Here is a 42,386-nt window from a genome sequence, read left to right as displayed (position 1 = left end):
TGCGCCGGCCAGCCGGGAACAGCCCCCCGGGCTGTCCCCGGCTGGCCCTACCTGCGCGCCATCCCTGATTCGAATCCTCCATACGCCCCCCAACGAAAACGACCGCCTGGCGGCGGCCGTTTTCGTTGGGGAGGAAGGATTCGAACCCTCGGTACGCAGGATCAAAACCTGCTGCCTTACCACTTGGCTACTCCCCAGGCGGAAAGGCAAGCATAGCGCGGGTTCGCGTCCCGCCCAAGCCCTCAGGCCCGGGGTGCGGCCTCAGGAGCTGGTCTTGGGGGTGAAACCGAATTCCTCGACGCTCAGCAGGTCTGGGCGCACCTGGGCGGCTTCGCCGCGCTCGAGGCGGCTGAGGGCGCGGTGGCCGGTGGCGGCCTCGTAGGCCAGCAGCACCTTCTCCTCGATCTGCTCGCGGAGGGGGTTGTTCAGGGGGTAGGCGATGTCCTTGAAGCTGCCGTCCCGCTTGCGGCGGCTGGGCATGGCCACGAAGTAGCCATCCTCGCCTTCCACCACCCGCAGGTCGCCCACCAGGAAGCAGTCGTCGATGACCAGGGCCGCGAAGGCCCGCAGCTTGTCGTCGCCTTCCACCTTGGTGATGCGGATATCGGTGATGTTGAGCATGGCGGTCCCCGGTTCCTCGGCCTCCGTCCTTGGGGCGGAGCCGATCTCCAGGTTAGCCGATCTCGATCCAGCCCCACTGGCGGCCGGTGGTCTCGCCGCGGCGATAGGAATAGAGCAGGTCGGGGCGGCACACGGTGCAGAGGGCCACGCTGCCCTCCTTCGCGGGATCCAACCCGAGATCCAGGGCCTGGGCGCGCAGAAACCCGTGCAGGTCGAGGTGGGCCTTGCCGGAAGGGCCTTCGCTGTGCAGGGCCTCGTGCCAGGCGGCGTCCTGCCGGGCGGCCTCGACGACTTCGTCGCCCACTTCGAAGTGGCAGGCCAGGATGGCGGGACCGAAGGCCCAGACGAGGTCGGCCGGGTGCCCTCCCAGGTTGCGGAAGCGTGCCGTGCCGCGGCGCAGGATGCCACCGCCGGCCCCAGGGTCCCCATGGCCTGTGGCGCCCCGCCAGCCCGCGTGCAGGGCGGCCGCCCACGGCGTTCCGTCCGCCAGCGGCCCCGCCAGTAGCACGGGCACGCAGTCGGCCACGCGCACGCCGATGCGGACGCCGGGTGTGGTGGTCCAGAGGCCATCGCCCTCCACGACCCCATCCGCGGCCTCCACGATGCCGCAGCGATGCACCTGGTTCAGGCGCCGGGAGGGCAGGGCCTCCGGCGGATCAAGGCGGGTGGAGAACCCCCAGCTCAGCGGGAAGGGGGGCTGGACGGAAGGGACGAGCAAGGCCTCAGCCTTTGGAGCCGAGCTTGGCTTCCAGCCACGACTTGATGCGGTTGGCGTCGCCCAGCCGCGAGTACTTGCCCCAGGAATCCAGCAGCACGATGAGCACCGGGCGGTTGGCGAGCATGGCCTGCATGACCAGGCAGCGGCCAGCCTCCTCGATGTAGCCGGTCTTGGAGAGACCGATGTTCCAGCGGGGGCTGCGCACCAGGGCGTTGGTGTTGGGGAACTGGATTCTGCGGCGGCCCGACTGGAGGGTGGTCTCGGGCCGGGTAGTGAAGTCGCGGATTTCGGGATAGCGGTAGGCCGCTTCCATGATGCGGGCCAGATCGTGGGCGGTCGCCACATTGCCCGCGGAGAGGCCCGTCGGGTCCTCGAAGCGGGCGGCCTCCAGGCCAAGGGCCTTGGCCTTGGCATTCATGGCGTCGACGAAGGCGGAAAGGCCGCCGGGGAACGTGCGGCCAAGGGCGTGGGCGGCGCGGTTCTCAGAGGCCAGCAGGGCCAGGAGCAGGGCCTGCTCCCGGGGCAGGTGGGTGCCCACGGGCAGGCGGGACCTGCTGTGGCGAAGCATGTCCATGTCTTCCCGGGTGATGGTGAGCATCTCCTGGGGGTCCAGGCGGGCGTCCAGCAGGACCATGGCCGTCATGAGCTTGGTGAGCGAGGCGATGGGCTGGATGGCCCCGGCCTGCTTCTCAATCAGGGCCTGGCCGGTGGCCTGGTCCAGCACCAGCGCCGAGGCCGACTTGAGCGACAGCTTGGCCTGGGAGCGGGAGGCCGCTTGCAGGGCGGTGAGGCCCACGAAGCACAAGATTGCCAGCCTCTGGATTCCGCGTTTGAATCCCATGCCTGCTCCATGAAGATAACGATTGTCGTCACTCGTTCCTAGTCTACTGGATCGAATGGTCGATTCCTTCAGAGAAAATGGTCAGGGCCAGAGCAGGATCAAAAGGCTGAGGTCGGTCACCGCCCAGGCACCCAGACCCCAGTACATGCCAGTTTCGTGCCGGTGGTCGCTCCAGGCGCGCCAGCCTGCCAGCCAGGGCAGGAGCACGGCCAGCCAGGCGGCCAGGGAGATCCCGAGGGGCCAGAGGTGACGCCCCAGGGCCATGACCGCGGCGCCGAAGAGCAGGTGGGCCACCAGGGCGGCGACCAGGGCCAGGGCGAGGCTCCGCCCCACGCCCACCCGGATCACCAGGGTGCGGTCGCCCCGGCGGGTGTCCTCCGCCACCTGGTAGATCTGGGTCATGGGGTAGAGGGTGGCGAAGAGGAAGGCGAAACCCCAGGAGGCCCACAGGATGGCCGCATCGAAGGGCCGCCCCGTGATGGCCCAGCCCGCCAGGGGCGTGAACAGGCCGAACCCGATGCAGTTGATGAGCAGGTCCCAGCCGGCCCGGGCCTTCAGGCGGATCGGGGGCACGGAATACAGAACGCTCATGACCACGCAGGCGAGGTTGATCAGGGCGAAGGGCCGGGGCAGGAGGAAGCCCAGCAGGGCGGAGGCGGCCAGCAGGGCGGACGAGAAGGCCAGGAGATGTTCCGGGGGCTTCGGCGGCGCCTTCAGGTAGCCAATGTCGCCTTCGTCCTGGTCGAAGGCGCTGTTGATGGCCAATGTCCCGCCGTTGAGCAGGGCGACGAAGACGAGCCATCCCAGCAGCGTGGGCGCGGCTCTCAAGGCCCAGCCGGCGGCCAGCAGCGTTCCCAGCAGGAAGTGGGCCGTCATGATGGGCCATTCCAGGGGCCGCAGGTGCAGCAGATAGGCCATGGTCCCGGAGCCCAGGAGGCGCTGGAAGAAGGCCCGGATGGGAAAGCCGCGGGCTCCTGCCGTCACGCGATGCCTTCGTGCCGCAGGGCCTGGACTTCGCCGGAAGGGCGCCGGGGCTCCACCAGGGTCTCCATGGCCGCCAGCAGGTGGGGCACGCTGAAGTCCGTGTCCACGCACATGCCATGGGGCAGAGACAGGGAAATCACATAGCAGGGGATCTCGGGCATTTTCGTGAGGCCCTTGAGCAGCCGGTCCGTGCAGCTCACGGCCACCACCAGGTCGGGCCGGTATTCCCGCGCCTCGCGGTAGGCCTTGTGGCTGCGGTTGGTGATGCGGCCTTCCCAACGGTTCGTCAGCACCAGGTTCATGTAGTCGCCCACGGGGCACAGACCACAGTCGTAGCAGGCCTCGAGATCATCGAGGATGCCCGCCTTGCAGCGGGCCATCTGGATGCAGTGGGGAAGGAGGATGAGGGCCCGCCTGGCCCGATGCCCGCTGAACGCCTCACGGACCTGCTGGTTGTTGTAGCCGCAGTAGGAGAGGATCCAGGCGTCCTCCTGCCCGAGCCAGCGGGCGATGGGCCTGAAGGCGTGGGCCCAGATGCTGTCCTGGCGGCGGATCGCCGCCCCGTTCCGGAGGAGGGCTTCGCCCCGCAGGAAACTGGGCCAGGCCGCGGCGAGGGCGGCCACACCGGCCAGCAGCCACCATCCGCGGCCCGCGGAATGGAGCGCCGCCCCCGCGAACGCCACGATCGAGACGGCGGTGGGCAGGCCCCGGCGGACCCAGAGGAAGAGCGCGCCCCGTTCGTCCGGCAGGCTGCCGGGCTGAGGCAGGGCGCGGGCTTCCTTCACTTGGAGGCTCCGGCCAGGCCGATGATCTTCTTGAGATCGTCGTCCTTCCAGCGGAGGCCGCCGCCGAAGAAGACCGTGCGGAGGTCCTTGTTGCCGATGTCCTGGACGCCGGCCTGGACGTAGGCGCCTTTCCAGAACTGGTAGCTGGTGGTGAAGCGGTAGCGCGGATTCGGCTTCTCGGGGCGCTTGGTGAAGTCGTAGGCCAGGACGCCGAGCCGCAGGCGATCGTTGTCCAGGGTGCGGAACTCGATGCCGCCGCCGCCCTTGCCCTCCACGATGCCGGCGGAGAAGACGGCCGCGCCCAGGCGCTTGGCGAACTGCGCGGACACGGTGAAGCTCTGGTCCGTCGTGACGGACCTGGTCTTCTCCAGGACGGTGACGGGCAGGCCCGTGACGGGGTCGAGCTGGGTCACCGTGCGGGTGCTCTCACTCAGCTTCCCGTCCGGGGTGGAGGCGAAGCCCAGCGCGTACCAGTAGTCCGGCTTGGGCGCGATCTCGAGGCCGAGGGCCACGCGGCTGTCGTTGCGCTTGTCCCACTGGGCCGCATCCATGTCGAGGCGGAACTCCATCTTGTTGAAGCCGCCCAGCAGACCGTTCACATTGTCCACCGCCTCGTTGATCTTCTTGATGGTGGTCTCGTCGTTGAGCAGCTTGCCGATGGTGCCCTGGCCGTTGTTGATGCGGTCGGTGAGGACCTTCAGGTTGTCCGCGGTGCCTTGAAAACTCTGGGCCAGCTTGCGGACATCCGTCATCACGCCTTTCAGTTCCGGTCGGTTCTCCTCGAGGATGGCGTTGAGGTTCTTGCCCACCGTCTCGAACTGCTGGGCCAGCTTGGGCAGCTTGTCCCGCAGGTCGGCAGTGATGGCTTCGACATTGCCCATGGTGTTGTTGATGGCGGCGTGGTTCTCCTGGGCCATGGACCGGAATTCGGCGGTCAGCACGCGGATGTTGTCCACGATCTCGTCGAGCTTCTGGCGGCCTTGTTCCCCGCCGATGGATTCGTTCAGGGCTTGGGTGACGCCCTTCACGTTCTTTCCGATCTCGGAGAGGGTCTCCATGAGGTTGTCGAGGCTCACGCCCGCCTTGCTGGGCAGGGGCTGGCCCTCGGGGAAGGGGCCCTTGGCGCTGTGGCCCGCGTCCAGGTCGATGAACTTCTCGCCCAGGATGCCGATGGAGCCCAGCGACACGAAGGCATCCGCATAGACCGGCACGGAAGGGTCCAGGCCCACCACCACGCGGGCCTTGCCGTTCTCGAGGGCGATGGTGCGGACATCGCCCACCTTCACACCGGCGATGCGCACGGCGCTCTGGACGTTCAGGCCCGCCACCGAGTCGAAGAAGGTGAACCGCTCGGACTGGTTCTTCTTGCCGCCGATCTCCAGCTTCTCGGAGCGGAAGACCAGCACGGCCAGAAGAACGATGGCTCCCGTGAAGAAGAGGCCGACCTTGGTTTCGGGCTTCATGCTTGGGCCTCCTTGGTTTTTCTTTTTGGCGGGGGCGGATCTTGAAGGAACGGACCATCCGCGTCCCCCCGCAGGAACTGCTGGATGACGGGATGCGGGTTCACCTTGAAGGCGTCCGGCGGCTCGCAGGCGATGCACTCGCCCCGGAAGAGCAGGGCGATGCGATCGGCGATCTCGAAGGCGGACTTGAGGTCGTGGGTGATGGTGATGGTGGTGACGCCCAGCTCGTGCTTGAGGTCGAGGATCACGCGGCCGATGACGTCGGTCATCACGGGATCCAGGCCGGTGGTCGGCTCGTCGAACAGGAGGATCTTGGGCTTGAGGGCGATGGCCCGGGCGAAGCCCACGCGCCGCTTCATGCCGCCTGAGAGCTCCGCGGGCTTCAGCTTGTCCGTGCCCTTCATGCCCACCAGGGAGAGGCATTCATCCACGCGGGACCGGACCTCCTCCTCGCTGATGCTGAGGTGCCGCCGGAGTCCGAAGGCCACGTTCTCGAAGACGGTCATGGAGTCGAAGAGCGCGGCCATCTGGAAGCACATGCCGATGCTCTGGCGGACCTTGAAGAGCTCTTCCCGCTTGAGCTGGGCGATGATCTTGCCCTCGATGGCCACGTGCCCGGCGTCCGGCGTGAGCAGGCCCATGATGTTGCGGAGGAGCACGGTCTTGCCGGTGCCTGAGCCGCCCAGCACCACGAGGCTCTCGCCCTCCTGGACCTGGAGGTTCACGTTGGACAGCACGACCTTCGGACCGAAAGCCTTGGACAGGTTGACGACGTCGATCAGGGCCATGCCGTCACACCAGCAGGAGTTTGGTCAGGAAAAAGTCGGAGATCAGGATCCACAGCGAGCTGGTCACCACGCTGCTGGTGGGGGCGTTGCCCACGCCCTCGGCGCCGCCCTGGGTTCGGTAGCCCTTCCAGCAGCCCACGAGCGCGATGATCATGCCGAACACCAGGGCCTTGTAGAGCGCGATGCGGAGGTCCCGGAAGGCCAGCAGCTTGTAGAACTCGTGGCTGTAGACGAAGGCGCTCTGGCCTTCCACGCCCACCAGGATGAGGTAGCCGCCCCAGAAGCCGACGTAGATGGAGATCACCGTCAGCAGGGGGACCACCACGATGGAGGCCAGGAAGCGCGGCACGAAGAGGTAGTGGATGGGATCCGTCGCCAGGCACTCCAGCGCGTCGATCTGCTCGGTCACCTGCATGGTGCCCAGCTCCGCGGCCATGGCCGAGCCGATGCGGCCCGAGAGCATGAGGCCCGTGATCACCGGACCGAGCTCGCGGACGATGGCCAGGCCCTCTACCTGCGCGGCCAGGCCCTCGGCCTGGAACTGTCGGAAGCCGAAGGCCAGCTGCACCGCGAACACCATGCTCACCGCGACGCTCGTGAGGATCACGACCGGCAGGGAGTGGACGCCCACGGCCTGGAACTGGTTCAGAAGGTTCTTGCCGTCGAAGGGCCGCTTGAAGATGGCCACGAAGGTCCGCCCCGCCAGCGTGGCGAAGTCCCCCGCGGTATCGAGCGCACTGAGGACGCTGGCACCGGTCTTGTCGATGAAGGTCAGAACCATGGGGCTCCGGGGGCAAAAAACTAGCTTACCCGACTCAGCCCTTCTTCTGCCGGGCGCGGAGTTTTGATGCGCCGCCTTCTTTTTCCGTCTGGGCCGTCCTGCTCAGGGCCAGGGCATCCGCAGGCACGTCGCGGGTGATGGTGCTGCCCGCTCCGATGAGAGCGCCATCGCCGATGGTCACGGGAGCGACCAGCTGGGTGTCTGATCCCACGAACACACGGTTGCCGATGATGGTCCGGTGCTTGTTCACGCCATCGTAATTGCAGGTGATGACGCCCGCGCCGATGTTGGTGCCCTCGCCGATCTCCGTATCACCGAGGTAGGCCAGGTGGTTGGCCTTGGCGCCGCGATGCAGCTTCGCCTTCTTGGTTTCGACGAAATTCCCGACGTGGACGTTCTCAGCCAGGTCCGTACCCTCGCGCAGCCGGGCGAAGGGCCCCAGCTTGGCCCCCGGGCCCACCAGGGCCTGCTCGATGACGCAGTAGGGCCGGACCTCCACGCCTTCGCCCAGCACGGAGTCCACGATCACGCTCCCCTGGCCGATGCGGCAGCCCTCACCGACGCGTACTGCGCCTTCCATTCGGACGCCGGGTTCCAGCAGGACGTCGCGCGAAAGGACCACCCGCGGGCCGACCAGCGTGCTGTCTGGATGGAGGAAGGTCACGCCCTCGGCCATCCAGTGCCGCTGGATGCGCCGCTGGGCCGCGGCCTGAAGGGTGGCCTGATCCTGCCGCGAGTTCATGCCCGCCAGCTCCTCGGGATCGCAGACCTCCACGGCCACGGGGAGCTCCCTGGCCACGGACGCCACGGCATCCGTGAGGTAGTACTCCTTCTGGGCGTTGTGGTTGGTGAGGCCCTGGAGGGCCCTCCTCAAGGCAGGCCAGGGGAGTGCATAGGCGCCTCCATTCACGCGCTGCACCGCGAGCTGCTCGGGCGTGGCGTCCTTGGCTTCCACCATGGCCGCCAGGCGGCCATCCGGATGCTGGATCACCCGCCCGTACGAGCCCGGAGTCTGCATGTCCATGGCCAGCAGCAGGGCTTCCGCGGAGCAGAGGCGGGTCACCGTGGCGGGAGAGGTGAGGGGGACATCGCCGCAGAGGATGACCACCTTGGAGGCGCCAAGTCGGTCGAGATCGGGGATGCAAACCTGCAGCGCGTGACCGGTGCCCAGGGGCTCGCCCTGATCCACGGCCGTGACGGGGCAGGGCAGCAGGCCGGCCTTCCGCCAGGCTTCGAGCGCGCCCAGGACCAGCTCCTTGGCGTGGTGGACCACCACGATCGCCCCGCCCAGGTCGGGCGGCAGCGTTCGCAGGGCCCAGAGCAGGGAGGGATCGCCCAGGATCGGGTGCAGGACCTTGGGAAACCGTGATTTCATGCGGGTTCCAAGCCCCGCCGCCAGGATCACCGCTACTGTCGACATGCTGCCTCCCGTCTCCAGCCTACAACAGCCACCGGGTTCACTCGGTCGGGGCCCGCAACAGCGCCAGCACGGATTTGGCGAAGTCCGCGGATTCGAACGGCTTCTCCAGGAATGCGATCCGGCGCAGGCCCAGGGAGCCAGGATCCATGGGCAGCGGCTGGCCCATGCCGATCACCAGGGTCGGGATGGGCTGTTTCTGGAAGGCGCGGAGGGCCCGGTGGAAGCGTTCAAGCTTCGGGGTGCGCTCCAGGATCAGGGCATCGGGTTGCGGCTGCCCTCGGCTTCCCCTCAGGAGGTGCTGCAGATCCTCGAAGCTCTCGGACCGCCCTCCCAGAAGGTGGACGAGGTCGGCCAGCGCACTCCGGGCCAGGGGGTCGCCGTCCACGATCCAGAGCATTCGTCCGGCCAGCATGGGGCCATTCAATGGGCGTGCCGGCGTGACCGCGGGAAGGTACACCCTCGGGCGGACTCCCGCCTGGTGGTCCCGCTCCAGCTCCAGCATCCCCCCGGCCTCCAGCACGGATTCCCGCAACCAGCCCAGGCCGAACAGCTCGCGGGACCAGCCCCCGGCTTCTCGTGCGGTTTCCGCATGGAGCAGACCGAAGTCGTGGCCTCCCAGGTCCGCGGTCTCCAGGATCAGGACCAGATCCTCCCGGCCCGTGCGATCGCGGGCGTGGAGCAGCAGCTGGGTCGCGATGCGTTTCAGGGATTCCGGCGCCACGGCCAGCGAGAGGGGCACGGCGCGGAGATCCAGGCTCCGGCCGGGTGGCAGGACCTTCCGAAGGCCGGGAAGCAGGTTTTCCAGCGCTGGCCGGCCTTCCACCTGGCCGCGTGCGGCTGGAGGCGGGTACAGCCGGCCGGAGGCCTCTTTCACCCGCCAAGCGGCTTCGCGGAGAACTCCGTCGGGGGCGTCGGCCAACAGGCGGTCCGAGGCTGCGGAGAGGGCCAGCAGGGCGTTCGCGCCGAGCCTGCGGCGATCCTCGTCGCCGCTGGCGCGGAGCGCCCCGCCAGCCTGCAGGGTCAAGGCCCCGGCGGCGGAATGGGCGATCCACACGAGGCCCATGCCGCGATCGAAGGCCGTGGCCTCCAGCAGGACTTCGCTGAAGGTTCCGTCCTCGCTGACCTGAGTCGCCACCACGGAGGCGCTCCCGAACTGGAGGAGCTGGTCCCGGATGGCCTGCCAGACGGGCTGGTCGCCTCCCTGGAAGAGCGCATCCATGACGTAGCCGCGCAGTTGATTGCGGGGCAGCCCCACCAATTGGCTGAAAGGGCCATTGGATTCGAGGACGCGACCCTGGTCGTCCACCAGCCACATGGGCTGGCGGGGATCGAGTCCCAGGGCCAACCCGGGGAGTTCCGCAGGTCCCGATTTCTCGATCAGGGCCAGGGCCATGCGGAGCCCCTGGCCCCGTCCCTCCACCCAGGCTCCCTGCTCCCGCAGCCACTTCAGCTGCTGGAGGGCGACCAGGCCGAGAAGCAGTCCCGCGAGGAGGGCCGATGGCCAGGAGAACCGCGGCGCGCCCGGCGGCAGCAGGAGCTGGGCCAGCGCGCCCGCGCCCAGGGTGGCGGCCCCCACCAGGGGCATCCGCAACTCCAGTTGGCGACCGTGGGTCCACCGGTAGGCCAGGTCTGAGAGGACCAGCCAGAGCAGGGCTTCGAAGGCCGCACCGATCCAGAAGCGCACGACCTCCTGCCAGGGCAGGTGGAGCCTCGCCAGGAAGAGGGCGAGGAAGAGGCTCGCTCCGCCGACCCCCACGGCCAGGCGCCTCACCCCCTGGACGCCCTCCCGCTGAGCCTGCAGGAAGAGGGTGAATCCGAACAGGGCGGCGCCGAGCTGGGCCGCCGGCAGGGGCAGGCCGGTGAGGAAGGCCCACGGCTGGGCCAGCACCGCGAGAATGCCGCCCAGGAAGTAGCCATAGCTGAGGCCCACGCGTCCCCTGCGGCGGAAAATCCAGAACCCCAGCCAGGGCGGAAGGGGGAGCAGGAGGGCGGAAATCAGGTCCGCGAAATCCAAGGCGTGCATCAGAGGAGCGTGGCGGGCCAGAGACCGCGGAGGGCGTTCAGGCACCAGAGCTGCCCTTGAGCGCAATCTTCGAGGGCGATGGGAGCGTGCTGCACGCGCCAGCCCCGCTCCTCCGTCCAGCGGGGGAGGTCCATGCGCTCCGCCACGCTGGCCACGCGGCCTTCGATTGGCGGCAGGGTCAGGAATTCCTCACGCTCCAGGGCGACGGTGGCGATGGCGCTTTCGGCCAGGGTGCCGTCCGGCCACAGCAGCAGCGCATCCTCCGCCCCCTGCCGCCAGGCCTCGGAAAGAACCTGGGGCCGCCAGGGGCCGGAGAGCCCCTTGTGGAGTGCCAGGGGATCGGGCCGGAGATCTCTCATGGGATGCGGCATGGGCGCGAGCCGGTAGGGTGCCGTGGCCTGGGGCAGGGGCTCCAGCCGCGCATCCAGGAGGTTGAGGTCCAGGTGGAGTTCCAGCCGCAGCGCCGCCTCGGGAGCGGCATGGCGCTCCAGCCAGCGGCGGAGCTCCCCGGCGGCCTCGTCCAGCCACGCGGGAGATCGGCCCAGGGCGCCAGCCCCGGCCTGCAGGCGGGCCATGTGGGCGTCCAGGTGCAGGGGCGATCCGTGACGCACGGGCAGCGCGGTGCGGGGGATCGCGCCGGCATGGACGTCCACGCCGGACAGCGTGGCGCCCGGCCCGAATTCGGCTCGCAGAGCCGGGCTCAAGAGCCGACCACCTGGGCGGCCCAGGGTTCCTGGCGGGCCCGCCCGGCGAGCCGCACGCCCAGCGCGGCGGCTTCGAGGAAATTCCTGGGATCCGCCGCCCACTTGCCCGCCTTGTCGAAGGCGGTGCCGTGGTCGGGGCTTGTCCGGATGAAGGGCAGCCCCAGGGTGAGATTCACCGCCCGGGCTGGCTCCAGCAGCTTGATGGGGATGAGCCCCTGATCGTGGTACAACGCCACCACGAGGTCGAACTCGCCCGAGACGGCGCGATGGAACAGGCTGTCCGAGGGCAGGGGGGCCGAGAACCGTGGCGCCGAGGCGGCTTTGGAATCCCTCGGGAACGGGAACGGGGTCGGGAGGTCGGCGAAGGGACCCGCTGGCCCCGCCTTGCGAAATGCGGCCTCGGCTCGGTCGCGGGCTTCCGCCAGCAGGCCTTCCTCGTCCCCGAAAGCGCCGGCCTCGCCCGCATGAGGGTTGAGGGCGCAGAGGGCCACGCGTAGATCCGGATTCCCCGTGAGCCGGATGAACTGGTCTGCCGAGAAGGCCAAGGTCTCGGCCACGGCTTCCGCGTCCAGGTCCTCCACGACGGAGCGCAGGCTTTGATGCACCGTATGCAACACGACGGACAGGCGGGGGCTGACGAAGGCCATGCGGACGATGGGCGCGCCGGCCAGGGTCTGGAGGAACTCGGTGTGGCCGGGAATGGGGTACCCGGCGAGATGCGCGGCGGATTTGGCCATGGGCAGGGTTGTCAGGGCATCCACGCGGCCGGACAGGGCCATGCCCGCAGCCCATCGGATGGCTTCCACCGTGGCCCGACCGGAAGTAGCGGAGCCGCGGCCCAGCTCCAGACGCTCCACGCGGATTTCAGGGGTGGGATCCAGCCAGAGGGCGGTGGCCGACCCGCTGGGGTCGCCCACCTCGAGGCCGCAGGCCGTTCCCAGGAAGCCTTCCGGAGCAGGGGCCGGGGCGTCCGTCCACTGCCAGAAGGCGCGCCTTCCCTCCGTCCCCTGGAGCAGGTCCACACCGGCTCGGGAGCCCACGACGGTCACGTCCCCCCAGGAGCGCAGGGTTGGCAGCGACTTCAACAGCAGCTCGGGCCCGATGCCGCAGGGATCCCCCAAGGTGATGGCGATGTGCGGTGGGCGGCTCATGGTGGTCCCGGTCGGGCGCTTCCATCCTCAGTCGTAGGCGGGGATCTCCACCTCCGCGTTCAGCGCCTCCTCCTTCTTGGCCGGACGGCTGCGGCGGATCCGGGGTTCCTCCTCCTGCTTGTAGATGTACTTGATGTTGTGCTTGGGCACCAGGACGTTGGGTTCCTTCACCCGATTGATCTTCAGGCAGTGCTTGTCGTACCACTCGATTACGCCACGCACCTTCTCGTCGTCCTGGAGCACGATCACCATCGGCGTCTTGGACTGCATCTGCTTGAGGTAGTAGAAGCTCTCGGCGTTGGTCTGTTCAGGCGGCGCGATCTTGCGTCGGGGGCTTCCCAGCCCCTGGGGCGCGGTGGCCGCCGCCGGATTGACGGCCGGATTCGGCTCTCCGCCCGCAGTGATGGGAGGCGGTACCGGCGTCATGACCTCCCCGCCGCCCCCCTTGGCGGGGATGCCCAATTTATCCTTGAGTTCGGTGAGGTTCGGTCGGATGAGCTTCCGATTCATGGCAGATCCTGGCCCGGTGGGCGGTGCGGGGGCATGTCAAAGGCATTGGCGTGTGGCCATTCCTTCTCAAGCCGGGCGGTGCCTGCGCAATGGCAGGATCCAAAAGCCGTAGAAGGGATGAACCACTTTGGCAGGTGCCAAGTGGACCCTGCAAGGGTGTGTCTTGATTTAGATGACGGAAAGCTGCCGGAAGTTTACGCCTGATCCTTGTGCTGTGCCAACGGCTCTGCTTGGTGACACACGGGTAGGAAAATCCGGACCCGGGTGCCCGCTCCAGGGCGGCTCCGGACTTCGATTCGCCATCCCATGGCCTCAGTGAACTTGTAGACCAGGCTCATGCCCAGTCCCGACCCCTCTTCGAAGCTGCCGGAGAAGGGCACGAACAGGCGATCCAGCTGCTCAGGGGCCATGCCGCAGCCGTTGTCTTCCACTTCCAGCCGGACCTGCCCCTCGGAAATGCTGGAGGTGAGCCGGACCTGGGGCCGCGGTACACCTTTCACGGCCTTGCGGGCGTTGCTGAGGAGGTTCATGAGCATCCGGTGGACCCCGACCGGATCCGCAAGGATGAACGCTGGCACCGGCTCCGGCATGTCCAGGGGGAGCCCTTCGGTCCGGGGGTCCATCTCCCAGCTCGCGCGGGCTTCTTCGAGAATCCTGCCGAGAGGGAGTACCTGGCCTGGGCCGGCTTCTGGCCGGGCGAGATCGAGGAAGCCCGAGACGATGGCGCCCACCCGCTGGGATTCCCGGTCCAGGATGCCCAGTACGCGCGACCTGACATCCTCAGGAGCCTCCGGTCGCCGCAGGAGCTGAACGCATCCGCTGATGGAGGCCAGCGGGTTCCTGAGCTCGTGGGCGAGGCCGGCTGCCAGCTGCCCGATGGATGCGAGCCGCTCGCTGATCCGCGTGCGCTCCTCGAGGGCCTTGATTTCCGTCAGGTCCTGGAACAGCAGAAGTTGGCCCGTTTCCTGGCCGTTGGGGGCCCGGAGGGAGGTTAGATGTCCACCCAGGATCTGGGGAGGACGACCTGCCACCGGAAGCGCCACCTCAAAGCGGTGCTGAGCTGGGAGGGGTGGCGCCAGGGGAAGCACCTCGTGGACAAGGCGGCCCAGGGGCACGGGATGGCCCAGGATGGCGGTCGCGGCGGGATTCGCCGACGTGATCCGTCCATCCAGATCCAGCGTGATGAGACCGGAGGACATGGACTCCACGACCCGGAAGTGCAGGGCCGACAGCTCGTCCACGGTGGCTTCGCTGGCGCTGAGGTCTGTGCGCAGGCGATCGAGATTGCGGCGGATGAGCACCACCACCAAGGTGGTGGCGAAGATCTGCAAGGAGGCGATGCCGAGCAGGAAGGGCAGGTGCGTTCCATCGGGATCCGTGGTTTCGCCCGACAACCCGAAAGCCGGAAGCAGCCCGAAGGTGAAGCCCAGCACCAGGATGATGTGGGTGATGGATGAGACGACACCCACCCAAACGATCTCCGAAGTGCCCAGGTAGAAGGCGGAGGCCAGCACGGGGAAGATGTAGAGGGTGGAGAAGCGCTCATGGGCCACCCCCTGGTACGCGATCACCAGGGTGACCAGGGCCAAGTCCAGCACCAGGTTCCACCAGATCCAGGGCAGAGCGGGCGTAGGGAAGATCTGGTCCCGGGCACGGAGGCCGAGGCTTGCCTCCCAGATCGACTCGAGAAGCAGCAAGGCCAGGCAGGTCAGATACAGATCCTCGCCTGCGCCCACGACGCGCCCTTCGGCGGGCAGGGCGAGATGCAGCACGAGCAGGCCGAAACTGGCGTAGAGCCGGAAGGCGAGTGGAAGGAACGGCTGGCTGGCGTCCGGGGCGCCCAACCGGCCCAATGTGCGCTGGAGCATAGGGTCCAGCATGCCCGAATCTGGCATCCTAGGACCATGCCTGACCCTGCCCCCGTTCCCTCGCCTTCCCTGCGCGCCGCAGGCATGCGGCAGACGCCTCAACGCGAGGGGATCCTCCAGGTCCTCCGGAATTCGGATCGTCCGCTCACGGTGGAGGAGATCTGGGAGCGCATGCCGGAACGCCGCTCGGGCCTGCCCACGGTGTACCGCAACCTCGAACGCTTCGTGCAGGAAGGCTGGGCGGAGAGCATCATGGGCCCGGACCAGGTGATGCGCTTCGTCCGCTGCGACTCGCGTCGGCATCACCACCACCTCCAGTGCGAGCGGTGCGGTCGCACGGTGGAAGTGGACGCGTGCGGTCTCGACGAATCGCTGATCGAACTCGAGACCCTGTCGGGATTCCGCATCACCCGGCATCAGCTGATGCTGTTCGGACTCTGCCCTACCTGCCGATCCGAAAAAGACCGTTGACCGTATCGCGCGCCATTGCTAGTCTTGATGTCTCACGCGGGTGTAACTCAGTGGTAGAGTGCAACCTTGCCAAGGTTGAAGTCGTGGGTTCAAATCCCATCACCCGCTCCACTCCACCCGGGCCGCGCAAGCGGCCCGGATCATGTCAGAAGCCTCATCGCACCAAACGCAAGGCGCCGTAGCCAAGTGGTAAGGCCCGGGACTGCAAATCCTGTATTCATCGGTTCGATTCCGATCGGCGCCTCCAACCAGCCCCCGCAAGGGGGCTTTTTCGCGTCGATCGGAATCGAAGTCGCGGATGGCGCGCAGGTAAGCCCCGCTGGGGACGCCACTCGATGTGGCGTCCCCGGGCGATCAGGGCCGTGCGCAGCCAGCCGCGCGGCGGGAACCGGATTCCGATCGGCGCCTCCAACCAGCCCCCGCGAGGGGGCTTCTTCGTGCCCCGATCGGAATCGAAGTCGCAGGGATGGCGCGACGGGGCCTGCTACGGTGGTTCCGGAGATCCCATCCATGAAACGCGTCCCGGCCTTCTTCTGCGCCTGCCTCCTTGCATGCCACCCGGGCTTCGCCCAGGCCTCGCTCTCCACGCTTCCCGTGGCCCTTCAGAGGCCCACCGCGGATGAGGTCAGGAAGTCCATGGGCATTCCCTCCCAGGGAGACCTCCGGGGTCAGCAGGACGCCGTGGGGTTTGCCTCGACACCGAACCAGATGGCCAAGGTGTGGGAACGGGCCGCTCTTCCGCCGGCCCCGGAAGCGCTCGGGCCCATGCCTCCCCCTGGGGTGGCTGGTCTCATCTGCCCCCACGACGACTACCTCTATGCCGGCCGCGTATATCGCCGGCTGATCCCGTTGGTGAAGGCCAGGACCGTCGTCCTGGTGGGGGTTTTCCACAAATACCGCCGCTTCGGCGCCAAGAACGCCCTGGTGTTCGACCCCTACCGGGTCTGGCGCTCCCCGGATGGCGAGATTCCTGTCTCCGGCCTGCGGGAGGACCTGCTGAAGCGGATTCCCGCCATGGATGTCCTCCAGGACGCGGCCATGCAGGACAGCGAGCACTCGGTCGAGGCCATCGCCTACTGGCTGAAACACCAGGACCCGAGCGTCGAGATCGTGCCCATCCTCCTGCCTTCGGCCTCTTTCGAGCGGTTCCAGGAGCTGGCCTCCCACCTCGGCAGGGCTCTGGCGGAAAGCATGCGGGCACGCGGCTGGACGCTCGGGCGGGATCTGGCCATCGTCATCTCCTCCGACGGCATTCATTACGGCGAGGACTTCAAGTACACACCCCACGGCAGCGGCGGTGTGCAGGCCTACACCGAGGCCGTCGAGCGCGACCGCCAGCTGCTGAAGGGGCCCCTGGCCGGGTCGGTGACGCCGGCGAAGGCCCGGGCTTTCTACGAGGCGGTAGTCAATCCGCAGGATCCCGACCAGTACCGCATGCCCTGGTGTGGTCGGTTCTCCATACCCTTCGGCCTTCTGCTCCTGGATGAAACGGCCAGGAGCCTGGGTCGGCCCGCTCCGGTCGGGCACCCCGTGGCTTTCGGCACCTCCATCAGCTCCCCCCAGATCCAGGTCCGGGACCTGGGCTTGGGGGTGACCGCGGAGGCCAACCTCTACCACTTCGTGAGCTACCCAGGCGTGGCCTACACCCTGGGCGGGCCGTGACCCCTCTGTCTCACTCTGGCCGGGCGCTGATCCAGCCACCGCCCAGCACGTCCCCGTCCCGGTAGAAGACCACGGCCTGGCCCGGGGCGATGGCCCGTTGGGGCTCGTCGAACACGACCTTCATCCGGCCATCCGGCAGGGGGATCACGAGGGCATCAGCCTCGGGAGCCCGGCTGCGGATGCGCGCCTGGCAGACCAAGGGGCCTCGGGGCGGGGCATCCACCCAGCTCAGCTCATGGGCCACCAACTCCCGGCTGAAGAGCTCGGACTCGCCGCCCACCCAGACGGTGTTCGTGGCAGGTTCGACCCGGACCACGTACAGGGGTTCGGCGAAGGCGATTCCCAGCCCCCGCCGCTGGCCCACCGTGTGCCGCCAGTACCCGTGATGCCGGCCAAGAACGCGACCGTCGAGGTGGCGGATGTCCCCATCTCCCAGGCCTGGATCACGGCCCTCTGCTTCAAGGAAGGCATCGTAGCGGTCCTGGGTGACGAAACAGATCTCCTGGCTCTCGGCCTTTTCTGCCAGATGTAGACCCAATTCAGCACCTAAACTCCGAACTTCAGGCTTGGTCAGGTGGGCCAAGGGGAACAAAGTCCGTGCGAGGGTGGCCTGGGTGTGATGGAAGAGGAAGTAGCTCTGGTCCTTGGCCGGATCGGAAGCCTTTCGCAGGTGCCAGCGGCCATCCTCGAGTCGGATGGTCCCGTAGTGCCCTGTGGCGACGAACGAAGCGCCCAGCGAATCGGCTCGCTCCATCAGCGCAGAGAACTTGAGGTGCTGATTGCAACGAATGCAAGGGCTTGGTGTTTCACCATCCAGATAGCTCTGGATGAAGCCCTCGATGACCGTATCTCTGAACCGGGTCTCGAAATCCATCACGTAGTGGGCAAACCCCATCTCGAAGGCCACCCTGCGCGCATCCTGGAAGTCATCAAGGGTGCAGCATTTCCCATCTGAACTTTGAGTGGTCTTCTTGTCGAAGAGCTGCATGGAAATGCCGATGACCTCGTAGCCGCTCCGATGGAGCAGGGCGGCCATGACCGAGCTGTCGACCCCGCCGGACATGGCCGCAAGAACCCTGTTCCCAGGCCGGAGCGAGGGGTGGTCTTGGAGGGACGCTTGAGCGCGGGACAGCAGTGAGCTCACGATTCAGATCCCGAGGCGGTCAGGAAGGCGGCGATCAGTTGTAATTCCTGGATTTGAAGAGCTCGTAGGCGGTTTGGTAGTAGGCCACGGTGAGGTCGTCATGCCCCTGTCCCGATGGGGCGGGAAGGTATCTGTCCTTCTCGAAGTCGTAGATCTTCGACACCCTGCTGCCGTGCAGGCCGAGGACGGTGAGGAGACCATCCTTCATCAGGGCCACGTGATCGTTGTGATTGAACAGCAGGACCCGTCCCGATTCCGGCGTGTTCAGCGCATCCTGGCCGAACCAAGGCGCCGTGTAGGGCAGGCCAAGCAGGCCCAGCAGGGTGGGGGCCAGGTCGATCTGGGACATGAGGCCATCCGAGCGCCTGGGGGACAAGTGGGCCGGCGAGTAGAACATCAGCGGGATTTCGTAGGTCCGAAGGGGGATCTCTTGGCGGCCGTAGACCCTGGCACCATGATCCGCCACGACGATGAAGAGCGTGTCCTTGAACCACGGGTGCTTTTCCGCCTCCCGGAGGAACTGCCCCTGGGCGAAGTCGGCGTAGCGCACGCCGGACTCCCGGCCTCCTCCCGAGGCCTTCACGCCGATGGCTTCCAGGCCGGGACGGAAGGTGAAGGGCTTGTGGTTGGAGGTATTCATGATGTGGATGAAGAACGGGCCGCCCTTGGCCGACTGCTGATCCGCGTAGGACAGGGCCATGTCGAACAGATCCTCGTCCGAGACCCCCCAGATGTTCTCGAATCGGGGTTTGGTCTTCAGGCTGGTCCGGTCGAGGACGTCATAGCCGTTGCTCTGGAAGAATGCGTTCATGTTGTCGAAATAGCCGTAGCCGCCGTACAGAAAGGCGGTCTGGTAGCCCTGGGCCCGGAGGACGGATCCGAGGGTGGCCATGCCTTCGTGACCGGGCCGCCGGAGGATCGATTCGGTGGGAACCGGGGGCAGGGAGGTGGACAGGGCCTCCAGGCCGCGGACCGTCCGGGTTCCCGTGGCGTACACATGGCTGAACCAGAGCCCCTTCTGGGCGAAACGGTCGAACTCGGGCGTCCAGTCCCGGGATGATCCGTAGAGGTGACTGAATTCGGCTCCGAAGGATTCACTCGATACGAGGATCACGTTCAGCTTCCCCAGGCCGTCGGGGCGGGACGGAAACTGGCGATCCAGACGGCCTTCAGACAACCGGGTGAAGGTCCCACCCCCCATGGCCAGCTGGGAGGTGAGCCGCTTCAGGTTTTCGGCGCGGGGTCGGGTGGCGTAGTAGGCGTGATAGTCGATCTCGCTGGTCCGGAGCGCCCGGAAGAAGGTGGACAGACCGTTCTCCGCCAGCTCGTTGGTGACCCGGTTCTGGGAAGCAGCGACCAGGGTGGCGGGGATCCAGGTGATGGCGATCGCCAATGCGGCACCATAGAGGGCCATGGCGTAGCTGCGCTTCTTGAGGGTCATGGGCGTGGACAGTGCCTTCGACCAGTGGCTCCGCAGCCGCCATGTGGCGATGGCCGCCAACACGGCGCAGGCGAGGAGGATCTTGACGACGGGGTATTCCGACCAGATGTCCCCGGCCACTTCCGTCGGGTACATCAGGTAGTTCACCGAAACCAGGTTGAACCTGGAGTTGAACTCTTCGAAGAAGAAGAACTCGCAGGCCGCAAGGAAGAGCCCGCCCAGCACGTACAGGAAGGTGGCGGCAGAGGAGGCGATGGGTGCCCCGGCGCGCCCGGGTTTGGCGGGAGCCTTGAGCCACAGGTACAGGGCCAGGGGGAAGAGCACATAGAGAGCCTGGACGGCGTCGGAAACCAGCCCTGCCGGCAGGACCCAGAGCAGGGAAGCGATGGACACCTGCGCTTCGCGACCGGACGTCAACCAGAGGGCCACTCGGAGGAGCGACCCGAGGCCGAGGTACCAGGCGGCCAGCAGCAACAGCGGGCGGTATCTGGCGGCCAGGCCGTTGTCGGGAGAGGGGGGCGTCGGTCGGTCAGCGGTCAATCGGATTCCCAAGAAGGTTCCTTTCGAATTCAGCAGCAGAAAACAAGCACGCCACTTGGAAAAGCGTGGAATGCATTTTCCCATTCTCGCATCCCCCGCGGGGCCTCGTCCATGAGACCGGCTCTCAAAAGCATCAACCGGCCCTGAAAAGCATCAGGTCCGCAGCTTCGACACGCGGAGCAGGGCGCCGGCGCCCAGGAGGAGGTAGGGGGCGAGAATCCCCCAATAGGCGGGCATTTCGGAGGCTCGAGCCGCGCCTCCGAACAGCGTCTGGAGGCCGAAAAAGACGAGCCCACTGACCAGCCCGGCCCCGATGGCCTGACCGCGACCCCCACGGGGGCCCGGGAAGGTATAGGAGAGCATGGCCAGGACGAGCAGTGGCCCAGCCAGCCAGCCCAGGAGACGGCTCCACAGCAGGTACGAGCGCTCGGGATCCGGCGCCCACCGCTGCCATTGGATCAGGTCGAGGGTCGAGGCCTCGGCTGCGGAAGGGGCCGTCCGGAGGGCCCGGTCCGGGAAGAGGTCCTGGGTGGCCGGACCAGCCACCAGATGGGCTCCCCCCCAAGCCAGAGCTTCCGACCGTTCGGCGCCGGGCTGCCACCGAAGGAGGATGGGGGCCTCGCCCGGAGCCTTTAGGGGGAATCCCCACCGGGCCTCCGGCGCCAGGTGCCACAGGACTCCTGTGGAGCCGAGGTACATCCAGGGCGTGGATGAGGAAGATCCCCGTGGCCGCTGCAGGATCTGCTGGTACAGGGCCCGGGCCTGGGTCCTGGCCAGCGGCGCCAGGCCCGCCTGGAGGAGGAAGGTGGCGAGGACCACCGCACCCCAGGCGAACCGACTGGCCCAGATCCACTGGAGCAAGCTGACTCCGCCCGCGCGGATGGCCAGCCATTCCCGGTTGAGCGCGGCTTCAGAGAGGGCGAGCATGCTGCCCAGGAGGAAGGAAATGGGGAAGGCAACCTCCAGGAATGGTGGAAGATTCCACACCCAGTATTTAATGAAGACAAATAGATGGATGTTGTTCTTCGAGAGGTCTCCGGCAAGGTTCGAGAACTCGATGAGGAGGTCCAGCGCCAGGAGGCTCCCCAGGGTCAACCCCCAGTTGCGCCACCAGGCCAACGTAGACCAATGCCGAAAAATGCCGCGCCTCGTCCCCTGGCCGTGGATCCAGCGGAGGATTGAGGTTTTTGCGGCCGACCAGCGCGCATGCAAGGGAGTCAGGTGCAGGGCGCGGGTGACTGGACGAAGCCATCGGGAGAGGATGCCCCGACGGGTCCGGTGAGGTGAAAGCCGATGGCTGAGGATCAGCCAGCCAGCGCCAAGGAAGAGGAAGGGCAGGAGCAGGGTCGGATATATCGATTTAACTTTCCCGCTCAAGATCATGTTTTCAAAATATTTCATCAACAGGTAGTAGACGAGGATCACGCCGAGGCTCTTGAGGACGGCCCCTCCTCGGTAGAACCTCGGATGGCTGAAACCCAAGGCGATGCCCATGAGCAGCAGGGCAATCCCGGCCACCGGGAGGGTGAGTCGGCGACTGAGCTCCAGGGCCGACTGCTGGCGCTGGGCGTCCGGAACCGCAGTGTCCCGGTGGATCTGCATCAGGGCCCTGGAGGACTCGTACCTCAGCGGCACCGGAGCGAGGAGGCGAGGGCCCGAGGGTATGGCAAACCGGAGGATCTGCTGTTCCTGCCGCAGATGGATGACACTGCCATCCCCGGACGACTGGAACAGCACTCCCTGGAGGTCCGACAGGTGGAGCCGGATTTCCGAATTCCCCGACAGCGTGTTCTCAAGGGCGTAGGTCATCCGGGACGCGGTCATGTGCTGCGTGCCCTGGGGGGTTGATTCCATCAGATGGATCTGGCCGTTCTCCGAGACCCAGATGGCGGTATCCGGGGAACCCGGGGGGTGCCAGGGGGGGCTCCCGGGGCGAAGGAACCTGGCCTTGGCCTCCTCGGACATCTTCTGGCGCAGGGTCTGTTGGAGGCCCGCCGAGACCGGCACCAGGACGTGGGCGTTGACGGAAGCCAGCACCAGGAGGCCGCAGGCCATGATCAGCCAGGGGAAGGACCAGGTCCGGCGCCCCGCGCCGAGTCCTTGAGCTGCAACGAGTTCGGATCCCTCCATCATCTGCTGCGTCCCCAGCAGCCCCCCGAGCACGGCCGCCATGGGGAGGACCATGGAGAAGGTTTCCGGCAGGGACAGGAGGAGAAGCGGGAACATCCAGCGCAGGGGGGCGCCCTGGGAGAAGATCTCCCGCGAGATGGCGATCATCTCCCACGAGACCAGGAGGAACCCATAGAAGAACAGCGCCCCCAGGAAGGGGGTCGCCCAGCGGCGCAAGATGTATCGGGTCAGAACGGAAGGCACTCGAGGTCCAAATTTAGCTTTCGATAATGTATATTATGTAACCTTAAAACCAACATGGAAACCGGGGATGGAACTCACAAGACCTTTGCTGTCAGGAGGTCATGGATGTGGATGAGGCCGACAGGGCGATCTGGCTTCCCCACCATGAGAAAGGTGATCTTCCGGGCCTCCATGTCACTGGCGGCTTCCAGGGCCAGAGCGTCCTCCCCGATCATCGCGGGAGTCCGGCTCATCATCTGCTCGGCCTGGAGGTCGAGCGGGTTCCTTCCTTCCTTCTCCGCTCCCTCCAGCGCGCGGCGGATGTCCCCATCGGTGATGACACCCAGGAGCTTAGGGCCCTCCATCACGCTGGCCATCCCCAGCCGTCCTCCCGTCATGGCCCGCAGCACCTCGGTCAACCCGGACGAGGCCGGGACCATCGGCCAGGTCGTATGCATCAAGGCCTTAACCTTCATGAGTTTCGCCCCCAGACTTCCAGCGGGATGATTCAAGGCGAAGCTGTCCCGGGTGAATCCTCGACGGGACATAAGGCTGGCGGCCAGAAGGTCTCCCCAGATCAGCTGGAGGGTCGTGCTGGCCATGGGGGCCAGATCCAGAGGGCATCCCTCACCCTGAGGGAGCCGGTAGCTGAAGGTCCAATGAGCTGCCTGCCCCAGGCTGCTTTCGGGACGGGCGGTGATGGCCGCCAGCGGGGTGCCCAGGCGGAGGAGGCTTGGCAGCAGCCGGACGAGTTCTTCACTCTCCCCGCTGTTGGACAGGGCCAGCACAGAATCATCCCGGGTCACCATCCCGAGATCTCCGTGCAGGGCTTCTGCCGGATGCAGGAACAGGCTCGGGCATCCCGTGGAGGCCAGGGTGGCGGCAACCTTTTGGGCGACGAGCCCGGACTTGCCCATGCCGGTGAGCACCACCCGGCCGGAGCGGGACAACACGCTACCGCACCAGTCATCCACCTGGACGGGATCCCATGTATCCCGCAATTCCTTGAGGGCGGCCTGAGCGGCCTCAAGCACCGCCTGTCCGGCTTCCTGGGCCCCTGTCGCGTGATTCTGATCCTTCACGGTTCCGGCTCCGATGGCATGGTGAACAAAGGGTTCATGCTACCAGTCATTCTCCATCCTCATGTCCCGGCCCGCGCCCCTTCCCTTCGCGGCCGATGCCGCCGATGGGCTGTCTCCGTGTTTGCTACACTGGCCCCGGCCCTGTAGCTCAGCGGTCAGAGCTGGCGGCTCATAACCGCTTGGTCGTGGGTTCGAACCCCACCGGGGCCACCATCTGCGCGTGCCGCTCTCGCGGCTCGCGCAGGAAGCGTCGGGCTCAGACGATCCACTTCCGCAATTCGCCTTCCGCGAAGTTCAGGTGCGCCAGCATGGCTTCCGAGGCCTTCTGGGGCGAGCCCGAACGGATGGCCTGCAGGATCTCCGAGTGCTGGTCGATGATCCTCTGCGCGTTCTGGACGTTGTCCTGGTACAGCTGGCGGCGCGCCACGGAGTTGGCCTTGGCGAACTCCTCCGACACCGTCTTGAAGAGCTTGGTCAGAAGGCTGTTGTGAGTGGCCTCGGCCACCGCGTAGTGGAAGGCGGCGTCGAACTCCTCGCCCTTCTCCGAATCCTGGAGGTTGAGCCGCTCCCGCATGTTCGCCAGCATGGACTCGATCTGGTCGAGCTCTTCGAACGTGGCCCGCTGGGCGGCCAAGCTGGCCGTGGCGGTCTCGAAGATCCGGCGCATCTCGAACATGTCCAGGAGCGAGTTGCGCTCCACCGCCAGGAACATGGCCAAGGGGCGGATGATGTCGTCGGTCTCGGTGCCCCGGACGAAGGTGCCCTCGCCGGGCCGGATGTCGATGATGCCGAGCATCTCCAGCGTCCGGATGGCCTCGCGAACGGAGGCCCGGCTGACCTGGAACCGGTCGGCGAGGTCCCGCTCGGCGAGCAGCTTGTCGCCAGGCTTCAGCTTCCCCTCGGCGATGAGGTGCTTGATCTGGTCCACGATCTCTTCGTAGAGGCGTTTGGTCTTGATCGGGGTAAGTTCCATACTCATAACATCCTAAGTGACGAAAAGCGAATGAGATGCGAAATGTGACCAAAAACCGGATTCTTGCGTATGGTCTGACCACTAGACCCATTGTAGGCTTCTGCCAGGCTCTTTTCCAAAACTCTACCTTTTCATCTCCTACCCCCCCATCCCTGGAGGCTTCATGACCCCCTGGACCCAAGTCTATTCCCCGGTAGCGGGGAATATCTTCCTTTCCGCGCTGGTGGCCGCGTTGCCGGTCTTCGTGTTGCTGGGCTTCCTCGCCAAGCACGTGAAGGCCCACTATTCGGCCATCCTGGGCCTGGTCACCTGTTACGTGGTGGCCGTCCTCGTCTACAGGATGCCGGCCGGCATGGCGGGCATGGCCGCGGTGCACGGCGCTCTCTACGGCCTGCTGCCCATCGGCTGGATCGTGCTCAACGCCATCTTCATCTACGACATCACGGTGAAGTCCGGCGATTTCGAGGTGGTGAAGCACTCCATTGCCGGTCTGGCGGCGGACCGCCGCATCCAGGCCCTGCTGATCGCCTTCAGCTTCGGCGCCTTCATCGAAGGCGCGGCGGGCTTCGGCACGCCCGTGGCGATCTCGGCCGCCATGCTGATCGGCCTGGGCTTCCGTCCCCTCCAGGCCGCGGGTATCGCGCTCATCGGCAACACGGCCCCCGTGGCCTACGGTGCCCTGGGCAGCCCGCTCCTGGCCCTCGCCGGCGTGACCGGCCTGCCGCTCGAGATGCTGAGCGCCGCTGCGGGCCGCATCCTACCCATCTTCTCCCTCATCGTGCCCTTCTGGATCATTTGGACCATGGCGGGCCGCAAGGCGATGATGGAAGTCTGGCCGGCCTGCCTCGTGGCAGGCGGCAGCTTCGCCATCACGCAGTTCCTGGTGAGCAACTTCCACGGTCCCTGGCTGGTGGACATCATCGGCGCCATCGTTTCCATGGTCGCCCTGGTCCTGTTCCTCAAGGTGTGGCAGCCCAAGACCATCTGGCGCTATGAGCACGAGCGCGAGGAGGCCCACGAGTCCGGCCCGAGCCACAACACCGGCAAGGTCGTGAAGGCCTGGATGCCCTGGGTGTTCCTGTCCCTGTTCGTGTTCGCCTGGGGCACCCCGCAGGTGAAGACCTTCCTCAACGGCGGCCCCAAGGACAAGCCGAACTTCCTCGCCGGCTACACCGTCAAGAACTTCGAGATCCCCCTGCTCCACAACAACGTCCAGAAGGCTCCCCCCGTCGTGGCCAAGGTCCACAAGGAGCCCGCCGTCTGGACCTTCAACTGGCTCTCCCTCACGGGCACCAGCCTCCTGCTGGCCGGCATCTGCAGCGGCCTGCTGGCCGGGTTCGGCCCCATGGAGCTGGTCAAGATCTTCGGCAAGACGGTCGCCCGCGTGAAGATCTCGCTGCTCACCATCGCCGCCATGCTGGCCCTGGGCTTCACCTCCAAGGCCGCGGGCCTGGACGCCACCATGGGCCTGGCCTTCGCCAGCACCGGCGTGCTCTTCCCCTTCTTCAGCGCCATGCTGGGCTGGCTGGGCGTGGCCCTGACGGGCAGCGACACCTCCTCCAACGTGCTGTTCGGCGGCCTCCAGAAGATCACCGCCCAGCAGCTGGGCCTGAATCCCATCCTCACCGCCGCGGCCAACACCACGGGCGGCGTCATGGGCAAGATGATCGACGCCCAGAGCCTTGTGGTGGCCTCCGTCGCCACGAACCAGCAGGGCGAGGAAGGCACCATCCTCCGCTACGTGTTCTTCCACAGCCTGGCTCTGGCGGCCATGGTCGGCGCCGTGATCTTCCTATACGCCAAGGTCCTGCCCGCCAACTGGATGCCCCAGCTGGCTCCGGCCCCTGCCGCCGTGACCTCGGCTGCTCCAGCCGCCCCGGCCGCTCCGACCACCCTGCCCGCCCCTGCCCCTGCCAAGTAGGCCGGGCGGCATCTTGACGTAAGACCCGGGTCCCGCCGCGCCCAGCAGGCCGGCGGGACCTTTTTCCGCGATGTCCCGATCAGAGGATGTTTCTCATGAGTACCGCCACTGCCACTTCCCTGAGGGATTCCCTCGTCTCCATCGTCGGGCCGGACCGTGTGCTCGATCGTCCCGTGGACCTGATCGCCTTCGCAGCCGATGCGAGCTTCTACCGCCTCATCCCCAAGGCGGTGGTCTTCGCGGCCGATGTGGAAGAGGTCAAGTCCCTGTTCCGCGTCAGCCACGAAACCCGCACTCCCATGACGTTCCGGGCGGCGGGCACCAGCCTCTCCGGCCAGTCCGTCTCGGACGGCATCCTGGTGGAGGTGGCCCGCAACTGGCGAGGCATCCAGGTGCTGGAAAGCGGCGCCAAGGTGAAGGTGCAGCCCGGCGTCATCGGTGCCCACGTGAACCATGCCCTGCGGGCCTATCGCTCGAAAATGGGCCCCGACCCGGCGTCCATCAACACCTGCACCGTGGGCGGCATCCTCAACAACAACTCCAGCGGCATGTGCTGCGGCGTGGTGCAGAACGCCTACCACACGCTGGAGTCCCTGACCTTCGTGCTCCCCTCCGGCACCGTGATCGACACGGCCGCACCCGATGCTGACCAGCGCTTCCGCGAGGCTGAGCCTGCCCTGGCCGAGGGCCTGCTCAAGCTCAAGGCCGAGATCGAGGCGAACCGCCCCCTGGCCGAGCGCATCCGGGCCAAGTACCGGATGAAGAACACCACCGGCTACTCGCTGAACGCCTTCATCGACTTCGACCGGCCCGTGGACATCTTCCGGAATGTGCTGGTGGGTTCCGAGGGCACCCTGGCCTTCATCGCCGAGGCCGTGCTGAACACCGTCCCCGATCTCCCGGTCAAGGTGACGGGCTTCCTGATCTTCCCCGACCTGCATGCCGCCTGCGCGGCCATCGTCCCCCTGCGCGACGCCGGCGCCGCGGCCCTGGAGCTGCTGGACCGCGCCTCGCTGCGCTCCGTGGAGAACCAGGCCGGCACACCCGCCAGCATCAAGACGCTGCCCGAAGGCGCGGCCGCGCTGCTGGTGGAGTTCCAGGGCAAGGACGAGTCCGCCCGGGCCGAGCTGGAGCGCCTGGCTCTGGACGCCGCCGCCCACCTGACGCTGCTCGAGCCCGCCCGCTTCACCCACGATCCCGTGGAGCAGGCCCTCATGTGGAAAATCCGCTCGGGCACCTTCCCCTCCGTGGGGGCGGTCCGCCAGCGCGGCACCACGGTGCTCATCGAGGACGTGGCCTTCCCCATCGAGAAACTGGCGGATGCCGCGGTGGACCTCACGAAGCTCTTCGCGAAGCACCGCTATGACGAGGCCATCCTCTTCGGCCACGCCAAGGACGGCAACCTGCACTTCGTCATCACCCAGTCCTTCAACGACCAGGCCGCCGTGGACCGCTACTCCGCCCTCATCGACGACGTGGTGGAACTGGTGGTCAAAAAGTACGACGGCGCGCTCAAGGCCGAGCACGGCACCGGCCGCAACATGGCACCCTTCGTGGAGGCCGAGTGGGGCCCCGAGGCCAAGGCCGTCATGGAGCGCCTGAAGGACCTGGTGGATCCTGCGCGGCTCCTGAACCCCGGGGTCATCCTCAACGCCGATCCCCACTGCCACCTGTCGAACCTCAAGCCCATGCCCGGCGTGGAGGAGGAAGTCGACAAGTGCATCGAGTGCGGCTACTGCGAACCCAAGTGCCCCAGTCGCGAGCTCACCCTCACGCCCCGGCAGCGCATCGTCGTGCGCCGCGAGATGGCCCGCCTGGAGGGCAACCGCGAGAACCCCACCCTGCTTTCCTCCCTGCAGGAGGCCTTCCCATACATGGCGCTGGAAACCTGCGCCACCGACGGCCTCTGCGCCACGGCCTGCCCCGTGGGCATCGACACCGGCCAGCTCACCAAGCGCTTCCGCCGCGCCAGCCACAGCCGCCGGGCCCAGAAGATCGCCCTCTCCGTGGCCCGCCACTTCGCCACGGTGGAGCCGGCCATGCGCCTGGCGCTCCGCACCGGCCACATGGTGCAGAACATCTTCGGCCCCAAGGCCATGCCCTTCATCACCCGGACCATGAAGGCCTTCGGCGCCTCCCACCAGTGGAGCCCGGAGATGCCCAAGCCCGCGAAGGCGCCCCTGCCCTCCACCTCCCTGGAAGGGGCGCAGGCCATCTACTTCCCCGCCTGCCTCTCCCGCATGATGGGCCACCTGCCCGGCGAGCCCGAGGAGATGAGCCTGGTGGAAGCCCTGGTGAAGGTATCCCAGCGGGCCGGCTACCCGGTCCACATTCCCTACGATGTGGAAGGGACCTGCTGCGGCGTGCCCTTCAGTTCCAAAGGCTATGACGAGGCCCACCGCTACACGATCAACCGCACCATCGAGAAGTTCTGGGAGTGGAGCCAGCAGGGCCGCCTGGCCATCGTCATGGACACCAGCCCCTGCACCTACGGTGTGCTCACCAGCCGCGGCTACCTCACGCCCGAGAACCAGGCGAAGTTCGACAAGCTGAAGATCCTCGACAGCCCCTCCTTCGCCAATGACGTGCTGCTGCCCCGCCTGCGCGTCTCGAAGAAGGTCGACTCCGTGGTCCTCCACCCAGTCTGCTCCATCACCAAGATGAACCTCCTGCCCAAGCTGGAGGGCGTGGCCAAGGCCTGCGCCGACAAGGTGCTTGTGCCTCGTGATGCCGGCTGCTGCGGCTTCGCCGGAGACCGCGGCTTCACCCATGCGGAGCTGACGGCCTCGGCCACCAAGCACGAGGCGCGGGAGGTGAAGGCGCAGACCTTCGACGGCTACTACGCCAGCAGCCGCACCTGCGAGGTGGGCATGACCCGTTCCACAGGCCAGGTGTATCGTAGCTTCCTGTACCTTCTCGAATCCGCCACCCGACCGGAGGCCTCCAAGTGAACGGTACCAAGCCCAAGAAGGTCTACTTCTACGGAACCTGCCTCGTGGACCTCTTCTTCCCCGATGCCGGCATGGCCGGCATCCAGCTCCTTCGCCGGGCCGGCGTGGAGGTCGTCTTCCCCGACGGCCAGACCTGCTGCGGCCAGCCCGCCTTCAACTGCGGCTACTTCGAGGAGGCCCGGGACGTGGCCCGCACCCAGGTGGCCCTCTTCCCCGAAGACCTGCCCGTCATTCTGCCCTCCGGCAGCTGCGCGGGCATGATGAAGGTCCACTACCCGGAGCTGTTCCACGGCCAGCCGGACGAGGCCAAGGTCCGCGCCTTCAGCGCCCGTGTCTACGAGCTGACCCAGTTCCTGGTGGATGTGCTGGACGTGAGGCTCAAGGATCTGGGCGAGCCGGTGAAGGTCACCTGGCACAGCTCCTGTCATGCCGTGCGTGACCTGGGCCTGAAGGGCGAACCCCAGGCCCTCATCGGCCAGCTTGCGAACGTGGAACTGGCGCCCCTCGCCCGGGAATACGAGTGCTGCGGCTTCGGCGGCACCTTCTCCGTGCGCCACCCGGAAGTCTCCGGGGCCATGGTCGCGGACAAGATCGCCGATGCCACCGCCACGGGGGCTTCCGTTGTCCTGTCCACGGACGGCGGCTGCCTGATGAACGTGAACGGCGCGCTGGAAGCCAAGCGCAGCGAGCTCAAGGTCCAGCACATCGCCGAATTCCTGTGGGAGCGCACCCGTGCACGCTGAGAACGAAATCCATTTCAGGGATGCCGCCGCCAAGGCCCTGCAGGATCCCCAGCTCCGGGCCAACTTCCGTCGCGCCATGGACGGCCTCATCACCAAGCGCAAGGCCCAGTTCCCCGATCCGCGGGATCTGCAGGACCTGCGCGACCTCAGCACGGCCATCCGCTCGCGCAGCCTCCTCTGCCTTCCGGAGCTCCTGGAACAGCTGGAGGCCAGCTGCACGAAGAACGGCATCAAGGTGCACTGGGCCGAAACCTGCGGGCAGGCCAACGAGTTGATCCTCGGGCTGCTCGAGGCCCGCGGCGCCAAGACCATGGTCAAGGGCAAGAGCATGGTCTCCGAGGAGATGCACCTCAATGCCTTCCTGGAGAAGCACGGCATCGAGGCGCTGGAGTCCGACCTGGGCGAGTACATCATCCAGCTGGATGGCGAGACGCCGAGCCACATCATCATGCCGGCCATCCACAAGAACAAGGACCAGATCGCCCGGCAGTTCAGCCAGAAGATCAAGGACGCCAAGTACACCGAGGACGTGGACGAGCTCACCGCCATGGCCCGCAAGGTGCTGCGCGAGAAGTTCTTGAACGCCGACGCCGGCCTCTCCGGTGTGAACTTCGCCGTGGCCGAGACCGGGACCCTCTGCCTGGTGGAGAACGAGGGCAACGGCCGAATGAGTACCCACGTGCCGCCCATCCACATCGCCGTCATGGGCCTGGAGAAGGTGGTGGCGCGACTCGAGGATGTGGCCCCGCTCTACTCGATCCTCACCCGGTCGGCCACGGGCCAGGCCGTGAGCACCTACTTCAACCTCATCTCCGGCCCCCGCGGCGCGGATGAGAAGGATGGACCGCAGGAAGTCCATCTGGTCATCCTGGACAACGGCCGGTCGCGGATCTACGCCGATCCCCAGCTGCGGGCCACCCTGCGCTGCATCCGCTGCGGCGCCTGCATGAACCACTGCCCCGTCTACACCCGCGTGGGCGGCCACGCCTACGAGGCCATCTACCCTGGTCCCATCGGCAAGATCCTTACGCCGCAGATGGAGGGTGTGGGCGTCCGCCACGACCTCATCCACGGTTCGAGCCTCTGCGGCGCCTGCGGCGAGGTCTGCCCGGTGGAGATCCCCATTCCCGAGATCCTGGTGCGCCTGCGCCGGGAAGCGACCCACGAGGACCTGGGCTCGAAGGTGGCTGGCAAGGGCACGGGTCGCACGGCCACCGAGGACTGGGCCTGGCGCCTCTGGGCCGGCGTGATCAAGCGTCCGGGCCTGTACCGGCTGGCCACCTGGTTCGCCACGCGCTTCGGGAAGGCCCTACCCGCCAATGCGCCCCTGATCAAGAACTGGACCCAGTCCCGCACCAAACCCGTTCCGGCCCGCCGTTCGCTGAGCGAGCGCATGCGCGCCGAGGGAGTCCCCCATGAGTGATCCCCGCACCGCCATCCTCGGCCGCCTCCGCGCCTCTGGCGATTCCGGCCCCCTGCCCGAGCTGGACACCGCCGTGCTCGAGCGTCGGCAGTGGCCCGCGGCCCAGCGTCCCGCCCAGCTGCGCAAGGGCATGGAAGCGGTCCACACGGAGTTCCTGGAGGCCACTCCTGCGGACTGGCCGGCTGTCGTCCGCGCCTTCTGCGAGCGCGAGGGCCTCAAGAACCTGCTCTACGGTCCCGCCAGCGAGGCCGGCGCCGCCCTGGCCGCCGCCTGGCCCGCCGGTGGGCCGACGCTGAGGCCCTATGACCGCCCTGTGGAAGCCTTCAAGGAGGAGTTGTTCAACGGCGTGGATGCCGGTTTCACGGGCACCGTGGGCGGTGTGGCGGAGACGGGAGGCCTCCTGCTGATGCCCGGCCCCGCCGAGCCGCGGCTCATGTCCCTGGTGCCGCCCATCCACATTGCCCTGCTTCGCGCCTCCACCATCCACGACACCTTCTGGTCCGCCGTGAAGGCCCTGAGCTGGGGCCGGTCCCTGCCCCCCAATGCGCTGATGATCTCCGGCCCCAGCAAGACCGCCGACATCGAGCAGACCCTCGCCTACGGCGTCCACGGCCCCAAGCGCCTCATCGTGGTGCTCGTGGACGATCTGGCGTAGACGCAAGCCCACCCTCGCGCTACACTGCTCCTTCATGGCTGGGTAGCTCAGGTGGTTAGAGCGAGGGTCTCATAATCCCTAGGTCGGCAGTTCGAGTCTGCCTCCAGCCACCACCAAGAACACCGGAGCCGATCGGCTCCGGTGTTTTCGTACGCCCACCGCAGCCTGCAGACTCGGACTGCCGAGAAGCAGTGGCGGCCAGGTAGCCCGCAGCGAGCAAGGCCCCAGTGGGGCCTGCGCAGCGTCCGCGGGCGTGGCCAGCCACGCGCCAGTTCGAGTCTGCCCGATGGTTCCCCCACCCCGCACAGGCGGATAATAGCCCCGCAAGAATCCGCACCCACCCCCGGAGGTCCCCATGAAGACCCGAACCCTCGGCCGCTCCGATCTGACCGTCTCTGCCCTCGGCCTCGGCTGCATGGGCATGAGCGAGTTCTACAAGGGCGCCACGGAAGCGGAATCCGTGGCCACCATCCACCACGCGCTGGACTGTGGCCTCAACTTCCTCGATTCCGCCGACATGTACGGCCCCTTCACGAACGAGGAACTGGTGGGCCGGGCCATCAAGGACCGGCGGGACCAGGTGGTGCTGGCCACCAAGTTCGGCAATGTGCGGGGCGAGGACGGCAGCTTCCGCGGCGTGAGCGGCCGACCCGACTACGTCCGCGCCTGCTGCGACGCGTCCCTGCGCCGCCTGGGCGTGGACCACATCGACCTCTACTACCAGCACCGGGTGGATCGCACCGTGCCCATCGAGGAGACTGTCGGAGCCATGGCTGACCTCGTGAAGGCCGGCAAGGTGCGGTTCCTCGGCCTGTCGGAGGCCGCGCCAGCCACCATCCGCCGCGCTCACGCGGTCCACCCCATCACCGCCCTTCAGACCGAGTATTCCCTTTGGACCCGGGATCCCGAGGACGAGATCCTCCCCACCACGCGGGATCTGGGTATCTCCTTCGTGGCCTACAGCCCGCTGGGCCGGGGCTTCCTCACGGCCCGCTTCCGCACGCTGGAGGATCTCCCGGAAGGGGACTACCGCCGCAACGCACCCCGCTTTCAGGGGGACAACTTCCAGAAGAACCTGGACCTGGTGGCGAAGATCGAGGGGCTCGCGCACCAAAAGGGCGTGAAGGCCTCCCAGCTGGCTCTGGCCTGGGTGCTGGCCCAGGGAAGGGACATCGTGCCCATCCCGGGCACCACCCGGCGCAGCCACCTGGATGAGAACCTGGCGGCCCTGGAGATCGCCCTCACGCCCGTGGAACTGGTCCAGATCGAGGCGGTGGCGCCCAAAGGAGCGGCCGCCGGCCCGCGCTACCCGGAAGCCACCATGGCCCACGTGAACGGCTGACCCGGGATCGGTTTCGGGAACCAAATGGGACTCAACCTCATCGTTGGGATGCGGGTCTATTCCGTCAACCGGAGGACACCATGCCACGGGGCGCTTTGAAATCATCCTTGCTGCTTGTCGGGACCTTGGGCATGACCGAGGCGCCCGAGGACTCCACGCCCGTCCCTGCGGCGCTTTCACTCAGGCCCGCTCCGCGGACGGAGGGCATCGCCTCCGTGGTCAAGCAGTGGGCCGCGGCCTGGCTCGAGGGGAACACGGAGGCGATGTACGCCTGCCTCCACCCCTCGCTGGCCAAGCACATCCTGGGGATGGAGGCCGCTTCCAGCCGGGAGGCCCTCCAGCGGCTCATTGGTGTCCAGTCGGTGCTCGGAAGGGCGGTCAGGGGCCAGTTCCCCGAGGGAGACGTGAAGATCCTGGACATCCAGGGCCGCAGCGGGAGTGCTCGGCTGGACCTGGGCCCGTGGACGGCCTACATCCACCTGGCAGCCCATCATGAAGGCTGGGCCATCGCGAACGTGCTCTGGGAATGGCGGAATGGGGCAACACCCAGGCACTGACGGGCCGCCTTGGTCAACGGAGCCGATCCCGCCAAACTGGATCGCATGCCTGAGACCCGGCTTCCCGCCGCCAGACGCATCGCCCACCTGGACATGGACGCCTTCTTCGCCTCGGTGGAACTCCTCGAGCATCCTGAGCTGAGGGGCCTTCCCGTGGTGGTGGGCGGGAGGCGGTCCGTGGCCGCCGCGGGGGGGCGCTTCCCCAGGCTGAAGGAGTACGCGGGCCGGGGCGTGGTCACCACCGCCACCTACGAGGCCCGGGCCTTCGGGGTGCGCAGCGGGATGGGGCTCATGAAGGCGGCTGCGCTGGCGCCGGATGCGATCCTCCTGCCCGCGCACTTCGAGGCCTATGCCCGGGCCTCCCGGGCCTTCAAGACCGCGGTGGCAGAGGTTGCCCCCCTCATCGAGGACCGCGGGATCGATGAGATCTACATCGACCTCACGGAGGTGCCCGGGGATTCCCTCGAGCTGGCCCAGCGCCTCAAGGCGGCCGTGCGGCAGGCCACCGGTCTCACCTGCTCCATCGGGATCACGCCGAACAAGCTGCTGTCCAAGCTGGCCTCCGAATTCCAGAAGCCCGACGGCATCACCCTTCTCGGGTACGACGACATCCCCACGCGCATCTGGCCCCTGCCCTGCTCCGCCGTCAACGGCATCGGCCCCAAGGCCACCGCGAAGCTGGCGGGCCTCGGCATCCGCACCATCGGCGACCTCGCGAAGGCCGATCCATCGTGGCTGGTGGAGCACTTTGGGCGTAGCTACGGGCCCTGGCTCCACGAGGCGGCGAACGGCCGGGACGACCGCCCCCTGGCGATCCAGCGGGAGCCCAAATCCATCAGCCGGGAGACCACCTTCGAGCGGGACCTCCATCCCAGGCTGGACCGGGAGGCGCTCTCCCGCATCCTGCGGGACCTCTGCGAACGGCTCGCGGGAGATCTGGACCGTAAGGGCTACCTGGCCCAGAACGTGGGCATCAAGCTGCGCTTCGAGGATTTCACCACCGTCACCCGGGACCATGCCCTGCCCTGTCCCGTGGCGGATGCGGCCGCCCTGCTGGAAGCCGCCCGTGGGAACCTCCGGCGTGTGACCCTGAACCGCAGACTGAGGCTGCTGGGCATCCGCGCCGGCGCGCTGGTCAAGCCTGGCCAGCCCCTCTCTCCGGAACGGGAACGTCCGGCCACGCCGGGGCTGTTCGATGCGCTCGAGTCGTAAGCCCGCTCATTCCGCTGAGGGCTCGCCCCCATCATGCCGCTTGGTCTGGCGACGCTCCGGGTACAGGGCATCGGCGCAATCGGGGCAGATGCCGTGCGTGAAATCGGCGTCGGAGTGGGCGCTGATGTAGTGTTCCAGCTGGTTCCAGTATCCCGTGTCATCGCGGATCTTCTTGCAGCTGGCGCAGATGGGGAGCAGCCCCGAGAGCTGCTTCACCTGGCTCAGCGCCGAGGAGAGATCGGCGTTCCGGGCTTGGAGTTCCATGGTCCGCTTGGCCACCAGGGCCTCCAGCTCGGCCTTTCCCCGGGCGAGGGAGGCCACGCGCAGTCGCAGGGTGAGGACGCCGAGACCAAGGAAAGCCAATCCACCCAGCCCCATGGCCCACCAGGTGCGCCACCAAGGCGGCAGGACGCGGAAGTCGAGGCCCACGACAGGTCCGAAGGCCCCATCGCCCTGGGCAGCCCGGACCTCGAAACGGTACTGCCCACCTGGCAGAGCGGGGTATCGCACCTGGCTGCCATCCACTTCCCGCCAGGCGTCTTCCAGACCAAGAAGGCGCACCTGGAACCGGACCTGGGATTCGTCGAGGTAGGTGGGCGCTGCCACGCGGAACGTCACCGTCGCTTCACTCCGAGGGAATGGGGTGAGCCCGAGGAAGGGCGGCTCGGCCCGCCGGGTTCCATGGGTGATCTGGACGATGTGCGCCGTGGGCGGAACCATCGGCCGATCCGGCCCGACGTCGTAGCGCACCAGGCCGGCGGCGGTCCCCACCCAGATGTGTCCGCCTTCGGCCAGAAGGGCCTGGATGGCGCAGTCCTCGCTGACCATGCCCTCCTGCCGGCCGATGTGCAACGGCGGATCCACCCGGTCCAGGCCCTGGTCCGAGGTGGCCCAGGTCCGGCCCTGCGCATCCACCTCCACGGCGTAGAGGAGGTTGGAGTGGAGGCCCTGCCCCTTGACCCGCTGCTCTAGCACAGTCAGGCGCCCCTGGTCGATGCGGATCCGGGTGAGGCCCTGTGGCTCCTGGTAGTGCACCCAGGCGCTGCCGTCCGGAAGGAAGGCCAGGCCATAGAGCCCGAAGGGCTTCAGTCCATCTGCCTCGGTGAAAAGCTTCCAGGTTCCTGAGGTTTCGCGGAGGTAGAGGCCCGCCGTGGTGGCGGCCCAAAGGCGGCCCTGGCCGTCCTCGCGGATGCGGAAGACCCCGAGCGGGGTGGTCCCCCTGGGGGCGACCTCCTGGACGAGCCGTCGCGCCCCGGGGTCCCAGCGGAGCACCCCCTGCCGGCCATGCCCCAGCCAGGTCCGTCCCTGCGTGTCGGTCATCACGGTGTTCACGGCGAAACCAAGATCGCCCAGGGGCGCGGTCTCCGCCTGGCGGCTGCCGGGGTGGAGCCAGAGGGCGGGACCGATGGTGCTGACCATCCAGAGGGTGCCCGCACGGTCCATGGCAAGGCTCTTGATGCGGTGGCCCTCCGTGCCGGGGATTCGGGTCAGGCCTGCCGTCCCCACCCGCAAGGCCCCGTTGTCCGTGGCCGCCAGCAAGGTGCCCCGGGCGTCCCGCGCGATGGACCAGACCACCTCGCCAGAGATCCCCGCACCCAGGCTGTGATTCCAGACCCGCCCCCCGCCCTGCAGCCGGGCCAGCGCCGTCCCGAGGATCCACAGCGTGCCCTCCCGATCCCGGAAGACGGTGCGGACCCATCGAAACGGCAGTCCCCCCGAGGCATCCAGCAGCGTGGTCTCCGACCCGGACACGTGGAGGGCGCCGCCCTGGGTCGGCAGCCATACCGATCCGTCCGAATCGAGGAAGGGAATGCTGTTGGGGGAAAGGCTCGCCCCCAGGCGCCGGGACTCGTCCGTGAACCAGAGGTCCCCGGGCGCCTTCATGGCCAGGGACCGGCCCGACCCTGCCCAGATACGGCCAGCGCCGTCCTCCACCACCATGGCGACGCCCGTGGCGGGAAGGCCTTGGTCCGCCCCCCACTCGCGCTCTGAGCCGTCGGGCAGGAAGGCCTTGAGGCCGGCCTCCGTCCCCAGGTACACGGTGCCACTGGGCCCGCTGCCGAGGGTGAAAACCCGTCCCTCTGGGCGTCCAGTCCGCTGGTGGAACCGGAGGCCTTCCTCCTCGACGAAGAGCCCCTGCTGGGTCAGGGCCCACAGGCGTCCGCCCTGGCCCAAGGCCAAGGCGACCGCGACCGGGGGCTGCCCGGCTCCATTGAGGGTGATGGTCTCGATGCGGCCTTCCCGGACCCTCACGAGGCCCCGGAGCGTGGCCACCCAGACGCCACCGCCCCAGGCCGGAAGCACCCGGTGGATGAAGCCGGAGGGAAGGCCGTCTTCCCGGCCCCACCGGCGGCAGTGCCCACCTTCGTAGCGCAGGAGGGCGCTTTCAGTCCCGACCCAGAGGAACCCGTCCGAATCCTGGGTCAGGCAGGTGATGGCGCCGGAGGGCAGGCCCTGGTCCGGGCCGAGCACCGCAATGGGGCGGCGCCAGCCGTCCGCGGACAGATGGAGCGCCCCCAGGGCCACCATCAGAACGATCCGCAACCACGCCATGTCCACTCCCATTGCCATCCGACTGAACGGCAGCTCAAGCCGCGAGCCTGACTCCAGGACGCTTCTGGTCAGACCTGGCCCAGCACCCGCCGGTAGAGGGCCTCGTACTGGTCCACGATGGGGCCTTCCGCGAAGGTTCCGAGCGCGCGCTCCCTGGCCGCGTCCCCCATCTTCCGGCGGAGGCTTTCGTCGCGCAGGAGCTTCACCGCGTCGGCAGCCATGGCCTCCACGTCCCCGACCGGTTCCAGGAAACCATCCACGCCGTGGCGCACCACTTCGGGTAGCCCGCCCACCCGGCTCGCGATGACGGGCACCCGGTGGCCCATGGCCTCCAGGGCGGCAAGGCCAAAACTCTCCGTGGCGCTGGGCAGCAGGAACAGGTCCGAGCAGGCGAGGACAGTGCCGATGTCGAGCTGCTTGCCCGTGAACCGCACCTCCGAGGCGAAGCCGCGATCCCGGCAATAGGCTTCGGCTTCCACGCGGTCGGGTCCGTCTCCCACCATCACCAGGCGGGCCGGGATCTCCCGGCGGACGCGCTCGAACACCTTCAGCACGTCCATCACGCGCTTCACCGCGCGGAAATTGGAGATGTGCGTCAGCACCGACGTGGCCTTCGGCGCCAGCCAGGCCCTGCAATCCGGGCGTTCCTGACCCGGAGGCTCGACGAAGTTCCCGATAACGTCGATCTCGCGCGCCACGCCGAAGGTCCGGTAGGTTTCGTCCCGGAGGTACTCGGAAACGGCCGTCACGCCGTCGCTTTCCCGGATGGCCATGCGGACCATGGGCAGGTAGCTGGGATCGCTGCCCACCACGGTGATGTCCGTGCCGTGGAGGGTCGTCACGACCTTCAGGCCCGGGATGGCCATCCGCGCCAGGAGGGCCGCCATCGCGTGCGGAATGGCGTAGTGGGCGTGGATGATCTGCAGGCCATGGTGCTCAGCCACGTCCGCCATCTTGGAGCCCAGGGCGATGGAATAGGGGGCGTCCTCGAAGAGGGGGTAGGTGGTGGCCCGGACCTCATGGAAGCTGATGCGGTCCTCGAAACCCAGGAGGCGCGGGGGGACGCTGGGGCTGAGGATGTGCACCTCGTGCCCCCGGGCCGCGAGGGCCTTGCCCACTTCCGTGGCCACGACGCCGGAGCCGCCGAAGGTGCTGTAGCAGGAGATGCCGATGCGCATGTGGAACCCTCACTAGCAGCTATGATGAACGGGTCCCGGGAATCCTGCCCATGCCTCTTCTGTTCTCCATCGCCTATTACGCCCTTGACGTGATGATCTACCTCCTCCTGGCGGTGGCCATCCTGTCCTGGTTCCCCATCGATCCCCGGAACCGGTGGATCCGGCTGCTCCACACCCTCACCGACCCGATCCTGCACCCCATCCGGGCCCTCGTGCCATCCATCGGAGGGTTCAGCTTCGACATCCTGATCGCCGTGATCCTGCTGGGGCTCATCCAGCGGGTCTTTCTCCGGGCCCTGGTCTCATGAGGTGAACCATGAAGTACACGCCCCTCGACATCCAGCGCCGGGAGTTCGAGAAGGCCTTCCGGGGCATTGAGGAATCCGAGGTCCGGGCCTTCCTCCACGAGGTGGCCGCGGAGTGGGAGGAGCTGCTGGCCGAGAACCAGAAGCTCAAGGAAGAGATCATCGACAATCGGGAGCGCCTGCGCCAGTACCAGGAGCAGGACCGCATCTTCCGGGAGACCCTGCTCCAGGCCCAGCGCACCCGCGAGGACGTGCTGGACGGCGCCAACCGGGAGAAGGAACTCATCCTTCGGGAAGCCCAGTTCAAGGCCGATGAGGTCATCCGGGATGCCCAGCAGCATGTGGTGGAGCTCGAGGTCCAGATCCGCAACCTGAAGATGGAGCGCACCCGGTTCGTCCGGGAGGTGGAGACGCTCATGGAACGGACCCGCCGCCACATCCAGGACGAGGCGCCGGACATCTACCTCGCCCCCCCGCCCACCCTGAAGCTCGAGGGGCTGGATCTCAGCTCCCTCGACGAGCCCGCCATCCCGCCCGTCCGGCGTCCCAAGCCCACGAATTAGCTCTCAGCCGATCACTGACGGCTGACACCCCCGGAGTTCGCATGTCCCACGCGGTCATTCTCAAAGCCCTTCGCAGCCCCATCGGAAAGTTCCAGGGCTCTCTTGCAGGCCTTGCGGCCCCGGATCTGGCCGCCCAAGTGGTGAAAGCGGTTCTGGCGGCCGCGCCGGACGTCGTGCCCACCGAGGCCATCTTCGGCAATGTGGTCAGCGCCGGCGTGGGCCAGGCTCCTGCCCGTCAGGCGGCCCTGCGCGGCGGCCTGCCCTCCAGCGTCTCCGCCCTCACCATCAACAAGGTCTGCGGCAGCGGCCTCAAGGCCATCCAGCTCGCCGCCAATGCGGTGCGTCTCGGCGACCACGACGTGATCCTGGCGGGCGGCATGGAATCCATGTCCAATGCGCCCTATCTCATGCCCAAGCTCCGCGCCGGGGCCCGCATGGGCCACACGGAAGCCAAGGACGCCATGATCCTCGACGGCCTGTGGTGCGCCATGACGGACCAGCACATGGGGCATACGGGCGAGCTGGTGGCGTCCAAGTACGGCGTGGGCCGGGAAGCACAGGATGCCTGGGCCGCCGAAAGCCACCGCAAGGCCGTGGCGGCGATCCAATCCGGCGCCTTCAAGGCTGAGATCGTGCCCATCGCCGTGCCCGGCAAGAAGGGCGACGTGATCGTGGCCGAGGATGAGGGCCCGCGCGCGGACACCACGCCCGAGACCCTGTCCAAGCTGCGGCCGGCCTTCAAGAAGGACGGCACGGTCACCGCCGGCAATGCCCCCGGCGTGAACGACGGCGCGGCGGCCGCCCTGGTGACGACCGAAAGCTACGCCAAGGCCCACGGCCTGCCCATCCAGGCGCGCATTCTCGGCGCCGCTACCGCCGGTCTGGACCCCGAGTGGGTGCTCATGGCGCCCGTGGAGGCCATCCGGAAGCTCCTGGCCCAGGTGGGCTGGAGCGTGGCGGACGTGGACCTCTGGGAGATCAACGAGGCCTTCGCCGTGCAGCTGGTGGCCACCATGAACGAGCTGGAGCTGCCGGCCGACCGAATCAACGTCCACGGCGGCGCCGTGGCCCTGGGTCACCCCATCGGCGCCAGCGGCGCCCGGGTCATGGCCACCCTCCTCCACGCCTTGGAACGCCACGGCAAGCAACGCGGGATCGCTGCCCTCTGCCTCGGCGGCGGAAACGCCATCGCCATGGCTGTCGAGCGCGTGTAGCTCCGCAGCGAACGCGCGGGTGTCGCCCCGCACCGCCGCGCGCACATGCAGAAGGGGCCCGGCATGCCGGGCCCCTTCTGCATGCCTGTCCCAGACTAGAAGCTGTAACGCAGCTGCGCGCCCAGGATGTCGATGGTGGCCTTCATGGTGGCGTTGAGGCTGCCCCGGGTGAGGTTGTCGCCCGCAGAGGTCAGATTGATCTTGGCGTCATCGATGAACAGGTGGGTGTAGCCCACATCGAGGGACATCTTCTTGGAGAAGGTGTAGCTCATGCCCACGGAGAGCCACTTGCGGTCGTTGTCGGGGATGCGGGGGGTGCGGTGGTTGTCGTCCACGGCGCCCTGGTCGAAGCCCACGCCGGCCCGGAAGGTCCAGGTCGGGTCCATCTTCCAGGTTCCGCCCAGGGAGTAGAACCAGGTGTCGCGCCAATTCTCGTCCGTGACGGAATCCGCGAGGCCCGTATCGAACTTCACGCGGAGCTCCTTGAACCGGGACCAGGTGCTCCGGGCCACTTCACCCTGGAAGGAGAAGGCGGGATCCACCTGCCAGTCAAAGCCCAGGGAGGCGGTGGCCGGGAGGGCGAGATCGGCCTGGCCCTTGCCATTGCGGAGTCCGGCGCCCTGGAGGGCGGCCAGATCCGTGGAGGGCATGGTCGAGGGATACTCGAAGGTGGCATCACCCTTCAACGTCATGGTCATGGCCGCGGAGTAGGCGCCGCCCAGACGGAAGGCCTTGGTGGGCTGCCAGGTGAAGCCCGCCTTCCAGCCGTAGTCCCAGCCGTTGCCCTTCAGGCCGGCCTTGCCGTCCCAGGCGCCGGGGATGGCGTAGCCCGGAGTGCCGAAGGTGGCATTCGGGGTTCCCATGGCGACAGTGGCCACGGGACTGTTCTGGGTGGGGCCCGGTGCCACGGGGGACAAGCCGGCAGCGGCCAAGCCGGAGCCGACCTTCAGGGCCAGGGCAGTGCCGTAGTCCACGCCATTGGTCAGCTCGGCGTCGGCATAGCGGGCGATGAAGGCGACGCCGAAGGAGAACTGGTCGTTCACCCGGTAGGCCAGGCTGGGCGCGATGTCGATGACCTTCAGATCGGACTTCAGGCCGTGGTACCGGCCGATCCAGTTGGCGTCGTACTCGGTGGTGAGGCCGAAGGGCACGTTCACCGAGAGGCCCAGCTTCAGGTCCTTGCTGGCGCTGTACATGATGTTGAACTCAGGGAGGATGGCGGACTGCCCTGAGTTCCCGTGGCTGGAGGGGCCCGAAACCGGTATCAGGCTCGTCGTGGTGTTGGGGTACACGTTGAAGCCGAGCGCGGTGAGCGCGGGGGTGCGGTCGGCCGACATGCCATCGAGCTTCACGTCCAGGCCCACGTAGGTGCCGCCGAGGGAGAACTGCCAGCCCTCGTACTGGGTCATCACCGCGGGGTTGAAGAACAGGGCGCTGATGTCGTTGC

General features: G+C 67.4%; 35 protein-coding genes and 5 tRNA genes (1 of these 40 cut by a window edge). 17 read left to right on the top strand and 23 right to left on the bottom strand.

What is annotated here, in order from left to right; translation table 11 throughout:
* Window positions 1–125: 125 nt before the first annotated feature.
* From MLJ35_RS05295 to MLJ35_RS05225, 15 genes are all read right to left on the bottom strand, one after another.
* A tRNA-Gln gene (locus tag MLJ35_RS05295) sits at window positions 126–197 on the bottom strand.
* Between the two features lie 64 nt (window positions 198–261).
* Window positions 262–621 (bottom strand): SpoVG family protein, encoded by a 360-nt coding sequence (locus tag MLJ35_RS05290; protein WP_243321351.1) that lies wholly within the window; start codon window positions 619–621, stop codon window positions 262–264.
* A 52-nt stretch (window positions 622–673) separates the two neighbouring features.
* A complete protein-coding gene (locus MLJ35_RS05285) occupies window positions 674–1,339 on the bottom strand; it encodes a purine nucleoside phosphorylase YfiH/LACC1 family protein (RefSeq protein ID WP_243383444.1) in 666 nt (221 codons plus the stop codon).
* A 4-nt stretch (window positions 1,340–1,343) separates the two neighbouring features.
* Complete coding sequence (locus tag MLJ35_RS05280; RefSeq protein ID WP_243383443.1) at window positions 1,344–2,180, bottom strand: serine hydrolase; 837 nt, start codon at window positions 2,178–2,180, stop codon at window positions 1,344–1,346.
* An 81-nt stretch (window positions 2,181–2,261) separates the two neighbouring features.
* Complete coding sequence (locus MLJ35_RS05275; protein WP_243383442.1) at window positions 2,262–3,164, bottom strand: UbiA family prenyltransferase; 903 nt, start codon at window positions 3,162–3,164, stop codon at window positions 2,262–2,264.
* Entirely contained in the window at window positions 3,161–3,949 is a 789-nt protein-coding gene (locus MLJ35_RS05270; RefSeq protein ID WP_243383441.1) for a DUF116 domain-containing protein, read from the bottom strand. Before MLJ35_RS05270 ends, MLJ35_RS05275 begins: the two co-directional genes overlap by 4 nt.
* On the bottom strand, window positions 3,946–5,412 hold the full coding sequence (locus MLJ35_RS05265) for an MlaD family protein (protein ID WP_243383440.1): 1,467 nt from the start codon (window positions 5,410–5,412) through the stop codon (window positions 3,946–3,948). Before MLJ35_RS05265 ends, MLJ35_RS05270 begins: the two co-directional genes overlap by 4 nt.
* Window positions 5,409–6,200, bottom strand: a complete 792-nt coding sequence (locus MLJ35_RS05260) for an ABC transporter ATP-binding protein (protein ID WP_243383439.1) — start codon at window positions 6,198–6,200, stop codon at window positions 5,409–5,411. Before MLJ35_RS05260 ends, MLJ35_RS05265 begins: the two co-directional genes overlap by 4 nt.
* Before the next feature lie 4 nt (window positions 6,201–6,204).
* Window positions 6,205–6,981, bottom strand: coding sequence for an MlaE family ABC transporter permease (locus MLJ35_RS05255; protein WP_243321337.1), 777 nt, complete (start codon window positions 6,979–6,981; stop codon window positions 6,205–6,207).
* Between the two features lie 34 nt (window positions 6,982–7,015).
* A complete protein-coding gene (gene glmU / locus MLJ35_RS05250) occupies window positions 7,016–8,401 on the bottom strand; it encodes a bifunctional UDP-N-acetylglucosamine diphosphorylase/glucosamine-1-phosphate N-acetyltransferase GlmU (RefSeq protein ID WP_243383438.1) in 1,386 nt (461 codons plus the stop codon).
* 37 nt (window positions 8,402–8,438) lie between these two features.
* Window positions 8,439–10,424 carry a PAS domain-containing protein gene (locus MLJ35_RS05245; RefSeq protein ID WP_243383437.1) on the bottom strand — a complete coding sequence of 662 codons (1,986 nt, stop codon included), beginning with the start codon at window positions 10,422–10,424 and terminating at the stop codon, window positions 8,439–8,441.
* The gene (locus MLJ35_RS05240) at window positions 10,424–11,128 is read right to left on the bottom strand and encodes an aminotransferase class IV (protein WP_243383436.1); all 705 of its coding nucleotides are present in this window, start codon (window positions 11,126–11,128) and stop codon (window positions 10,424–10,426) included. Before MLJ35_RS05240 ends, MLJ35_RS05245 begins: the two co-directional genes overlap by 1 nt.
* The gene (locus MLJ35_RS05235) at window positions 11,125–12,279 is read right to left on the bottom strand and encodes a PdxA family dehydrogenase (RefSeq protein WP_243383435.1); all 1,155 of its coding nucleotides are present in this window, start codon (window positions 12,277–12,279) and stop codon (window positions 11,125–11,127) included. Before MLJ35_RS05235 ends, MLJ35_RS05240 begins: the two co-directional genes overlap by 4 nt.
* 27 nt (window positions 12,280–12,306) lie before the next feature.
* On the bottom strand, window positions 12,307–12,789 hold the full coding sequence (locus MLJ35_RS05230; RefSeq protein WP_243383434.1) for an LSm family protein: 483 nt from the start codon (window positions 12,787–12,789) through the stop codon (window positions 12,307–12,309).
* Between the two features lie 194 nt (window positions 12,790–12,983).
* Window positions 12,984–14,669 (bottom strand): two-component system sensor histidine kinase NtrB, encoded by a 1,686-nt coding sequence (locus MLJ35_RS05225; RefSeq protein ID WP_243383433.1) that lies wholly within the window; start codon window positions 14,667–14,669, stop codon window positions 12,984–12,986.
* Window positions 14,670–14,693: 24 nt separating this feature from the next.
* Between MLJ35_RS05225 and MLJ35_RS05220 the strand changes: the two genes are divergently transcribed.
* The 4 genes from MLJ35_RS05220 (at window position 14,694) to amrB (ending at window position 16,790) form a co-directional block, all read left to right on the top strand.
* Window positions 14,694–15,128, top strand: coding sequence for a Fur family transcriptional regulator (locus tag MLJ35_RS05220; protein WP_243293660.1), 435 nt, complete (start codon window positions 14,694–14,696; stop codon window positions 15,126–15,128).
* Window positions 15,129–15,164: 36 nt separating this feature from the next.
* Window positions 15,165–15,239, top strand: a tRNA-Gly gene (locus MLJ35_RS05215).
* Window positions 15,240–15,300: 61 nt separating this feature from the next.
* Window positions 15,301–15,375 (top strand) — tRNA-Cys (locus MLJ35_RS05210).
* 263 nt (window positions 15,376–15,638) lie between these two features.
* Window positions 15,639–16,790 carry an AmmeMemoRadiSam system protein B gene (gene amrB, locus MLJ35_RS05205; RefSeq protein ID WP_243383432.1) on the top strand — a complete coding sequence of 384 codons (1,152 nt, stop codon included), beginning with the start codon at window positions 15,639–15,641 and terminating at the stop codon, window positions 16,788–16,790.
* 10 nt (window positions 16,791–16,800) lie between these two features.
* Here amrB and mnmA read toward each other — a convergent pair whose 3' ends face one another.
* From mnmA to MLJ35_RS05185, 4 genes are all read right to left on the bottom strand, one after another.
* Window positions 16,801–17,922, bottom strand: coding sequence for a tRNA 2-thiouridine(34) synthase MnmA (gene mnmA, locus MLJ35_RS05200; protein ID WP_275976420.1), 1,122 nt, complete (start codon window positions 17,920–17,922; stop codon window positions 16,801–16,803).
* Window positions 17,923–17,968: 46 nt separating this feature from the next.
* Window positions 17,969–19,915: an LTA synthase family protein gene (locus MLJ35_RS05195; RefSeq protein WP_243383417.1), complete on the bottom strand. Its 1,947-nt coding sequence runs from the start codon at window positions 19,913–19,915 to the stop codon at window positions 17,969–17,971.
* A gap of 153 nt (window positions 19,916–20,068) precedes the next feature.
* Window positions 20,069–22,261: an LptF/LptG family permease gene (locus MLJ35_RS05190; protein ID WP_243383416.1), complete on the bottom strand. Its 2,193-nt coding sequence runs from the start codon at window positions 22,259–22,261 to the stop codon at window positions 20,069–20,071.
* 101 nt (window positions 22,262–22,362) lie between these two features.
* Window positions 22,363–23,349: a KpsF/GutQ family sugar-phosphate isomerase gene (locus MLJ35_RS05185; protein WP_243383414.1), complete on the bottom strand. Its 987-nt coding sequence runs from the start codon at window positions 23,347–23,349 to the stop codon at window positions 22,363–22,365.
* A 137-nt stretch (window positions 23,350–23,486) separates the two neighbouring features.
* Between MLJ35_RS05185 and MLJ35_RS05180 the strand changes: the two genes are divergently transcribed.
* A tRNA-Ile gene (locus MLJ35_RS05180) sits at window positions 23,487–23,562 on the top strand.
* 43 nt (window positions 23,563–23,605) lie between these two features.
* Here MLJ35_RS05180 and MLJ35_RS05175 read toward each other — a convergent pair.
* Window positions 23,606–24,322, bottom strand: coding sequence for a FadR/GntR family transcriptional regulator (locus MLJ35_RS05175; RefSeq protein ID WP_243293666.1), 717 nt, complete (start codon window positions 24,320–24,322; stop codon window positions 23,606–23,608).
* 163 nt (window positions 24,323–24,485) lie between these two features.
* On the opposite strand from MLJ35_RS05175, the gene MLJ35_RS05170 reads away from it, so the two are divergent.
* The 9 genes from MLJ35_RS05170 (at window position 24,486) to dinB (ending at window position 35,126) form a co-directional block, all read left to right on the top strand.
* Window positions 24,486–26,243, top strand: coding sequence for an L-lactate permease (locus MLJ35_RS05170; RefSeq protein WP_243383412.1), 1,758 nt, complete (start codon window positions 24,486–24,488; stop codon window positions 26,241–26,243).
* 95 nt (window positions 26,244–26,338) lie between these two features.
* Entirely contained in the window at window positions 26,339–29,194 is a 2,856-nt protein-coding gene (locus tag MLJ35_RS05165) for an FAD-binding and (Fe-S)-binding domain-containing protein (protein WP_243383410.1), read from the top strand.
* Window positions 29,191–29,937 (top strand): (Fe-S)-binding protein, encoded by a 747-nt coding sequence (locus MLJ35_RS16105; protein ID WP_243383408.1) that lies wholly within the window; start codon window positions 29,191–29,193, stop codon window positions 29,935–29,937. Before MLJ35_RS05165 ends, MLJ35_RS16105 begins: the two co-directional genes overlap by 4 nt.
* Entirely contained in the window at window positions 29,927–31,360 is a 1,434-nt protein-coding gene (locus MLJ35_RS05155) for a LutB/LldF family L-lactate oxidation iron-sulfur protein (protein WP_243383402.1), read from the top strand. The genes MLJ35_RS16105 and MLJ35_RS05155 overlap by 11 nt, the downstream gene beginning before the upstream one ends.
* A complete protein-coding gene (locus tag MLJ35_RS05150) occupies window positions 31,353–32,015 on the top strand; it encodes a LutC/YkgG family protein (RefSeq protein WP_243383401.1) in 663 nt (220 codons plus the stop codon). Before MLJ35_RS05155 ends, MLJ35_RS05150 begins: the two co-directional genes overlap by 8 nt.
* A 36-nt stretch (window positions 32,016–32,051) precedes the next feature.
* Window positions 32,052–32,128: transfer RNA gene (locus MLJ35_RS05145), tRNA-Met, on the top strand.
* Between the two features lie 242 nt (window positions 32,129–32,370).
* On the top strand, window positions 32,371–33,357 hold the full coding sequence (locus tag MLJ35_RS05140; RefSeq protein ID WP_243383400.1) for an aldo/keto reductase: 987 nt from the start codon (window positions 32,371–32,373) through the stop codon (window positions 33,355–33,357).
* A gap of 131 nt (window positions 33,358–33,488) precedes the next feature.
* A complete protein-coding gene (locus MLJ35_RS05135; RefSeq protein WP_243383399.1) occupies window positions 33,489–33,914 on the top strand; it encodes a nuclear transport factor 2 family protein in 426 nt (141 codons plus the stop codon).
* A gap of 45 nt (window positions 33,915–33,959) precedes the next feature.
* The gene (gene dinB / locus MLJ35_RS05130) at window positions 33,960–35,126 is read left to right on the top strand and encodes a DNA polymerase IV (protein WP_243383398.1); all 1,167 of its coding nucleotides are present in this window, start codon (window positions 33,960–33,962) and stop codon (window positions 35,124–35,126) included.
* 6 nt (window positions 35,127–35,132) lie between these two features.
* On the opposite strand, the gene MLJ35_RS05125 is transcribed toward dinB, so the two are convergent.
* Window positions 35,133–37,679, bottom strand: coding sequence for a ligand-binding sensor domain-containing protein (locus MLJ35_RS05125; protein WP_243383397.1), 2,547 nt, complete (start codon window positions 37,677–37,679; stop codon window positions 35,133–35,135).
* Between the two features lie 68 nt (window positions 37,680–37,747).
* Entirely contained in the window at window positions 37,748–38,857 is a 1,110-nt protein-coding gene (gene bshA, locus MLJ35_RS05120; RefSeq protein WP_243321254.1) for an N-acetyl-alpha-D-glucosaminyl L-malate synthase BshA, read from the bottom strand.
* A gap of 50 nt (window positions 38,858–38,907) precedes the next feature.
* Here bshA and MLJ35_RS05115 point away from each other — a divergent pair, with 50 nt between their 5' ends.
* Genes MLJ35_RS05115 through MLJ35_RS05105 form a run of 3 tightly spaced genes read left to right on the top strand, consistent with a single transcriptional unit; the run spans window position 38,908 to window position 40,939 of the window.
* On the top strand, window positions 38,908–39,165 hold the full coding sequence (locus MLJ35_RS05115) for a YggT family protein (protein WP_243286192.1): 258 nt from the start codon (window positions 38,908–38,910) through the stop codon (window positions 39,163–39,165).
* An 8-nt stretch (window positions 39,166–39,173) separates the two neighbouring features.
* A complete protein-coding gene (locus MLJ35_RS05110; RefSeq protein ID WP_243383396.1) occupies window positions 39,174–39,725 on the top strand; it encodes a DivIVA domain-containing protein in 552 nt (183 codons plus the stop codon).
* 41 nt (window positions 39,726–39,766) lie between these two features.
* Entirely contained in the window at window positions 39,767–40,939 is a 1,173-nt protein-coding gene (locus tag MLJ35_RS05105; protein WP_243383395.1) for a thiolase family protein, read from the top strand.
* A 95-nt stretch (window positions 40,940–41,034) separates the two neighbouring features.
* Here the strand turns inward: MLJ35_RS05105 and MLJ35_RS05100 are convergent, their stop codons facing one another.
* Window positions 41,035–42,386 carry the 3' portion of an OmpP1/FadL family transporter gene (locus MLJ35_RS05100; protein WP_243383394.1) on the bottom strand. 148 nt of this gene lie beyond the right edge of the window, so 1,352 of the gene's 1,500 nt are visible here — the last part of the coding sequence; its start codon lies beyond the right edge, outside the window; the stop codon is at window positions 41,035–41,037.

It is taken from the genome of Geothrix alkalitolerans, from assembly GCF_022808885.1.
GTDB classification, from domain to species: domain Bacteria; phylum Acidobacteriota; class Holophagae; order Holophagales; family Holophagaceae; genus Geothrix; species Geothrix alkalitolerans.
The sequence above is the reverse complement of the archived record's forward strand: the minus strand, read 5'-3'. Positions and strand labels throughout refer to the sequence as shown.

Coding starts and splice junctions, on each gene's coding strand:
- MLJ35_RS05135 (WP_243383399.1), top strand. CDS start 33,489: ATGACCGAGGCGCCCGAGGACTCCACGCCCGTCCCTGCGGCGCTTTCA.
- MLJ35_RS05115 (WP_243286192.1), top strand. CDS start 38,908: ATGCCTCTTCTGTTCTCCATCGCCTATTACGCCCTTGACGTGATGATC.
- MLJ35_RS05150 (WP_243383401.1), top strand. CDS start 31,353: ATGAGTGATCCCCGCACCGCCATCCTCGGCCGCCTCCGCGCCTCTGGC.
- bshA (WP_243321254.1), bottom strand. CDS start 38,857: ATGCGCATCGGCATCTCCTGCTACAGCACCTTCGGCGGCTCCGGCGTC.
- MLJ35_RS05260 (WP_243383439.1), bottom strand. CDS start 6,200: ATGGCCCTGATCGACGTCGTCAACCTGTCCAAGGCTTTCGGTCCGAAG.
- MLJ35_RS05230 (WP_243383434.1), bottom strand. CDS start 12,789: ATGAATCGGAAGCTCATCCGACCGAACCTCACCGAACTCAAGGATAAA.
- MLJ35_RS05265 (WP_243383440.1), bottom strand. CDS start 5,412: ATGAAGCCCGAAACCAAGGTCGGCCTCTTCTTCACGGGAGCCATCGTT.
- MLJ35_RS05290 (WP_243321351.1), bottom strand. CDS start 621: ATGCTCAACATCACCGATATCCGCATCACCAAGGTGGAAGGCGACGAC.
- MLJ35_RS05105 (WP_243383395.1), top strand. CDS start 39,767: ATGTCCCACGCGGTCATTCTCAAAGCCCTTCGCAGCCCCATCGGAAAG.
- MLJ35_RS05280 (WP_243383443.1), bottom strand. CDS start 2,180: ATGGGATTCAAACGCGGAATCCAGAGGCTGGCAATCTTGTGCTTCGTG.
- MLJ35_RS05125 (WP_243383397.1), bottom strand. CDS start 37,679: ATGGCGTGGTTGCGGATCGTTCTGATGGTGGCCCTGGGGGCGCTCCAT.
- MLJ35_RS05170 (WP_243383412.1), top strand. CDS start 24,486: ATGACCCCCTGGACCCAAGTCTATTCCCCGGTAGCGGGGAATATCTTC.
- MLJ35_RS05255 (WP_243321337.1), bottom strand. CDS start 6,981: ATGGTTCTGACCTTCATCGACAAGACCGGTGCCAGCGTCCTCAGTGCG.
- dinB (WP_243383398.1), top strand. CDS start 33,960: ATGCCTGAGACCCGGCTTCCCGCCGCCAGACGCATCGCCCACCTGGAC.
- amrB (WP_243383432.1), top strand. CDS start 15,639: ATGAAACGCGTCCCGGCCTTCTTCTGCGCCTGCCTCCTTGCATGCCAC.
- MLJ35_RS05245 (WP_243383437.1), bottom strand. CDS start 10,424: ATGCACGCCTTGGATTTCGCGGACCTGATTTCCGCCCTCCTGCTCCCC.
- MLJ35_RS05225 (WP_243383433.1), bottom strand. CDS start 14,669: ATGCTGGACCCTATGCTCCAGCGCACATTGGGCCGGTTGGGCGCCCCG.
- glmU (WP_243383438.1), bottom strand. CDS start 8,401: ATGTCGACAGTAGCGGTGATCCTGGCGGCGGGGCTTGGAACCCGCATG.
- MLJ35_RS05110 (WP_243383396.1), top strand. CDS start 39,174: ATGAAGTACACGCCCCTCGACATCCAGCGCCGGGAGTTCGAGAAGGCC.
- MLJ35_RS05235 (WP_243383435.1), bottom strand. CDS start 12,279: ATGAGCCGCCCACCGCACATCGCCATCACCTTGGGGGATCCCTGCGGC.
- MLJ35_RS05175 (WP_243293666.1), bottom strand. CDS start 24,322: ATGGAACTTACCCCGATCAAGACCAAACGCCTCTACGAAGAGATCGTG.
- MLJ35_RS05165 (WP_243383410.1), top strand. CDS start 26,339: ATGAGTACCGCCACTGCCACTTCCCTGAGGGATTCCCTCGTCTCCATC.
- MLJ35_RS05140 (WP_243383400.1), top strand. CDS start 32,371: ATGAAGACCCGAACCCTCGGCCGCTCCGATCTGACCGTCTCTGCCCTC.
- MLJ35_RS05220 (WP_243293660.1), top strand. CDS start 14,694: ATGCCTGACCCTGCCCCCGTTCCCTCGCCTTCCCTGCGCGCCGCAGGC.